Source organism: Arcicella sp. LKC2W (assembly GCF_034931005.1).
Taxonomy (GTDB): Bacteria; Bacteroidota; Bacteroidia; order Cytophagales; family Spirosomataceae; genus Arcicella.
This window is the reverse complement of record NZ_JAYGIN010000030.1, coordinates 1-56299: the sequence shown is the minus strand read 5'-3', so window position 1 is coordinate 56299 and position 56299 is coordinate 1. Positions and strand designations below refer to the sequence as shown.

Genomic DNA, 56299 nt, shown 5'->3' with positions numbered 1-56299 from the left:
ATCCTTTGCTTTTGTAGTTTTATTACATACTTCTTTTCTTCTAATTCTTCGTTTTCTTGGGTTGATTTTGTCTGTGGTGTAGGCTCAGGTATGATAGTGGCAGATTGATTTGTAGATAATTCTTGACCTTTCAATAGCCAATTTGGGTCTAAATCATCAAAATGATTTAGCATATTTTCTAATTTGTCGACTCCAATATGAATTTCTTTTGCTAACAACTTATTTATTAGCCCGTTACTAAAACCCAGCTCTCGTACAAAATAGGCTGGTTTTATGGCATTTTTCTCTAAATACTCCCTCAATCTATCTCTGTAATCTTTCATTTATTAGAAAATATTTTAATTATTGCTTTGATTATTAGAATAAATTCTAATATATTTGTATCAGAAACCAGTTACAAAGTAACAATAAAAACCACATACCGCAATGGTAATTCTATTAAGCGGTAGTTTAAACTTAAAAAAGTTGGAAAATGAACAGACAACACGGGGATTTACAGCGAGTCGCAGAGATGACGGGATACAGTCATGTGTATGTGCGAAAAGTGGCGAATGGAGAGCGGAACAACAAGACAATAAGCGATGCTTTGACCGCCATCAGTGTAGCAAGGCAAAGTGTGGCGAGGACAGTTCCAAAGCGAAAGAAAGAGAAAAGTTTATCGTCAGTGAGTGCGATTTAGGTTGTACCGACGAAGATAAAATACACGGAATGTTTGGGTATTTCTGTACCCGATGCGGAGAGTCAGATTTAGGAAGTTTAAACGACCATTAGCCATGCAGATTTATAACGACGAAGCATATCTCGAAATGGAAAGCATCTCGGATGCTTGCCAAATAACCATAAATGTTATTTGGCAAGGGATTAAGCGTAAAGCTCCATCTTGGCAAGGAACTAAACTTCCTGACCAAGACCAACGCCGTACTTGGATACGCTTCTCGACGATGAAAGAGGAGTATAAGAAGGCGGTTTGCGATAAATACTTTGACGGTCTTGACCCGATTACATGGCAGAAAATGCGTGAAATGAAGGGCGATATTCTTGCGTCGTGGGACTTTGATGAAACCTTAGAAGATAGACTTGAAGAGGCTTGTACGAAGACTTATATAAAGTACCTGAAGAAGTATGCTGACATTAAAACCGAACATGGCGAGCTACGAGAGCGACAATTGAAATGTTTGAGCCGAGCGGCGGCGGTTTTGGATGAGGTGGTTGAGTGGTACGTTGAGAAGGGTTTGAAATGGAAGGATTATTCGGGTTATGAAGCTGCTACGGCGTGGATTTCTGAAAATCAAAAAATGTACTTTCCATTGAAATATCTGCCCATGAACCCCGTGAGATTTCGGGAGAAAATATCCCTAATGGTACAGGAAAAGTTAGCAGGTTTTGAGGTGGTAAAGTTGCCAAGAGCTGACAATGACCATAAGACGAAATTTGACGATGTGACGAAGAAAGAAATACTCTCCTTAGTGGTTCGGCAAATGATAAGCGGTAAGGGTTGGAGCAATCAGCAGATTATCAGAATGGTACAAAAACGCTACTCGCTATGGGAAGAAATGATACCGAGCGAAGCAACGATAAGACGGATTATGAACGAACCAAAAACGCAAGCGATTGTGAACTCTGTGAGGTTTGACGATGGCTCGAAAAAGAAGCAGAAATGGCGTACCAGTACACCGCTGGCAAGGGCAATGTTTGCGGCAGATTGCTGGGAAATGGACGGAACGAAGGTACAGTGGGACGGCTTTGAGGTGGATGGTGTAAGACGAAGCTTGTACATAGTTGCTCTGCGTGACGTGTACTCAGGAGCGTACTTAGGTTGGTCTTACGGTTTGGCTGAAAACTCGGATATGTACTGGGAGGCGTTACGGATGGCGGTTGAGGTTACGGGACATTTACCATACGAACTTCGGGTGGATAGATTCTCAAAAACGAAGGAGCTGGAAGGCTTATTTGGTAAGATGGAAACCCTGGGGATGAAGTACACGGAAGGGAAGGTTTCGACATCAAAAGCAATGGCCGAAAGAGGTTTTAAAACGCTTCAAGAAGTGTTTGAAAGTGAGGAAAAAATGTGGATTGGTGAGGGTATTTTGTCAACGGATGAGAACAGCAGACCAACGGCTCAATACTTACAAAAAAGCCGCCAAAGGTTAAAGTCTGAAGGCTGGGATTGGGACAAAGCTTGGACGACTCACAATGCCTTGATGATGCGATACAATTCGGTAAAATTGAGCGAGTATAGCAAGCGATTTAAGAGTCTCGACCAAAGCCCAATGCAACTATATGAGACCTGCGAAAAGCCTAACATTATTACGCTTGAGATTTGGGATAAACCAGCTTTGTTTTGGGCTGTTCAGGAGCGAGAAATTAGAAATTATCAGATTGTTTTTGAGCGACGTGGTGAGGGTTCGATAGTGTTTGATATGAACGATAGTAAGTATCTCGAAATACACACGAATTACCCGAAGGTTACGGTAAGATACGACAAAGAAACCTTAGAGGAGATTATGTTATTCGACCCCAAAACGGACAAACACCTCGCTACGATTCAACGATTCACCAAGATTCAATTGTACGGTAAAGATGCTGAGTTTGGGCGAAATACTGACTACCAAACCAAGAAGAAAGCTTTGCAAGCTGAATTGAAAAAGGCACGAAATGAAGCTTTGGAAGGTGGCGAAAGAGAAGTGTTAAACGAAGGTGATTTGAGGCTCGGAGCGATAATCGCCAAAGATGATAAAGAGCTGGCAGAAGGCCGAGCAATGGAGGAATACAGATTGAAAAATCCGCCGATGTCGAAGGCTATTCTTCACACCAGTAAGATTACGAAAAGTGCGAAAAAACCTCACCCCCCAACCCCCTCTCCAATTGAGAGGGGGAGTGACGAGACAAGTGTAGAAGGAATCTTGGAGGTGTTGAGCGATAAAGATTTGGAACGGAGAGCGGTTAGTTTGTGGTGAGCTAACCGCCTCGCCAAATCATCAAAATAAGTAAATCACAACCTTAAAATAGTATTGAATTATGAAACGAGTAACCGACAAAGATAGGCTGGCAATCAGAGAGCTTATCGACGAAAGCAAAGTACAATTGGGTAGCTATAACAAGGTAGCTGCCAAGTGTGAAGTTAACCCTTCGACTATCTCAAACTCTATTATGAAAACCGAAAACTGGGGGCTGGTTTCGGAAGCGATGTGGGTAAAAATCGGGAAGTCTCTTGGGTATAAATTCACCTCTACCACTTGGACAATCGCCGAGAATACCACAAACGCAAAGTTGATGCTCCACACGCTCAGGGCGGCTCAGGAAAACGGAATGTGCATGGGAATAAGTGAGAAAGCTGGCTCAGGGAAATCGGCAGGAATCAAATACTTTCAGAGCCTTGACCCCGAAGCTGTATTTGTGTTGGAGTGCGATGATTGGAGCAAAAGACAGTTCTTACTTGAGCTTTGCCAGTCGGTCGGAATTGAGACAAAAAAGACCTATCAAGACATCAATACACTATCCAAAAAAGTGGTTGATTTTTTCAGAAGTAAAACGGCCAGTTGCCAGCCAATTTTGATACTTGACGAGGCTGACAAATTGAAAGCTTCAGCGATACGCTTCATTATTACGCTATTCAATAAACTGGAAGATGAGTGCGGCATCGTACTGGCAGGAACTGAGAATCTCGCAAAGGAAATTGAGAACAGACGACGCAAAGCGGTGAAAGGTTACGATGAGATTCACAGCCGATTAGGACGCAAGTTTGTGCAGTTGATGGGTGCGACAAAAGACGATGTGAGATTGATTTGTGAGGCTAATGGTGTGACTGATAGTAAGATTATTGATAACATATTCAGGGAGCTTGAGCCTATCCAAAAACAGAGCGGTGCGAGTTATGTATTGATGGTTGAAGATATGCGAAGATTAAAAAGATTGGTACAACGGGAGAAGGTTTTAAGTGGCATTTAAACACTGGTTAAGATGAAGATAACAATTAAGACTTATAAGCAAGATAATGGTTGTTTTGGGACTACTACAACCATAAGAAGAAAAGGATTTGCGGCGTTGGTATTTGTTGATAAAGCCAACGCCAGCACGGAAACGAAAGCCTTTGAACGCACGATTAATGATGGAATTGTGACACGATTATTACAGTGATATGGAGGAGATACTCGAACAAATAAAACAAGGGAGCAATGGAAATTTTAAAAACAAATAAGTATTACATGTTTGACATTGAAGTCAATAAGCCACTTGATGAGAGACATCTTAAAAAGCTAAAAAAGGCAATCGTAGAAAAAGACCTCGGAGAGCATTTTCCAATAGATGTTATTGTGAAAGATGGAAAATTAATGGTAGTAAATGGTCAGCACAGGTTTAGAGTTAGGAAAGATTTGGGCTTGGTAATATATTATAAAATCACAAACCTGACTTTAGAAGAAATTAGAAGTGCGGAAACTAATACAAAGGACTGGACGAAAAGTGATTATGTGCATTATTATGCAAAGATGGGAGTGTCAAGTTATATTCTATTACAAAGATTAGAAGATATTTTTCAAATGAAATTCGGTGGTTATTCATCAACATTATTCACAATAAGTACCGATAAGTTTAATAAAGGCGAGTTTGTTTTTAATGAAAAAGACTTCGATAGGGTGTCCAAGATTTTAAGGCTTTATCTGGATTTAGTAGAAATATTCCCTTTTAAGCCTGATAAAAAAGTATTGATTGCGGCTCTAAGATATGTCCTTACTGTCGATGGGTTTGATAGAGAATACTTTATCTCTAAGATTAAAATAAATAAAAGTTTATTGAGTCCTGCAATATTATCAGACCAGTATTTAGAGCAATTTGAGAAAATATACAATTACAGGAATCAAGGAAAGAAACTTCTTCTCAGGAAAATAAAATGAAGAAAGTCCCAATATGGTATCAATCGGCCGAGTCAGACTGGGCGTTGATAATTAGCATGGAAACCGACCGAACTATTAAGGAAGTAGAGTACGACGGAATGGGATTTCCAATCACACAGTCGGCGGATTCAATAGCGATGAAAAGTGTAAAAGACTTGATAACTGGCGTAATACTGAAGCCTTCGGGTTCGAGCAAATGGCTCAAGCAGGTTGAGCAAAGTTTTTTGGAATGTTGGAAGTTAAGCCGAGACTACATCGCACAGTCGGAACTAAAAGGCATAACGCCACGAGTATATTTAATTAATGATTTGATACAATAAAACAAGCAAGGAAGCATGGAAAACAGAGTATTTAGAATTAGGCTGAGCGACCAAGAGCCAGCCGCCGAGTTTCGGCTCGGAGTATTTCTTGACAGCGACGGCGAGGCTGAAGCTGCAACGGCAATCGCTGGCGATGAGAGCCTTCTCGCTCGGCAAATAGTCAGAGCGATTGACAAAACCCCAGCCTTATGTGAGGCATTTACAGCGATAATGCTGGAGAATAATTTTAACAATAATTACAACTGATGGAAATTACAGAAAACAACATTGCCAGCCTAACGGACGAACAGTTAGAAGCGGCGTTCAACCTCAGAAAAAAACAAAAAGCCGAACAACAAAAGAAGCAACGAGATGCTTACGAAAACACCCGAAACGACATTGTTAATATGTGTACGATGGCGGCAAAATTGATTGAAGAATCACTTGCTGACTTACACAAACAGACGTTCGGTGACCTTACGACGTTTCGGGAAATGATGAAAGAATACGGCGATTTGCCGAAAAATTCAAAGGGAGGGTTTACGATTGCCAATGATGAGGGAACGATGAAAATCACCCTGAAACAAAGAAATCTCGGCGACTATGACGAGCGAGCTGATTTGGCTGAGGAGCATATCAGAGGATTTTTTGAGCGTACCCTGCAAGCATCAGACCCAAATACATTTGAGATGTTAATGAGCTTGTTGGAACGCAAAAAAGGAAAGCTTGAATACAGCAGAGTTATGCAAGTACTCAGCTTTGAAGACCGCTACGATGACCCCGATTGGAAAACAGCTTGTAAGCTCTTGAAAGAATCTTACAACCATACTGGGACAAAATGGTACATAGAATTTAATGTCAAGGATGGCGATGGCGATACTTGGCGACCGTTAAACTTAAACCTCGCATCACTATAATGGAAGAAATAATCATTAATCCGATGGAATGTAAGCGAAGACAAGGGCATGAAAGGATTGCTTACTTTTCGATTTCTCTTGCTACTACAAAAGTTTCATTGAATAACTGTGCTATTGAAAAGCTCAAGTTAGAAAAAGGTATCTGTCTTTTATTTAGGCAAATTGGGAAAGTCTTTTACATAAACTTTACAAAGGGTGGTCAGGAGTTTATACTCAACAAAGACAGATTTGAGTTTTCAAATACAGGATTTGTTGAGAAGGTAATGGAGATATACAAGCCGTATTTGCCAGCCGACAAAATTTGTACTGGCTTAAAATGGCAGATAGGCCTTGAGTGTGACAAGGACGGATGGTATGAGTTAATCGGTGAGCCGTTAAAACTGTACAAAGATGAGTCTAAGAACACAAGCTCAAAATAGCAGATTTCACCAGCTCTTGTCTCAGCATAAAATTGATGCTGAGACGAAGCTGGAAATCGTTAAGACGGCCTCGGATGGGAGGTGCGAGTCGTCAAGTGATTTGAGCCGTATTGAGATGGCAAAGGCAATTAAAGTACTGGAAGGTCGCTCAGAAGACCAGCTCAAACGGATGCGAGCTAAAGCCCTAAATCTTGCGAGAAGCTTAGGGCTGGTAAGTGGAGAAAAGCCAAACATTGATTTTTCAAAACTTAATACATGGATAGCAAAGTATTACCACGTAGCGTATTTCTATGAAGTGACAGACACAGAAACGCTCTCGAAGGTGATAACTGGATTGGAGAATTGGAGAAACTCATTAAACAAAAAAGCATGAGCCATTCAATCAATTGGGTATTTACAGCAACACAATATTTGTGCTTCGGGAATTTAATTTCAGTTTTAGCACAAAGGCTGGCATCAAAGGAAAACAAAACAACTGAAGAGCATATATACCAGCTACTGTTGTTGAAATTGCAAAAGAATATGTCGGGAAAGATGCTCTATGCTGGTTATTATCCTGATGTAGAATTTAAGCTTAAACTGGACTATATTTCAGCTTTGACTTTTTGGGAGTGTTGCTCTTGGGGACTGCTTAACGACTTGACACAAGATAGCCTTGAGAGTGTAATAACCGCCGAAGTTTGCAGGGATATTCACCAAAAACTACTGACAAAATGAAGATATTAAGACCCCATGCCGCCGAAAGAGCGAAGGCCGTCCAAGACGAGTTTGACAGGATGGTAACAACTGAAGGTCGGAAGTCTCCGTGGGCTATATCGAAACTGGCGAAGAAATATTTTCTTGCACCACGTACAGTTGAGGACATCGTGTATCGAATTGGGGTCTATGGAGACAAAGTAAAAAAGAATAAAGAATTTGAAAACCAGCTCGACTTGTTCGATGCTATAACCAACGAAGAAGACAATGGAAATGAAGGACAGAACAATTGAACACAAAATTTTGGAAACTGTATTTTGGATAGTGGTTTCGCCGATAGTTAGTATTATTTATGTGGCAACAGCAATAATAATTGGATTGATTAAAGCCACAAAAACATTTATTCGATTTGCAAAAGATTATACTGATAACTTAACAATGATATGGAGACGTTCTTAGCGATTATCCTACTTTTTACAGTATTCATTGGAGGTGTTTTACTTGGAAGTTTTCTTCAAAAACGCACACAATAAAATACTTTACGAAGGCATCGGGGAGGCAACCACAACACTACAAAAGGGCTAAATACTTATAGTATTTAGCCCTTTTTTTTGTATTAGTTTTGAGACGAGAAGATACTATTTAAAGGTTCGGTGTTGCACATTAGCACGCCTTTGGGTGTGCTAATTTTTTTTTAAAGCTATGGGTTACGAATTTACAAAAGTTGATATACTGGACGTGATAAGTGGAGATACATTCGACCATACTTATACGATTGAAAATGCTTTTCAGGTTGTGTCAACAATGGAAGTAAAGGCAACGATTAAGGAGTTTTATGACGGCGAGCCTGTATTGTTATTTTCTACTGCTGATGGTACAATCGAATTGAATGGACAGGATGTGCGACTTATTAAGTCGGCTACACAAATGATACTGCCAGCAGGAAAGTATATGTATGATGTAAGTTTTAAGAGTCTTGATAATACAGTTGTGACGCTTTTTGGTGGTAAGTTTTACGTTAAATCTTCGCTAAGATGAAAATAGGAGTTTCACGAAAAAAACACAAAGTTGGCGTTGTAGAGAAAGCGGCAGGGTCGGTAATTGTTAGTAGTGTATTGTCGAGTACCATTGGGTTAAGCTCAAACGATACCAGTCTCGTTGATGTCATAGAAAGAGGTAGAGAGGGGAAAAGTGCGTATCAGGTATGGCTGCAAGATGGTAATGTTGGTACTGTACAAGATTTCTTGTACGCACGTGGTAATTATTCTTTCCCAGCGGAAAATAATCCAGCGGTTTCATTAAGCTTATTTGCAGGAAATAACCGCTGGCGAATTGTAGAAGCATACGACGGGCTTAATTCGGAGCTACTACTTCAAAAGAAAATAAATGGAGTTTGGCAGAATGCTCAAACCTTAGACTATATATCAATATGATTATCAGAATCATTTTTCTCTTACTTGTTGGGCTGTCTTGTTATGGGCAGGGGTCGTTTGATGCGATTGTACTTAATCCTAAAACACAAGCACAACGCTTGGCGATTGTAAACCCGAAAATTGGCTTGTCAATCTTTCAAAATGATGGTATTGTTGGTATTTACACTTATACGTCTAATGGCTGGATATACATACAGAAAGGTGATAAGGGCGATACGGGAGCGACTGGCTCACAGGGTATTCAAGGTTTGAAAGGGGATACTGGAGCAACTGGCTCACAGGGTATTCAAGGTTTGAAAGGCGATACGGGAGCGACTGGCTCACAGGGTATTCAAGGTTTGAAAGGGGATACTGGAGCAACTGGCTCACAGGGTATTCAAGGTTTTAAAGGGGATGCAGGAGCGACTGGAGCAACTGGCTCACAGGGTATTCAAGGTTTTAAAGGGGATGTAGGAGCGACTGGAGCGACTGGCTCACAGGGTATTCAAGGTTTGAAAGGCGATACGGGAGCGACTGGCTCACAGGGTATTCAAGGTTTGAAAGGGGATACTGGAGCAACTGGCTCACAGGGTATTCAAGGTTTGAAAGGCGATACGGGAGCGACTGGCTCACAGGGTATTCAAGGTTTGAAAGGCGATACGGGAGCGACTGGCTCACAGGGTGTTCAAGGTTTGAAAGGCGATACAGGAGCGACTGGCTCACAGGGTATTCAAGGTTTGAAAGGTGATGCTGGGGAGTTTCTACACGTCAAGTTTGTCAAAAATTTCACGAATTCGGATAGTGTTGTTGTGGCACAATCTGAGCATAATGTAATTGACCCATTAAATATTAGAGTACAAAACTCGACAGGTTCAACAATGATAGTTCAATACAAAATCAACAATTCAACGAAAAAAGTATCTGTCTATTTTTTCAAAAAGAGGTCGGGTACACTTACTATATACTAATATGAAATATTTGTTTTTGCTTTTTTTGCCGCTTTTTTACATTGGCAGCACAACCAAAAAATCGGCTATTGTTGCCACAACAGACAGTACAATTAGAAATGGAAATTGGAGCAATCCTTCTGTATGGAGTAGTAATGAAGTGCCAAATGGCGGATTGAAAAACGTTATTATTTCTCGCAATACTACAATTATGATTGATACTACTGTGTCTGTCAATACGGTACTTGTGCGACAAGGGGCGGTTGTAATGTGGGGAATTAACAAGGGATTGAATGGGGTGTATCTGGATTATAGAGCCGACAGTGTAAGTAATAGTAGCTTATATATGTTTGGCTATAATTGTCAGAATACGTATCCACCGCCGAGTTACACGCTGAAAACATCCTGTACAAAAGTCATTAAAGAAGAGGTGCAAATTACGGATAGGGTTGTCAAGAATGGATATTGGTCTTCAATTCAGACATTCAATACTAATGCTATACCAAACTCTACGAGCAGAAATGTATATGTGTCTGGTTTCGCACGGCTCAAAATAGATACTTCGGTTGTTGTTAATCGGTTGTTAAGCTATGAAGCGTACATCAGTTGGACAAAAGGAGCGAGTTTAAATGGGATAAATTTTCAAAACTATAACGTGTACTGATAATGATTATTCAAACTATTGTAAATCTTTTTCTTTTGTTTTTTCCAATCGACTGCACAACTGTTGCGGATGGAAATTATAATAATCCTGCTATTTGGAGTTGTGGCTTCGTTCCAGACTCTACGAAAAACATAAAGATTGCACACGTCGTAAATATTACACAAAATCAATCGTGTAAAAATTATGAGATGTCAGCAAATGGTAGATTAAACTTTACAGGCAATTACATTTTTAAAATAAAGGGAGGCAACTAATGAAAAAGCTAATTTTTACCGTACTATTCGGGATTTCGTTTTTGATTGGGTTTGGTCAGGATGCAACAATAGACCTTAGCTCTACCAATACGGAAGAGTTGACAGAGTTAAGAAAGCAAGTGTATGGTAAGTATGCCACTGGGAAGCAAGCAGGTAAGGCAATGTCAAAAAATGACGAGCAACTCATTAATAAAATTAATGATGCAATTGCAAAGAATCCACGAGTAAATCAAACGTTTGCATTTTCAAAAGTACCACAAGAGTACAATTACGAAGCCTTATTGATGAGTTGGAATAGGCTGAGTCAATTCTTTGAGTTACGTGTTGAATATCAAAAATTCAAGAAGCAACTCAAAGTGCTATATCAAAATGACTCAACGATTTTGAATCGACTGCAACAGGAAACACGAGTAGGAAAGGAACGTTTTAGGGGGATTGTAACAGAAAAAGATTAGCCATGAAATACGTTGAAATCAAGAAAATTAAAACGCAAAACATTGTCATTATAATGATTGTGGCATCGCTGATTGTGTTGCTGTTTACGCTGTTATTTCACCCAATACCTGCTACAAATATTCAAGTTATCAATAATGTAATTTTTTATTTGGGTGGACTTGTTTCGGGTATTACCATATTTCTATTTGGTGGACGCAAAACAGACGAAGAGAAGAAAGAGCCTATTTGAGAGTATTACTTAACCACTAATTTATGAATAGATTAATTTTATGTTTTTTGCTCCTGAGTAATAGTATTCGAGGTGCTGATTTTGAAAAGTTTTTCCCGACGCTTATTCGATTAGAAGGGATTTTATTTACGGTGACACAGTACGACAAAGGCGGTGCAACAAAGTTTGGAGTTACCCTAAGTCGATACAAACAGTATTGTGCTTATAAGAAAATTGAGGTTTTGATTTGCGATAAAAATAAGGACGGAAAAGTTGATGAGCGAGACTTACAGGTTACGGTTTTGAGGGATGTTAAACCCATTTACCACGAAGACTACTGGGATGCCGTCAAAGCTTCTGAATTCCGACGCCAAAGCATTGCGGAACTTTATGTTGACCTCATCGTTAATTCAGGATTTGGAAAGGATTTTCAGCACGTGAAAGCTTTGCAACGAATAGTACGGGTTGAACCCGATGGCAAAATTGGCAAGCAGACAATTGCGGCCATTAATAAATCTCCCCCAATACAGCTCTATAATAAGCTGTATAATTACCGCTTAGATTATTACAACAAGATAGCCGTCGGAACGCAAAAGAAGTTTCTGAAAGGTTGGAAAAATAGATTGGTTAAACTAAAAACAAAACATCAAAATGAAAAATTTGCTTAGAATTTCATTATTGCTTTGCTCGGTTATTATCGTTATCAGTTGTGATACACAACCAGCGGCAAAGCAAGCTCCAGTTGTTGAGTCAATTACTGCTCAGCAGTATTACGCTCCGTCGGGTATCGTATTGGACACGGCTTCGGTTGTTGCCATTAATAACTTGTCGAAACAAGTTACTAAAATTGATAAAGAGCAGCTCGGTATGTGCGATACCTGCGTTGCGAGCTTTCAATCTGCCATCATCGAAAACCGTCTCTTAGCTGAGCGGCTGGCTCGTGAGTCTGAAAAACTAAGAGGTAAACTACAACAGGTCAACGAAGCGACCATGAAAGCTAATCAGTTGGTTGATAAGGTTGAGGAGCAAACGGTGGAGCTACAAAAGGTTGTTAAGGCGAAGGCTCGCCTTATAAACGAAAATGAAACGCAGCTCGCAAAGCTCAAGGAGCAAAGCATTCCGCCATTGTTAGTTAAAAAATAATTTAGAATTTGGTTTTAATGTAAACCCGAAAAGCTTTGTTTTTCGGGTTTTTTGTTTATTTTTGTACGTACAAAAATAGCAAGAATGGAAGAAAAAGAAGAAAAGCGTGGACGAAAGAAAAAAGCTGAAGGAGCTAAAACCGTGCGAGTGGAGCTTCGTTTGACAGTTGAACAAAAAGAGCTTTTAGATTTTGTAGTAAATAGAAGTGTTTTTGGTGAAACACAAACCAGTATATTGTTAGAAGGATTATTCAACTACTGTAAATATCGCCACTGGTTTACGCTTGAGATGCACCAGAAATATGAGCCGATTTTAAACTTTAAAGGAAAGAGACGAAAATGAGAAAACTTACAATTGAAGATATTCGGGGAATGGCTAACAGAATGGATAAGCCACGACTTACTTTGCGTGAAAGTGAAAATCTTATTATAAGAGATTTGTTAGGACAGTTGGCTGCCATAGGTGCTAAAAGTTTAATGCCAATAGATAAACTTTTAGAATATGATGAGATTGTTATCTCAGTTCCTCAGGCATATTCTGATAAAATCAAATCTATTTGTTCTCATATAGCAACTCGGATAGTTATAAGCACTAATGCTCATAGCGATGAGTGGGTTATATTTGGTCATAACAAGACAATATTCAAGGGAGAGTGGGCGATGGAAATGGAATCGGAAGTACAAACTCAACGTTTTATGTCTTTTGGTCGAAATGCAGGAAAGACTGCTTTTGTAGATGCGAATAAAAAAGACATTGAAGATGGTAAAATCCAAATTTTATAACCATATAAAAAGAGCCTCCAAATGGAGGCTCTTTTTAGTTCTTACCAATTGTATAACCTACTCCTGCCGCTATTATTGCCAGTCCGTACTTGTCAACAAAACCCCAAAACTTCGATTTATTAATATCTTTTTTAATGCCTGTGGTTAGGATTTCAGTCTTATTGGCATTTACTCTAATAATATCCGTCGTCATTTCAGCGGTGCTTAAACGCTGTTTAAGTGCTGCGTTTTCTTTTGTTAATTGGCGGTTAGAGCTGTCAGCGTTGGCGAGTATTTTGGTTTTGGTTTCTTCGCAAGCTTTCAGGTCGGCTTGTAGGTTGTTAATCGTCTTGAGAACCTGAGCCGTTGGGAATTGTTTTAGGAACTCAAGCACGTCGGCTTGTGGTGGTACGACCTGAGCCGTTGGGGTCTCAATACAGAATATTGTAAGGAGCAAAGTAAAAAGGAGCTTTTTCATAATGCTTTTTGTAACTGTTTAAGTTGATTGAGATAGTACAACGTTGAGTCTATTTGACTCTTCGTTGTTCGTTTTTCGGCGATATATGTACGCTCAAGAGCGGCGTTGGCATCGGAGTATTTTGTGATAATTTGCATTGAAACGTTAAGCTGGAGCTGAGCTTGTTGTAGTTCGTACTTTAGGCTTTCAGCTTGCTTTTGGGTTTCTTTTGCGAGCAGGGTTGCTTGTGTGGCTTTCTCCTGAGCATCGTTAAGGAAAACCGTTGACTCGGACGGTTTGAAAAATACAGCATAAGCCACAATGCCGACCAGCATTAATATACTGGAGTGTGTTTTTAGATAATCAAGGATTTCTTTCATTGTCAATATTTATGGTTAGTTTAAGGCGTTTCAATACTTCTTGTTTGTACTTTGAAGGATTTGGTTCGTAGTCAAAGCCTGTAATGTATTGGTGTTCTATTACGAATAGCGTAGCCTTCGGGTAGGCAATTGTTTTAATTCGGTTCATGCCTCCCATTGCGATGATTGCGACGTTTACTTCTTCAGCGATTTCAAGAGCGTCTAAGTCTTGCTCAAGGTCGTGTTCAATGAATTGCTCGTCAGGAAGACGCACGGCAATTTTTACGGCAAAAACACACTCGCCACGTTGTGTGTTCTTCAGTACGCTTTTCCAGTCAATACCGTCCAGAAAGTCAATTAAAACTGTGCTGGAAGACATCGGCGTTGAGAACTTTGAAGGGTTTTCTAATTGTCCTCTGTCTAAATCTATATAATGTAAGCCTTCAACTTCCTGAAGAGCGGCTCTAATTTCACGGAATGCCTGTATAATCATTTTTTTGTGATGCGTTTTAAGTCTTTTATGATTTTGTCTTTAATCTGCTGTTCCAGTTGTTTACTCTTTCCGATAAATTGGCGTTGAGGTATGGTAATTTTACTCTCCTTAAATGTAAAGCCTTGTCCTGAAGTTGTACCGCCGCTAAACTTGCCTTTTTTCTTTCCGCTTGTATGTCGCTCTCGTTTGAATGTTTCAGAACGTGCAGGGAGTGTAATCGTGCCTCCTTCATTATGTATTTTTGCATAAACTGCATCAGTACCTATTTGTATCAACTGTCCAGTTTTTTGATAGCGAATTGATTTTTTCAAGTATCCAGTATCAGAAAGAATAGGTCGAGTTTGGTTTCGAGAATCACCTTTGATATTCCGTCTCTTTACCTCCTTCCATGGTTCAAGTTGTGAATCAGTATATCCTTCGTCTTCAAAACTTTTTTGAGCATGACTTACAGCATACTTTCCAATTACATCGGGAGCGTCGTTTTTTATGTAATTGGTAACAACTTTGTGGTGTTTTCGTAAGGCTTCAGCTAAATTCATTTTGGATTTTTAAAATTAATTTATACATTTGTATTGAACAGCGATTTGCGTCAACGTTCCCCATAGCTCAAACACCTGTTTGAGCTATTTTTATTTTAGCTTTTCCAATATGCTTTCGTTAGTCTTCAGCTCCGAACGGTCAAACTCAAAAAGCTCATTATTATCTTTATAGTGTACAATTACTTTTTTGATGTTTGTTTTTCTGTCTTGGTTTCCAAGCGAGTTTCTTAGTGAATCAGCGAGATAACCATAGTCGAAATTTTCACGTTTTACTGAAAACACCACATATTCACAGCCTTGATTATTTGCGTCTCTTGCTCGGCTATTAATTGCGTTCTTTGTCGTTGGGGCTTTCAGGTCGGCTTTCTTGCCATTAATAAGTAGGTCGGGGTCTGACTGTCCATCGACAAACCTTCTTGGTTCAATTTTTACTTTATAGCCATTTTTTGCCAGTATAAAGCCGTTTTTCACATTTAGATTGAATTCGTCTTCAGGAACTCCAGCATGAATAAATAATGCTCCGCCATTGTCCTTATTTTCGTAAGCATTGGCGTAAAAATCAAGTTTAGGATAAACTTCTGTTCTTAGTTTTTTATTTATTGTTTCATCAGGAATATGCTCAGTTTTGTTTGCGTAAGTGGTCTGTTTGATATTGAATAGCTCTCCTGTTTTACCAGCGTTGTTATTTAAAGACGGTTCAACAGGGTCTATTAGGTCAATGTCATTTGGGATGTCCGTTTCTTCTTCGTCAGTATTATCAATACTGCATTTACAACCCCATCGAATTGGAGGAGTATGTTCATTCCAAAATGGGTCATCCATTGCTCGTATAATCCCAACGTATGCTAAATGTCCTTTGTCAGGTTTTGCTGAGGTAGTTTTACGATAGATAATATTAGGAAAAAGGTGTTTTGTCTTTTCAAAATCTTTCCATTGGCGTGCTGATTGAGCAACACTTAGAGCAGTATCTTGTTCAGTTTTTAACCATGTTTGATTATAATTACCAACGACCCCTTTTGCCAACTGCTTAAATTCTCTCCAGCTTCGCTTTGTCCCTTTTGCTGGGTCGGCGGTGAGAGCTGTCAATTGGATAACTTGCAAAGCTGTCTTTCGAGCGGCAAAATACTTTGCTGAATTTTGTAGCTGTCTTACAAACTCATAGTCGGGCATTCCGTACTGTACGTGTCCGTAACCCTTTTCGATTGACTCGAATAGAGCTTTGTAGGTTATGCCAAAGAGCTTTGCGTTCAGCACAGTTTCGCTACCTTCCCATATTTCCTTTAGGGCATCAAATATGATATTCTTAACCTCAAAAAGTGGCTCACCTTCTGCTAACTTCCACCATTTTTTTGCAATAATCTCAGGGCTTCCGTAGGCGGCATGGATGGCAGCCCCGATGTCATCGTTGAGAAACGAGTCGTCGGGGCTTATGCGAAAAAACTCTTTTCAATCCAATCTACGAAACCCTTTGCTCCTTTTTCAGCCGCTTTTATAACTTTTTTAGGGTTGTTTTTAGTTGGCGTTTTTGCTGGCGTTTCTTCTTCCGTGTCGGTCGTTTCTTTTGGGTCGTTCGGCTCAGGTTGATTTGGGTCAAACTGTACATCGTACTTTTCCTCAAAATATTTGAGCGGTAATTTTGCCACTTTTTCATGTAGCATAATATCTCGTTCAAGTTGCTCTTTGGGTGAAAGTTCTTCGTCTTCATCTCGTGCGTGGAAACGTCCTTTTTCGGGAACGTCAAAGCCTTGCTTTCTCAATAAAGCAACAACCTTCTCGTTCAGAATTGCTTCTACTCTTCGACGGTCATTCGCATTGATAGCGTCTTCAGTCTCGGCGTGTACTTCAGCTTGCGACTTGCTACTTCCGTTTTCCGTCGTCATTGTTTGACCCAAAATCGCCTTCGTGATTTCGGAATTGAGCGTATCAAAGAAAACTTTGTACGTGTCATTTCCCGACTTCCCAGCTACGGACTCTTGTTTCATGTCAGAGCCAATTGGAAGGACTGCCCAACTATTCGCTCCTGTTTGGGCGGCTTGCTTAGAAACTTCCTCGTAATTGCCAGGAACGAGAGGGTCGTATAGGTAGATACGTGAGGGCATACCAAACAGTTCGTTGAATGTTGCCCAATCTTGCAAATTGCCTCGCTTATACAATACATAAGGAGCTATCTTGAAAAGTAGCCCTAAATCCCAACTTTTGCCAGCCAAAAAGGTCGTTCGGTCGTAAGGCGGCTTTGTAAAATCAACGCCGCTCGAAGTATTATAAGGGTCGGGCAGAACGGCGTTAAGTTCGGGAACGACGTGCTGGCGACTTACGAGCGATGTAGTTTGCTGGCGAAAATCAACCTCAATTAATGAGCTTCCCCAAATGGGAGCTTCTTGTATGTATTGAAGTAGCTCATAAAAGAAAAGCTTGTCGCAAAACTGATTGATTGGCTCGTAAGGTTTACCATCCACAGTGAACGAATAGCTGATATTTGTAATTTGGAGAATACGTTGCTCAATAATCATGGCGGCGTGTCCATCCAGTAGGATGTTTTCAAAAAGGTCAATTCTCGGCTTATGTATTGGCTGGTAGATTGATTGTGAGGCATTGCGAGCCATTAACCAATCATCGAGGGTTTTGGCGGTTTGGTCACGAGGAATAACCTTTATGGGGAACTTCGTTTGTTCTGTAACTTGTTTTGGTGACTCTGCCATTTTGATTTCTTTGATTTTAAGCGTTTATTCTTTGCTTGATATAACTATATACTTAAAATTAGTTTGCGTTGAATGTCCGCTTATTTAAGCGGTACTTAATCGGGTGTTAATTATAGGTTAAAAGGACGGATTGGCACGGCGTGGGTTGCTTCCCATTTTGATGTCTCCTTTTGGGGTGTTGGTCTCGTCGATGACTAATGCAGGTAAGCCAGCGATGTTCGCTTTCTTGCCTACTACATCTTGTAGAAACTCGATTGCGTCGTCATAGCGTTTTACTCGGTGGTCGGGTATTGCTTCCTGTGACGAGTACAGGTTGTAGATAGCAATATCTAATCCGTAGGTAATGAGCAGAGCATTGCGGTCTGCTCCTGTTTTCTGAAATTCCGCTTGAATGTCGTACCGAGCGGATAAACGGGATTCGATAAGACTAAGAGCAAAATTGATTTGATGGTTAATGTATTGCTCTGAATACTTCGCAATTGCGTTTTTGATTTCGGGATATATAGACTTGTCAAAGTCTCTGATTTCAATGTATGCCATAATAATTAACAGTTACGAAATTGCTTTCTACGTGTGCCTCCTAACACTGGAGGGGTTTTGTTTTGCTTGTAATTCTCACGGAGTTTGAAAATAGCTCCTTCTAAGGCATCGGGAGCGTCATCGTGTGCGGTTGGGAATCCTAAAAGTTGGTCTTTGAAATTTTGGTAGTCCTTTTTCTTTTGGATGTCGGCATTGATGACAATTAAGCCTCGTTCAAAGTACACTGCTAAACCTTCAATGCGTCCCTTCTTTTCGGGTTTGTTTCGCTTGTCTTCGTGAATTGGAAGCATATATTTTCGAGTTTCGGACTCGGTAACATAGTCTTCCATTAGCATATCTTGGATAAAGTTTGCTTCAATCCAATGCTTAAATATTTTCACGGCCTTTTCTTCCAATGTTTCGTGGAAATCGTAATGAGCGACTACCATTGCGTTTCGTGTTGCTTGCCTCACCCAGCAGTCTATTAGATACCACTTATTTTTGATTCTCCCGACCATCATAATCGCTTTAAAGTCGTTCTTTTTGGAGTCCTTAAAGCTGGGGTCATTGTAAGTAACAATGTTATCAAAAGTGTTTAAAGGCGGAAGTTTTTCGTAGAGTAGCCAATCATTTTTAAAGACTCGACCGAGCTCAATGAAGCGATGGAACAACTCACGCTGAGCCATTCTGTAACCCATTTGAAGGATTACACGGTCGATGTCGTCACGGGTGTAACGTTCTCGCCATGCTGGTACACCAGTTTCGCTTTGGTCTTCTTTGTGCGTTTTTTGGTTTTCGAGTGCAAAAACTTTGAGGTGGTAAATCGCAGGATTAACTGGGTCGTCGTCTGTTAAATCTCCAACTACATGAGCCAAAATGGAAGACTTGTGGATACGGTTTCCGACCATTAAAATACGGCGTTGCTTAATCGCCATCGCTCCAATTAAAGCACCAGTGAGCCAGTCGTAAGACTTTGCCACAAGGTCTGGGTTTTTTACCTCTTCGTCATCGTCGAGGTCGTCGATGACCAAGAAGTTAGGACGCTTTTCTCCTTCCCTTGCTCCACGTGGACTTTCACGACGGCCGAAAGCCCAAAAGCCAGTTCCGTCTTTCGTTACAAAATGTTGCTCTGACCAGTTTCCAAAATTATACTGTACGCCAAAGTCGTTAATGTACCGCTGATTCGACTCCAGTTGAGCTTGTATGTCAGCCAGTAAGCCTTTTGCTTTGGCGGCCGACTGTGAGGCAATTATCATACCTGAAACCTCACCTTTTGCTTTTAGGTATAGCGGTAAGAAAATATCTGAAAATACAGACTTTGCGTGTTCACGTGGCCATTCTAATACGGCAAAAATATTCTTATCAGCAAGGATGTCTTTGGCTGCTTTCTTGTGAAACCAGCCAAATTTTGCTCCTCCAGTTGACGGGTCGAAAAATGGAGGAAAATAGTAAGCACAGAACTTCTCGAAATTGCCGAGAAGTTCTTCGATACGCTTCTTTTTTGCCACGTCGCTCTCGTTTGTCGGGACTGGCGTTGAGCGTTTTATGTTTTTTTTCGACTCCTCATATCGGAGTAAAATATCCTTTTCAGTCATATTATTTTGCTCTTAGAGCCGAAATAAAGCCGTCAATAAATGGTATTAATTCTTTGGCGAGGTGGTTGTCCTGAGTGTTCACGTACTCCATAAATTCAGTAAGCAATTTCACGGACTCAGAGAATGATAGTTCTTTCGCTTTGATGCCAGCAAGTAGTTTTGACAATCCGTCAATTTGTCCTTTATCAAGGTGTTTGAGCTTGCCTTCATTTTTTTGGTTTTCAATTTCTTGCTCAAATACCTGAAGGGAATGGTCGATGAGCTTGTAGATTCTCATCTTCATATTTTTCTCAACTCGTAGCGTGTCCATTCTGACAGAATCCCAGTCGTCTTCTTCAGCCCATGCCGAAATGGTTTGCACAGATACGCCGCAAAACTTTGCTATTTTTTGTTTCGAGAAGCTTTGCTCAACAAATAGGCTCATTGCATTCTCTCGTTTTTCCTTCTGAGTCATCAATCCAGTTTTTAGTGGTTATTGGGTTGAAATTAGGCAGGTTTTTTTATGGCACGAAGTGCCATAATGTAGGGTTGTGGCTGGTTGCACGAACCCTACATTAGAAGGCTTGCAAGGGCTGAAAAAATGAAAGAATTTAGCATCATCAAACTGCAAACAACAATTTAAGGACGTGGCTAAGAAGAAGACTTTTATACTCAGTACAGAAAAACCGATGAAGGTTGGCGAGGTGTATGTTATCGTGAAGACGGACGGTATTGACCTGAGTTATTTTTCTGAAAACCCTGTAATGCTTGCCGACCACGACTGGAGTACGCAAGGCATTATTGGAGCGTGGATGAATTTGAGAAAAGAAGATGGTAAGTTAGTTGCTGAGCCACGATTTGCCACAAAAAAGCCTTATGCTATTGAGTTGAAAGATTTGGTTGAAGAGGAATTGTTGAATGTAGCAAGTATTGGCGTTGAGCCATTAGAATGCCACGTAGAAGAAATCAACGGACAAAATTATCTTATCTGTGATAAGTCATTAGCTCTCGAAGCAAGCCTTTGTGGTGTGCCAAAAAATCGTGGTTGTATTGCCTTCTATGACAAAGACCGTCAATTATTAGAGAATTGGACATTTTCAGATTTTATCCAAAATAACGACAAACCCCCCAAAACGAACAATATGGACTTAAAAAAGGTCGCCCAAATGCTGGGCTTATCTGAAAACGCTACCGAGATGGAGGTAACGTTGAAACTTAGTGAAAATGCTCAAGCTGGTACGCAATTACAGGCGTTATTGTTGAGTCAGAAAAACGCACAAAAAACTGAAATCACTGCTTTGGTTGACAAGGTGATTGCTGAGAATCGCTTAGATGCAACGTTGAAAGGACAATACTTGACGTTAGCAGAAGCAGATTTCAATTTGGCGAAAGCTACCCTTGAAAGCTTGCCTTCTCCAACAAAGTTAAGTGATATGACTCGTCAAACACCAAGCCAAGTTGTGCAGCCAGCTGGTACTGAAGCGTGGACGTTCTCAGACCATTTCAAAAAAGGAACGCTTAATTCTTTAAGCAAAGACCAGTACAATGATTTGTACAAAAAAGAGTTTGGAGTGCTTCCTGAACAAGACGTTTCTCCGTCTGCCAAATAGCCTTTACGCAGTCAGTTAAGTAGTTACATTTTAATCACTAAATATATGTTATTAAGAACTTTATGGATGCGAACTATTGTGGAGCAGTTGTTCGCAAACAATGCCTTTTTGCTTAAATCACTCGACTGGAATGAGTATGTTCAATCAGGACTTAAAACGGTTGTAATTCCTCAAGCAGGAACACCCGCAGATTTTGAAGTTAATCGTAGTGTATTTCCTGCAACCATTACCGCTCGTCAGGACGGTGATATTCAGTTTGACATGAATGATTACACGGTAAATCCTCGCTTGGTGAAAAACATTGAGCAGAAGCAACTGTCTTATGATAAAATGGCTTCGGAGGTTCGCTTAATGTTAGGTAACGTTAAGCAAGGCGTGGCTTTGGATGTTTTATATAGTTGGAGACCTGAATTGGCTGGACAAATTATTGAAACAACTGGAGCGACAAAAGCGACGACGTTGGTTGGCTCAACTGGAAACAGAAAGGCTATTTGTTACGCAGATGTGGTAGCGGGAGCAACATTATTGGATAATCAAGATGTTGACGGTGAAGGTCGTCAGATGTTATTGCCAGCGAACTTGTATAATCAGTTAATGCTTGACCCTGATGTTAAGCAAAATTTTAATACAAAGTTAGCTGATTTGTCAACTGGCGTATTAGGTCACCTTTGCGGTTTTGAGATTATGAAACGCAGCTCTGTTTTGAAGATTTCAGATAGCGGAGTGACGAGGACTCGTACTGCTGCAACCGCTGCAGCCGATTCACAATCTTGTCTGTTTTGGCATCCCGACTGGGTAGGTCGTTCGGTAGGAAATGAGGATGTAATTATGGATGCAGCTCCACGTGCCGAATACTACGGGAGAATCATGTCGGCTCAACTTCAAGCTGGAGGCTCAAAAGTTTCTGCCACTGGTGTGGGTGTTGGTGCAATTCGCCCAGCAAACGTTTAGTTTTTTATCAAGATAACAACCCCCAAACGGGCTAACGAAAGGCAACAAGTAGTTAGCCCATACTAATATGAATGTACGTATTTTATTTGAACAGTTTCCCGACGCAAAAGAATGCTACGTTGCAGGTTCAGATGCGTTTTTGAATGAAGAAGATGCGAAAGGCCATGCGAAACATTTTAAGCTCAATGTCAAAAAGGTGCTTCGTGAAGAGTTGGAAGAAGCTCCAAAGGATGAGATTAAGAGTGCAAATGCTGTTGTTTCTTCTACTGATGATACTGAAGATGAAAATCCAGAGGCTGAAAGCGATGAAGACACGCAAGCGACTAAAGAAACTCCTGCAACTAAAGAAGCAGCTGTGACTGATGAAACTCCTGCAACTAAAGAAGCAGCTGTGACTGATGAAACTCCTGCAACTAAAGAAGCAGCTGTGACTGATGAGACAAAAGCAAAAAAAGGTAAAGACGCTTAGTTTATCAATCTAACCACTAATTTTTTTTCTAATGAATGGCTTACCAAATGTTTCAATCACAATAGGCAATTATCAGTTAGGGCGAACCGCCACAACGGATGATGGAGTAGCAGGTTTGGCAATTCCTGCTACTGCAAAGCCTAATTTACCACTTTATACGCCAAAGCAGATTTTCAGCCTAAAAGAAGCTGAAAGTTTTGGGCTTACGGCTGCAAATGACATTGCGGAAAATATTGACGCTTGGAAGCAAATTAAGGAATACTACGATACGGCTGGCAATGGAGCAGAATTGTATTTTATGACTTATCCGATGGAGCGTACTATGACCCAAATGTGCGACCCAACTAATACTGGCAATAATTCAGTGCGTACTTTATTAGATTATGCTGGCGGTAGAATTACGCTTTTGGGGATTGCTCGTTACATCTCTTCAGCTATTACGTACAACCAAACTAATTTGGGTGGTATTGATGCTGATACCCATACGGCAATGCTGAAATTAAACACGATGGCTATTGAGTATAGCGATAATATACAGCCATTTTCGGGTTTTGTTGATTGCAGAGGATGGACTGGCGTTGTGGCTGACTTGCTTGATATGCGTACATATTCATACCGAAAAGTCACTCCAGTATTGTGTGGCTCAGCGGCCGCTGGTTATAATGGAGGCTCGGCGTGTATCGGAGCTGTGTTGGGCAAGTTTGCTTTAATTCCTGTACAACGTTCGCCAGCTCGTGTGAAGGACGGCGGTTTGAATATCACGCAAGCGACATTTACGAATGGGCAAAACATTGAGCGTTACAGTAAGACTCAAATGGATGCTATTCAGGATAAGGGCTACTTATTTATTCGCAAGTTTACGGGGCTTTCAGGTTATTATTTCAATGATGACCCGACGGCTACGGCTTCCAATGACGATTTCTTGAGCGTGACCAATAACCGAGCAATGGACAAAGCTTTGCGATTACTGTACGGCACGTATGTTCTTGAGTTGGGTGATGAAATTAGTATCACGGCCGACGGGAAAATTGCACCGTCTCAAGTTGCGTATTTACAACAGGTGTTCGCTAATGCTCTCCAGCAACAAATGGTTAATCAAAATAATATTTCAGGATTTGAGGTTTATATCGACCCGTCTCAGAATGTTATTTCGACGGATGAGTGGGAAGTGCAAGCAACAATTACGCCAGTAGGACATACCAAGAAAATATCTGGATTGTTAAAGTTTAAAAATCCATCGGCTACAACAGTTTAATTAAGCTCACATTTGGCCAGCCTTTGGGTTGGCCAAAATAACTAATACAAAAATGTTCAATTCAAGAGAATTTGGCTGGAGCGACGTTGATATTGCCTTGCAAGGAAAATTATTAACGAAGGCGGTTGCGGTCGAGCATACTGAAAGCCAAGAGGTGAAAAAGCTGAGAGGCAAGGGTGTTAAGGCTTTCGGCATTAAGTCGGGGAATATCGACGTAAAAGGTAAGATTGAAATGTACAAATCTGACTTTGATGTATTACTTGCCCAAACTGGTAATAAAGGCGTATCGGGATTAAAAGACTTAACGCTTACTGTCGCCTACTCAAATGAAGCTGGCGATTTGGCTGTAAATACAATCATTGGGATTGTAGTAACTGAAATCGGACAGGGTGTTAAGCAAGGTGATATGGAGATTATTATTCCATTGCCTTTTGAGGCTCTTGACATCAAATACGCATAATGACTTATTCGGTAGTAATTACAGTCCTTTGTGTAGGATTAATCTTTATCTTATTTACTCGTAAAAAAATGACTCACGCAGCTCAAGTTTTAGAAGCTTTTGAAAAGTTCACTTCAGCAGAAGTTCTCTATCAAACCGTCGATGGCGAGCTTTTTACGGAGCTTCCTGATGCTCAGGCGTATGCGGCTCAATTGATTTCAACGGCAATCGTTACGATTCCTCGACCAACAGCAGTTACTCCTGAAGCTATGCCGTTTTCAGGAAAGTGGGTGTTTTTGCCTCATGGTTCTGCTTCGGTTTTACAGGATAACCTTATTATTAATGGCTTTGGGGAGCTTGGCGGAAAGGTTAACTTCTCAAAGTTTCAGCCCTACGTTGGGGATGAGTCGAATCTTTCAGCCGTCTTTCCAAACGCAATTGCACAACAAAGTTTTTCAACAGATACGAAAGCTTATGTAACGACCGACGGACTCATTGCTATTAATCCGTCCAAGATGTATTTGCTTGATTTATTGGCGAGTACGGATGCTGTTGATTCGGAGTTTGGTGTAGGACTTCAGTTCTACGACCAAGATGGTGATTTGATTGAGCTATCTTACATTAGTTACGAGCAGAGTAGTACTGTACTTACAGCTCCGCTCAATGCTGGAGATACTTATATTAATATTTCGGGCGTGCCAAGCTTCGTTTCGGGCGGTGGTTCAGATGGCCAAAGGAATTTGGCATTTTTGAACTATACCTTCAAAAATGGGAAAAAGTCAACAACCTACGGCAAAAACAGGATTGTTAATGCTTATCCAGCTACGGGACATTTGAACACGGCATCGGGCGTTAAACTTTTTCTTAATACGCCATATCAAGGTGTTTCGATTCCTTCAGGAACAAAGGTTGTTAATCCTCGCTCTGTTGCTCCTTATACCCTTATGTTTGGCTTCTCTCACTTTGATGCAAACCAAACAACTCGGTTAAGACGTGCAATGGGTGGACAGCCATTTGCATCAATCGCTGGTAATAATATCAACATAAGCCGTTTTGCTCAGTACGCAAAGCTCGTTGTTAAGCAATCTTCTGAAGCATATTTTAACCTCATTCTGTCGGAAATGTCATTGACAGAAATCCATGCAGGAGCAGATATTACGGCGATGGGGTCTTTTTCACTGCCTGTACCTGAGTACAATGCCGAAAATGTACCTAATGGCTATCGCTACTATGTTAATAGTGCAATATTCGAGAGCTATGATGGCCAGTGGGTAATAATTGGATATACACCATTTGTCACAGGCGAATAATAAGAGCCAAATTGCTTCCTTGCTTTGTTGGTTGGGGCGGGTAGGGCTTGCAGTCCTACCCAAACCTAAACTTTGTAATGGAGCTTTGAAATATTGTAAGAAAGGGTTTTGGGTACTCCCATAGAGCCGTTTATTCGGCTCTAAAATGCCAATTAAGTATCAGTTAAATAGCGTTTAAACAAGCAAGGAAATGAGTAAAATTACAGATGAGATTGTTGCAAAGCACAAAGCTTCAGGAATCACAACCTACTTACTAAAAGTAGATACAACCAAAACCGCAACTGACACATCTGAAGAAGATGAGTCGGAAGTAATTGAGCAAAAAGAAGGCGTTTACTATGCCATTTTGAAAAAGCCAGGGAGAAAGGAAATAGGACACGCCATGTCGAAAAAAGACCCGTTAAGCATGGGTGAAAGTTTTTTAAAGATGTGCTGGATTGATGGTGACGATGAGATGACCGATATTAATTTTCAGGATACAGTCGGCGTTGTGGCCGCATTGCAAGCCGCAAACCTATTTGAAGTTGTACAGGGTAGCTTAAAAAAGCTTTAAGCGACACGCCTCCAATTGAAGTTGACCTTGAGACGTTTCAAATGCCACAAATGGCCGCTTGGATTAGGTACTTCTTTAAGGTTGACCCATACGAGCTAACGGACGATGATTTTGCTCAGCTTTGGCGTGAAGCTTTCTATTTGTTACAGATGACTAAGCCGATTAAATCGGACAAAAAATAAAAGCCCCCCAACCCCTAACGGGGAGCGTTATCGCTCCTCTTAGGGGTTTTAAATTTTAAAGACATGGATTTTTTAGCGACTTGGCGAGTGATTGATATGATAACCGCTCCGACTCGACGGATTATGCAGGCGGTCGATGCTGCTCAAAATGTAGTTGACAGAGCTGGCCGAGCGATGGGTGGAACGTTTAACAGAGCTGCGAACTCAGTGACATCGCTCAGGGAGCAAATCGACAAACTGCGTTCAACACGGGACTCGCTCAGGATTGGAGTTGATACTACTCAGATTGCAAATGCCAATCGCCAGCTCAGGACTTTACAAGGTGAGCTAACAAGGCTTGAACAAATGAACAGTCGAGCCGATGGAAGTTTAGGAAGTAGTAGTGGTGGACTAATGGCTGGTTTAAGCCGACGGCTTTTGCCATTATTTGCGGCGAGTACGTTGGCAGCTGGAGCGAATGGTATGGCTGAGTCAGGAATGCAACGAGAATTGACTCAAGCGAAATACCAGCAATTTGCAGGAAAGAAGCAAGGCTTACAAGTCTTTGAGCAGCTTAATCAATTTGGTAATGATTCAATCTACAAGAACAATGATGTATTGAGTTCAGGTGCAAAGATTGTTGAGCAGTTCGGTGCGAATAAGTCTTTGTCCCAAATTAAAATGTATGGGAATTTAGCTGGAGGTGATGGTGAAGCTTTGAAGGGTATCACCCGAACAATGGGTCAAATTAAAGGCGTTGGCCGTCTTCAGGGTGATGAGCTGAATGAGCTGGCAAATCACGGAATATTAGGTTTACAAGAGCAAATTGCAAAGATGAAAGGCGTGTCGGTTGCATCGTTTAATAAGATGAAAGAAGCTGGCGAAATATCGTTCATGGATGTTCAAAAAGCTTTGGAAGCGATGACCAGTAAAGGAGGTAAATATTTTGGCTATTTAGATACAATTGCCAATACCACTTTCGGGAAAATGCAAAAGTTGATAGGCACGATTCAAGATAAGTTTGAGCGTTTTTCAATGTCAAAATTACCAATGCTTAATGGGTTGTTGGATTGGGTTAATAAGTTTATAGATAATTTTCAACCTGCTGGAGATGCGATTTCAAACTTTGCAAAATCATTCAGCCCATTGTTTTCAGCTGTACAAAAAATACTCGAAGCCTTCGGGTTGTTGCCACGAGAAGGCGATGGAGTAATAGGAATTATCAATGGCATTTCGGTCGTGTTTAATTCATTGGCTGGCATAGTTCGGTTTGTTGGAAGCGTTGTCAATAATCTTATCTCAATCTTTCAATTGTTGCCTTTTTCTGACACGATAGCGAAAGGAATCGGGGCTTATGTGATGTTTAAGAAATTTGTTGATGTACCTGCGATTATTCAAAATGTAAAAATGGCTTGGGCTGCTCTAAATGCGAGTTTCTTGGTAACTCCAATAGGATTGATAATTGTCGGCATTGTCGCTCTTGTAGCAGCTCTTACTTATGCTTGGCAAAATTCGGAAAAATTTAGAGAGGTTGTAGTTCGAAGCTGGGAAGGCATCAAGGCCGTGTGGTCATCTATCTCAGAGACTTTTATGATAGTTTGGAATACGGTATCAGCTTGGATGACAAAGATTGGACAGTTTCTATACGGTAGCTGGTTGATGATTAAGGACATGGTCGTTAGAAAATTCTACGAAATGTATGAGCCAGTAAGGCCTTATGTGGAAGCCATCGTGAGAGCATTCAACTGGGTGAAAGAAAAAGTTGGTGGTGTTTGGGATTGGATTACTGATAAGATAACCAGTGCTTTTGAAAAGGTGAAAGAATTTGTAAAGCCATTTACAGACATTGTAAAAAAGGTGCTGCCATTTACGCCGCTTGGTATTGCGGTCGGAGCTGGTAAAATGGCGTTTGATGTTGCCAGTAATTTGGCTGACAAGTTTAAGGCTGGGTATAATTCAAAAGCGGCAGATAAGGCTGTGGCGTTGGCAAATAAAAACAACGCACAAAACAAAGGGCTGTTTGATGGAGCTGGAGCGTTTGCAGGAATGGGAGCAGACGGCGGAGCGGACGGAGCTGGAGCTGGTGGAGCTGGTGGTAAAGGCTCAGGAATTAGCGATAGCGTAGAAGGAGCAAAAAGCCGAACCATTAACATCACTGTAAAGAATCTTGTAGAGACGATTAACAATTATGTGAATACGGAGCAAACAGGAAAGAAGGTTGGCGATGATGTTTTAGACACGATTAACCGTTTGTTAAGTTCGGGTGATAGATTGGCTTATGAATAGTTTTAAACTTTTATGTACGTACAAAAATGGCATTAATAGACGTGGCTTTGGCCGACCTGTATAAAAATGTTTTCGGGTTTACTGGTGAAATTCAAAAGAAGCTTTCGGGTGAAGCTGAAGGTAGGACGATTCGTTGTCCTGTGACAATGAGTTATGACGGAGACGATGTTTTTAATCCTGACAGCTGGACAATACCGTTTGAACCCATTGTTTCAGTACATGGTAAAAATGTTATAATTCGCAACCCTGTTCTGAAAAATCGAGACATTGGTACAGTAAAAGAGCTTTGGAGTGCGGATGATTGGCAGGTGGAAATTAAGGGAATTGTGTATGTTGATGATACGACAAAGCTTCCACAGGCAGACATTAACCGTTTGAGATACTTCTTTGAAGTCCGTCGAGCGATTAAGGTCGAAAGCCCTTTTTTGAGCTTATTCGGGATTAACTATTTAGCCATTGAGTCGGTTGAGTTTCCGCCGACGGATGGGTATAATTACCAAGCTTTTGTTTATAAATGTTATTCAGACAAACCTTTTAATTTATAACAAAAATGACAATTGAAACAAGATTTAATTTAAAAGAGATTGCTTTCTTTATTCATAATAACGACATCGTCTCTTTTCCTGTATATGGCATAGAATACAAACATGGAAGGATTACTTATTCATTTATGGAGCGTAAATCTCAAACATTAATGGATAATGACTCTATAATTCATATCGAAGAAAAGAGATGTTATAAGTCTATTGATGAGCTTGCAGAATTTTATAAAAATATTAAATAATATGGCAATAAGATGGATGTGCCATCGAATTACAATCGCTGGCAAAACAATCAATGGAATAACTGATGTAGAAGTTGATACAACGATGGAGGCTTTGAGCGATGTGGCAAGAATAACGCTGCCATTTATGATTCACAATAAGCCTTTCAATATTGAAGGGAAATTTAAGAGAGGTGACACAGTAAAAATTGAGCTTGGTTATAATGACCAGTACACTACGGAGTTTGAAGGATTTGTAAGAGCGTTGAGCGTAAATAATCCGTGCGTAATTGAGTGCGAAGACGCTATGTACAGATTTCGCAAACCAATCAAATCGAAAGAGTTTCTAAATGTGTCTATCAATGATATTATGAATTATGTTATTGGGCAGATTGGAGGGTTTAAGCTGAGTTCAACAGTTGGCGATTTGAAGTATGATAAGTTCGTGATTAGGAACGCAAGTGGTTTTGAAGTATTAGAAAAAATCAAGCAACAGTTTGGAATTTCGATATACATACGAGGAACAAAATTGATTGCAAACTTGAAATATACCGAAAAGACTGGCGATTGTTATTTTTCATTTTCAGAGAATGTAAAAGGCTCAAACTTGAAATGGGTAAACGGTGATGATGTAAAAGTTCAGGTGAAAATCAAAGGGCTGAAGGCTGACAATACTGCCACCAAAGAAGTAGTTATTGGCACGGCTGGAGGTGAGGTTATAACGCTTCCCGACGCTCGAAACATTACAGACCAAACCAGCTTGGAGCTACGAGCAAAGGAGTACCTAAAAACGCTAACCTATACAGGTTATAGAGGTGAGCTGGTAAGTTGGGGACGCCCCTACTGCGATGTTGGTTACTCCGCTTTCATCGTTGACCGTGATTTTCCTGATAGAGATGGGCGGTATTATGTGAAAGGGGTTAAGGTAAGATTTAGTAGTACAACAGGCTATGAGCGAGCCGTATCGCTCGGTATCAAACTATGACGGAGCAAGAATTATTACAGAAGTTTAGAAGGGTCATATCTCAGCCAGCTCTGCCTGTTTACATCGCTACGGTTGAGGACGTACAAGGGTTTGTTGCTACGGTTACGTTTCCCGATGGCTTCGAGTTGTCGGGTGTTAGATTGAAAGCGGCCATCGACGAAGCTGGTGAGTATGTTGTTGTTAAGCCCAAATTAAAATCAACTGTTTTGCTCGGTTGTTTGAGTCAAAGTGAAAGCGACGGACAATTTTATATTGTGGCTTGTAACGAAGTTGAAAGCATTGTTGGCGTGATTGATAAGACAAAATTTTCGATTGACAAAATGGCCGTGTCGGTCCAGGTTGTAGGTTCAAAAGTTTTAATGAAAGATGGCGAGGTATCAATCAAACAGGAATCAGCAGAAGTTAGTTTGAAGGCTGAAAATGTCAAAATTCATGCTAAAACAAAATTGATAATCAATAGCTCAGAAGAGTCGCTCAAGACAATTTTAACTGATATTACAGGGATGCTTAAAGAGATGAAAGTATTGACTGGACAACCAGGAACTCCATCACCAATATTCCCAGCTTTGATTGCTCAGATAACACAAATTGAAATGAAGGTTAACAACCTTTTTGATACAGAATGAAAGATTTTCTATATGATGATAGTTTTGATTTCCTTATCAAGGATGGGGATTTAGTAGTAGGAAATGTAGAAAATCAGGCTGCACAGGAATTGCTCGAAGCCGACAAAGGTTGGTATTTTTTTGACCAAACTGTCGGAGCTGGTTTAGTGTATTATTTGAATGATGACATCGGAGCAGGTAACGCTTTTGTCGGCATAAGAAAGGGATTGGAAGCCGACGGGATGTCGATTCAAAATTTAGACTTTGTTGGCGAGAATTTGCAATTAGAGTTTGAGTATAATAAGCGATTTCCAAAAAGCACAGTCAAAGGATTTTCACTTTCAGGAAAGAATAAAGTAGTAGATGTAAGTCCAAATCAAAGCATATTCGACTTAGCACTTATTTACTACGGAGCAACTGAAGCGGTATGGAATATAATGGATAAGGTAGGAGCGGTTGATTTCCCTCCAGTTATGCCTTATCAGACAATACAGGTTGATGTTTTACTGAATAATACAGGTGATTTGTATGAGCGAGTATCAATGGAGTTGGCGACTATTTTAGATGTAGAAACTCGGGGGATTGGGTATTGGAGAATTGAACAAGACTTTAAAATTACTTAATATGACACAAGAAGAAATTTTCGCAGAAATGGCTGCGATTCAGGCGGCATCTCCTGAATTGACTCAGCTTGATAGCACGTCGGCGACGAGTTTTTGGGAGCAAATGAAAAAGCTGTTTGCGTTTATGTCTGCACGGCTTTTTGTAATGCTTTCGGAACATCAAACTAATATTGAAAAAATCTATTCTACCAACAGATACGGTACTGAAGACTGGTATAGAAAAAAAGTTTTGGAGTTTCAATTTGGCGACGACCTTGAGGTTATTGAGGGGGAGTTGAAGTATGCGACAGTGAATGAAAATAACAGGGTTGTTCGCTCTGTCAAATTCATTACGTCATCGCTGAATACGATGTTGGTAGTGGTTACGGGTTTCGCTTATGACCCTGTGACAAAATACAAGATGAGTAATGAAAAGGTTGCAGCTTTGCAAGGCTATATGGAAGAAATAAAATTACTTAATACGACAATTACGGTTAGGTCTGAAGTAGCTGATAGAGTGTATTTGCGTGTTGGGATTAAGATTAATCCGCTATTGCTTACGTCTTCAGGAGCGAGCGTTACGGCTTCAACCGTGTATCCAGTTAAGGACTATTTGAAGACGATTATAGAAGGCTATGACGGCACAACAAAGCCTTTGACAAAGTTCTATCTTCAGCAAAAACTAATGACAATGTCGGAAGTGAAATTTGTGGATGTGAGCTATATGAATAGCTTTTCTGTGATTGCAAATGATGAGCAGGGAGCTGGATTAGATTTGATTGATTCGGTATCAGGACAGTTTTATTTTGACCCTCTTTCAATTATTACTTATGTATAGACTTAATCTTGAACGTCTCATTGCTCAGACGACTCCACCACACAGGCGACGGCCTAAAAGAAAAGCGATTGCGACAATTTTGTTAACGGCATTGCAAAGTATGTACAATCATTTTGAGGAGCAAAAAAGGGTTGATATTATGCTGGCAAAGTTTGTGCCACAGGCGAAAGTAATAGAGTATCATGCTCGCCGAGTGACTGGACTTGCTTCTGTTTTTGTTAGGATGGACTTCGCACCGAATACTTCTTTTTTTGTATTCGTTTTCAGCTTTCCCTCAACGATTCCCGAGCCAAAACTTTTTGCCTTATACGAGTTAATAACAACACTAAATATACAAAACTATTATGAAGAGAGATATTGATTATCTGAAAGATAAGTTTCAAGTTGGTGATGTCCCGTCGGGACAGGATTTTAACGACCTTATGGACTCTTTTGTACATAAGGATGAAGACCTTGGAAGCATTGTTGTTACAACGGCTTCACGCTCACAAGCAGAGGCAGGAACGGACAATGTTACACTAATGACACCGCTTCGGACTAAGCAAGCCATAGCTGCACTTGCAAGACTTAGTGTACTGCCAAACTTGAAGGCAGACATTGTTTCATTGATTGAGTTGTACGTAGATGGAGACACAGTAGCTCCACCAAGCCTTCCAGCTTGTCCACGTCAGTTAACGATTGTTAGCTTTACGAATACTACGGGAAACGACTATTCTGTAACTTTTGATGCGGAAGGAGTATCGTCGATTACCTGGGAAATTTTTAATAATGCAAACACGAGTGTATTAACAGGAACGTCTCCAGCTCTTACTGTTAATACTTTTACGATGCGAGCCATTTTGCCAAGCGGAGACTATAAAATAGTATTTGCTCCAACGAATTGTACTTCGGCAGATGAGACCATTAGAACGAAGACTTTTAGCGTTGTAAGCACATCACTTCCGTTTAGCATTACGGGTGTTACGATTGAGCGTTTTAGTACAAAATTGAAGGCAACTGTTGTTGTTTCAAATACCACAAATGTAACGCTTGAGTACTCAAAAGATGGGGTGACGTATCAGACTTCTAATGTATTTGACAACCTGACTGAAACGAATAAATTTTATGCTCGTCAGACATCAACTCCAGCTAATATTGTTGAATTCACAAAGCAAGATTCATTGACAGATGATTGGTTTGAAAACGAAATACGAGACTATGAAATAGCCGAGCCAACGATGCTCAATGCGGTAGATTTGAGCAGTGTTCCTGACTTTGAAATACCTAATCATCCAAACCCTCGATACGTAGGACAGAAGGTTTTTGAGAACATTCTTAAAGGCCCGAATTGGAGAGGTCAATCAACGGCTGGCGACGCGTTTCTTAAAGGTTTTACGCATATTGACGTAGGTCTTTTAGAGCTTGGCACAGAACGACAGGTTGACCCTTATAACTCCAGCTTCGTCTCAACAATTCCGCTTGGAAAATTAATACAAGTTGGTGGTGGTGGCGACTACGAACATCTCGCACTTGGCGTAAGTGGCACGGCGGCACAAATGGACGCAATTCCCTATAATCAGTATAATGACATCCTTAACGACTATAAGTATAATGTTCCCCAAAAGTTTAAGGGCAGCGACTCCATTTTTAAGGGCGGATTTATAGGTTTTGACCTTGAAAACGGTAGTTTCCATTTAGGATTACAGTCGTTTGTTAATAGAATTGTAATGCTTCATTATGTATTATTAGAAGCGTCAGCAGAAAATACTGATGTGTCGTTAATGTACCAAAGTTTACCGCTACAACTTGTAGGGTTTGGTGTTAAGAGAAGTCATTACAATACAACAGCAGATGCGACGTGGACAACTCCAGCCGCCAATGTTGGTAACGGTTTTCCCACTGAACTTGTCGGCAAATCGTTAAGAACATTATCTTCACGTATGCGATGCAAATTTGAGTATTATTTGCTTTATGAGGCATATCTACCTGAAGGGTACAGATTGCTTAATAAGCAAAATACTAACCTGACAGACTGGGCTGGAAATGATACATCATTGCTTACTCACTTCAATATTGCAGCTCCCTCATATATGCACTGGGCAGCTCATACGGCGGCAGGTTTAGGAGTACAACGTCCCCATTTGAACGGAAAATCATTAATGCTTCAGGCAAACCATTTTAATGCGGCAGGTAATGGTTATCTCTACGAAGAGTATGCAGGTGCTACTGGTCAACCACAGACCACAATACTGAAACAGGCATACGACGGGCTTGGGCGGTATCCTATACCCAATTATATCGTTCAAGGGCAGATTTTTATTGCCATATTCTCCCAAGCAACATATTATCAATGGGAGTCCAATGTTCTGCTTACACCTGAGCCAAAATCGACAGGAGAGCAGGTTAATCAACACCCAGCTCCGAGCTATCGAAATTACAGAGGCGTGACCGCTCAAGCATGGGCATTTAGAAGGCTTTCTGTGGTGAAATGTAAGGTAGGAAATCAAACCTATGCAATTGCTGACATGATTGATGGAACGGAGCAATATATGTGCGAAAAAACACAGGTTGATTATTTGTCTGTATCTAATTATCAAGGAGTGAAAGAAGTTAATCCGCTCGATTGGATTGAATTCAAACTTACGCCAGTCTTAACTATTATCAATGAGGTCAAGGGTCTGATTGCCATTTGGGCTTGTCAGGCTTACGGCGTTGAGCAATCAAGTTTAGATGTTGTGTACAACAAAAATGGCTACAATTTCAAAAAAAGAATTACTGTGCCAGCAGGGACTAATAAGCTATTCATCTTTAGCTTAACTGGCAATTAAATAATTATTAATCACTAATTAAACAAGTAATATGAAGTCAAAAAGGTTAGGCAAAACACCAATCAAATTAAAAACACCAATCAACTATTATGGGAGCAAAAACCAATTGCTCCCTAAAATTCTCCCACTAATACCCGAACACTCCGTGTACGTTGAGCCATTTTTTGGTGGTGGAGCATTATACTTTGCAAAAGAGCCAGTAAGAATTGAGGCAATTAACGACATCAATGGCGATGTAATTAACTTTTATAAGACGGCAAAACGTGAGTTTGAAGCCCTTAAATTAGAAATTGATTGTACATTATTTAGCGAAGAGCAACACGCTCAAGCGTCCGATATTTACAATCAATCAGAAGAGAAGACTTCTGTATTACGAGCATGGTCTTTATTTGTTCTTACTCAACAATCATTCCTTAATATTTTAGGGAATAGCTGGAGATTTGACCACACAAGAAACATTGCATCGACGTTTCAAAACAAAAAGGATATGTTCGATGAGCGTTATCTCAAACGTTTTGAGCGTACACAAATATTTTGCAGAGATGCAAATAGAGTGCTCCTAAACATGGATTGTCCTGAAGCTTTTCACTTTATTGACCCTCCGTATATTAACACTAATTGTGGCCATTATGAAGGCTATACAGAAGATGATTTTAAGACTTTATTATCGACCTGTGAGAAGATTGAAGGCAAGTTCCTTCTTACAACTTTCCCCAGTGAGATTCTCAGCGGCTATGAAAACAGAAGTTTTTACCATGAATTACAAGCCAACGGCTGAGCAAATAGCTCAAATGAATTTAAAAGAACCCCACATGGCTGCCTAATCTTTCAGTATCGAAATAGCTGAGCGATGAACTTATTTTCAAAGTTCGGCCATGCAGGGTAAGTCTTGCAGACTCGCTCAGCGACAATATTTCGATAAGATTAGGCACTTCAAAATTACAAAAGGCTCACCAGTTTGGCGAGCCTTTTGTAATTTATTTCCTGAAAATGCCGATAATATTTTTACATTTGGTATGATATTTTTTTACATTTGGAAGCGAAATTTAATGAAGTGTGTCATTGGTACAATTCAAAATATTTCCGTGAACCTGCCGAAACTTCACGTTTCCAACCATTTTTGTTGCTGGATTATATTCTGAATAGGTAAGATTAAAATGCTTTAAGTTGACAGTATCAATGCACATTTTGAAAGCCAAGTCTTTGAATGCTTTTGGGGGATAAGGTCTAAAATTCCCTTTTGGAGGCGTATTAAAAAGTCTTGTATCTGTAAAAACATTGATAAATCCGCTTTTGATTAGCAAGTTGTTGGCGTACAATTTCTTCTCAAAAAAAAGTTTTTGTAAGCTAATTCCTGTCAATTCAAGGTTTTTACAAGCGATTAGAATTCTGTCTTCTCCATTAGACTTATTCCCGTAAGTAATTGGCTGATAACGTGGCTGATAACGCAAATCTCCGATGGTCATCGAGCGAGATTTTGTTGAAAAAACTAAAGAATTAATAGTAAAAACATTGAGTGAGTCTTGTGAAGTGACCGATACTTTTTTCAATTTAAAAATACATTCTTTGGTATAATAAAACCTTTGTTTATCGATGTGAGAGGTTGAATCAATCAAAAAATTAGAAACCACTAAATCTAAGTTTTCAACCTTACTGTGCTGAGGTTTTTGAGGATTTGATAGGTTGGTATAATTGAAAGTAATATTGTCAAAACTGACTTTTTCTACTTCAAAAGACCTGACAAATTTTGAAATAATTTGGTACGGAGACTTAGCCGTTTTTAGAGAATTATAAGGTTGTTTTTGGTGTAAAACATCAATGATTGGCGAATTAATGACAATAGAATTGAGGTGTAATTTCTTTGAAAATAGAATCGCCCAAGGTCTTAGTCCCGTTAATTCTATTTTATCTACTTTTGCTTCATAAATATTATCAGGAAGTTTATTCTCTTTTTTTAAACCATCAAAAACAGTAGAATCTGAACGCCAAATAACTTCCGAAACTTGTGCATTGCCCGATAAAACATCGTATTGTAATCGCTTAAAATCAATGGTGTATAAACCGTTGGTAGATTCCAAAACGGCTGCTTGAATTCTTTTGGTAAGTAAAGGTTTTAACCCCCATAACCCCAATACCGATATCAGAATCAATAAACTAAAAAAGACACTTGCCACCATGATTACAAGTGTTTTATAGCGATTTTTGGGTAGATTTTGTTCCATAAAATTCTTGCTTTTAAGCGTTTATTTCCACTCAATTTTCAAAAAGTGGAAATAAACATTAAGCTATTTATTTCTGAGCAATTTCACTTTCGGAATTATCTACTATTTGTCGCAAGACAAAATTAGACCACGGATAGAACAGATAAAACAGATTTACACTGATTTTTCTTTAAATTTATCCGTGTAAATCCGTTGAATCAGTACAATCTGTGGTCTAATTTTATTCTGCGACAAATTGTAGATAGTTCCGTTCACTTTTAGCCGCTTGCTTTTTTAATTTCTCATCAGCAACAATCGCAAATTCAACCCGACGATTTTGTTCTCTTCCTGATTCAGCAATATTCTCGGCGACAGGATTTTTCTCGCCGTAACCCAAAACGGTCAGCCGATTTCCCGAAACGTTATTGGCTTTCAATACGTTAGAAACCGCTTTGGCTCTTTGTTCTGATAATTTCATATTGTATTGTTCAGTCCCAACATTATCGGTATGTCCCGCTACCAAAATTTCAGTGTTTGGATATTGTTTCAAGGTTTCTGCAAATTTGACTAAATTTTCGTTCACCTGATTGTTAACAACTGATGAATTAAAGTCGAATAACACGCCAGATTTCATGGTAATTTTTATGCCCTCTCCCACACGTTCTACGTCTGCCAAAACATCTAAATCTTTCTTAATTTTCTCGGCTTGTTTATCCATATATTTTCCGATAAATGTCCCTGCAACACCACCAACCGCTGAACCAATGATGGCATAAACCGCAGGATTTTTAGATTTACTGCCAATAACTGCTCCTAAAGCTCCACCCGCTCCGACTCCGATAATTGCCCCACGTTGCTCTTTGTTAAGTTTTTTGAAAGAATTACAAGATGAATTTCCAAAAATTAGTATGATTGAAGCCAACAAAATTGGCAGTGTTTTATTTTTTAACGTTTTCATAATTCTCAAGTTTAATTGATTCATAATTTGGCAAATCACCTGATATTCAACACGTTGAAAAAATTATTCCATCAGACAAACACGCCAACTTAGCTCACTTTTATAATAAACTGATGCAAATGGTGGCAATAATTCCCCACTTTTAGAATATCCACAAAAAAACGCTGCAACTCAATAAAGAATTACAGCGTATATCGGGTTACAAGGGCTATTTGATTTATTAAACCTATCTAAAAAGCATAATTATCATAGTCGGAAGACATATTTTTTAGGCTTAATAAGTGGGCTGATAAACTATCTTTTAACGATTTAAACGTTTCCATTTCAAAAATCATTAGCACTTTTTGATAGGATTTTATCAAAAATTCATCGCCAAATCGACATGAAACCAATATCGTTCTTACATTTTTAGAAGCTTTTGCCACGCCAAAGTAAAATTGAGATTGGTCAATTTTAGCATCTTCATACAAAACTGGACTTTCTGAATTTGCGAGTGATTCATCGAGAATGACATTCAGTTTTTCAACGATAAAAGCCGATTCGTCCACTTGATTTTGAAAGGAGCGTTTTAATGCTGGATTATAAATCGTGTTGACAAGTTTTTGATAAACCTCTACACGATAACCATTTATTTTGAAAATATTTATCAAACTCCTCAACGTTTCTTCACTTTGTATTTTCATTGTTGTAAATGTTAAAATGTACAGTAAATTATATTGAAAGGGATGCCATAACTTTCGCTATAATATCCCTTTGTACCATAAATTAACTTACACCTTGTTTCAATAATGCTCAATTATTGATTTTCTAAAACTTTTTGCTCCTCCTTGGCATCATGCGAAGATGATTTCAGTGATTGAATAATTTTCAAGGATTCTGAGATAGAAGATTTTTGAGCCATCAATAAATTTTCTAACTCAGGCGAAGCTTTTACCTTTTCCAGACTTAAAGTTGTCTCGTAAACTTCAATTGCTGATTTATCGCCAAACTCGCAAGAACTCAAAATAGTTTCTCGATTATCAGAAACGATTAACGCTTTAAAATCTAACCAAGCTTGATGAATTTTTCCAACGACGGTACTTTCGGTTGCTGGTTCTCCGTCAAATTTGATAACGTGTTCGGTTAATGCCTCCGCAAAACCTTCGCTTTCATGTATCATACCTTGAAAAATCCCTTTCAAGTCTCCCCCATCCATATCATCGGTGGCTTTCTTATAGCCATCAATTCTACTATTATTTATCTCAATTAGCTCATTCAAAGCCAAAATAAGAACATCATATTGTGTTGTCATAGAAAATAAGTGGGTCATTTTTCACAAAATGACCCATATTTAGGTTTAGATTTTTCAAAAAATTAGCTGAGAGCTGCTTTGGCTTTCTCTTTCAATTCTTCGTATTTATCAGCGATTTTATCACCAATTTCTTCTGCTTTATCTTTTACATCTTCTAAAGTATCGGCAGCTTTATCTTTGATTTCTTCCCACTTGTCGGTAGCTTGTTCTTTTAAATCTTCTGCTTTATCAGAAGCATTTTCGGCTAAATTAACCGCCCCGATTTTTACATCATCAATTTTTTCAGTTGCTTCCGCTTTTAAAACGTCCACTTTTTTATCTAATGTTTCAGCTTTATGTTCTGCGGCTTCTCTGATTAATTGTTCTTTTGTAGTTTCCATGATAATAGTTTGAGTTAAAAATTAATTGTTTCACGATTAATATTAAAATTCTCATTCCACTCAATTTGAAGGTAAAAAACGCCTTTTTTTGAGAAAGATACTCCCCACTATGTAGAAAATGTAGCAAATTGAGAACACTTTTTAATGAGTTTTCTATATAATCTTACGGAATTATCTACTATTTGTTGCAAGACAAAATTAGACCACTGATAGAACAGATTTACACTGATTTTTCTTTAAATTTATCCGTTGAATCAGTACAATCTGTGGGCTAATTTTATTCTCCGACAAATTGTAGATAGTTCCGTAATCTTATCTTAAAGTATTTGATTGAGAGCTTGCCGAAAGTTGAAATTACTTTTCGCCAAGCCATTTGCACTGACAGAAATTTGTTTAACATAAAACAAAAAAGGAATAGCCCATCAAGCTATTCCTTTAACCAAAACCCTAACTGCTTAAATTATAAAATCTTTGGAAAACACTAAGATTAGATTCTACATTTTCAAATGTTAACTATCTATAAATCTAACACTTATGTAAATTTCCATGTAAAACAAAAAGAAATGTGAAAGAACCACTTTCACTATCTAACCAGTTTTTTCAATTAAAATCTTTGGTAAATGCTGATTGCAATTTTAATAAGAAACAGGGAAATCAATAAATTTCCCTGTTTAACTGCAACCTAACCACTTATAATTTATTCATTATGGAGAGAAGAATATAGGAGCAAAGAATGCTCCCTATTTCTCACAATCTAACCACTATGAAGTAAACCTACTATTATGTTTTGATGAAATGTATATTCAAAAAATCGAATAAAATTTATTTAATATCCTCTTGAATATTGTCAATTTTCTTATTCAAATCTGCTTTAAATTCTTTCCAACCTTGTTTTGTATCTGACTTAACATCCGTTAATGAATTACCTAAGTCATCAATTTTTGATTGGATTTTAGCTTTTCTTTCTTTCCAACGAGCCTTTTCCTTATCAGTTGCTTTATTCATTTTTGCGTCCATTTCAGAAACTTCCGCTTTCAATTCGCTGCGTTTTTGCTCGATTTTATTCGCCATTTCCAATCTTTCCTCTTTGATGTCTTCAGCGGTTTCATTTGCTTTTTCCTTCACATCAGAGGCAACATCGTCAACTTCATTCGCCACCTTATCTTGAGCATCTTGCGTTTTTTCAGCAATTTCCTTTTTTTCGCTTCGAGAGCATGACGTAAATGTGAAAGTACCCAACGCTAATAAACTTGCAAAAACCAATACGTTCTTTTTCATTGTAATTAAAATTTTATGTTAAAAATATGTTCCAGTATAATAAATGTTGTTTTTTGTGGAAATTTGTAGAAAAAACACCTCAACATTGTCCTTTTTTGGGTAAATTTCTATCCAATTCCACTTTATAGGAATTTCCCTAAAAATGGATTCCGACTGTTGCCTGAAGCGAATTTCCTTTAGAAGCAAATTTTGCGGCTGTACTCGGATTAGTAAATTTCACGTTAACTACGTCATTTACATTCCCTTCGTATCTCAAATCCAAGTTCAACATTCCAATATCAAACCCTACACCTGCTTGATAACCCAGTGTAACATTGTTGAAAATTTCGCTCGCTTTTTGCCCTTGATATTCTTCAATACTATCTCCCAAATTTCCACTATCTGATAATTTAAAAGTAGCAACTGGACCAGCATTTACCCTTAAAACATTTCCAATTTTTATACCAACCAAAATCGGTAAATCTAAGTTGGTCAGTTTCAAATCAACTGTTTTTCCATTGGCTTTTCCATCTTCAAATACATTGAACTTACCTCCTTTTTGAGAAAGTAAAATTTCGGGTTGGATAAATATCGTTTTACCAAATCTTAAAAAAACACCCCCTACAAATCCATAAGCTCGGGTATCGTTTGGACTAAAATTAAAAACTTTCCCTCCCGACGATAATGACAAATCATTTCCACTCACTTGAGATAAATTGACTCCCAATCTTAGACCTGCCGTGAAAGACTTTTCTTGGGCAAAAGCACTTATACTTGATATGGCTAAAATGGATACTAATATTACCTTTTTCATAATTATCTATTTGATTATTAATACCTTAACAATTTTACAATAAAGATTATAAAATGATTATACCAGTATTAATTTCCAACAATCCACTTAATTATTGGGCAAATAATACCCCAATCTTAGGAAAGGTGCGGATATTTTACTCGATTATGGGTAATTTCCCACAAAAAATGAGTACCCTTTTGAGGCACTCATCATGACTTAAAAAATAGGCAGGCAACTACTGAACTGACTTTGGAGTTCTCTTTTTCCCTTTCACCAATGATTTTACGTCTTCAGTGGTTTCAGTAATTGTTTCCACCAAATCAGGCATAAAATCTTTCATTCGCTTTTTCTTTTCCTGCAAAAGTCTATTATGGTCTGGCTCACCCAATAAATATCCATAGGGTTTTAATTCATGAACGGAATCGAAGATAACTTTCAAAATTGCCGTTGTAGGCAATGAAAGTGCCATTCCTGCAATTCCCCAAAGGGCTGAACCCAACAAGAGAGCAATAATGGCTACTAAACCATTGATACTGATTTTGGACCCAACCACTTGAGGAGTAATAAAATTGCCTTCTAAAAATTGCACAAAAATAAAAACACCTGCTACCCCAACAGCATACATTGGGGAATCTTTGGTGATGAGAGCCACAATAATTGGCAGAATTGAGCCAATTAAAATACCGACAAAAGGAATGATGAGTAGAGCCGCCGCCAAGAAACCAAAGAAAACGGCATAATCAATACCCAAAACCAATAACCCAATCGTATTTAGCGTGCCTACAATAAGCGTTACCGTGACCAACCCTGTTAGGTAACTATGTACAACATCGTATATTTTTGTGAGAACAGTATCAATTGTGTATCGCCTTACATTGGGAAAAACTTTATAAAAGAACATTTTGAAGAAATCCCGATAATAGAGCAAAAAGAACATATAAATTGGAATTAACGATAAATTTCCAAGCATATTTCCAGTAGTAGATAGTGCAGAAGAGAAAAATGAGCCACCTCCTCCACCAATTATTCCAGTACCATATTGCTTCAATTTTGCTATTTGTGTATTCTTTCCGACGTGTAGATAACGTTCTGCCAATTTCTGACAATCAGCAAAAATATGAGTAAATTTCTGCTCTAATTGTGGGAGCATTTCACCAAAACTAACAATCTGATTAGATGCCAACCAAACTAAATAAGAAGTGAAAACCATAAATAAAATCAGCGAAATAGTGATGGCAAAAACCCTACTAATTCCTCTCTTTTCGAGCCATTTATCAATTGGATAAAGAGCCATTGCCAAAATGATTGCTACAAATAATGGCACTAAAATATCTTCTAATACTTTGAGCCAATACACCAAAATAGTAACACAAATCAGCGAAAATGCCAATTTAATGATATACGGAAAGTTAGATTTCATGAGTTATTTCAATAATGGTTAAAAAAAGAGAGGAATGAATGCACACCCCTCTCTCTAATAATTTGGATTTAATAAAATTTAAACAAGAAGCAATACAAAATATTTAATCAAAAGTTAACATACGTATGAAACCCTCCATCTCAAACATATTCTACTTTTTGTATCGTTAATAGCGTATTCTTGAAGAATTACCTTTGACTTTCTTCAGGAACGAATCAAAATCTTTACTGGCGAAAGGGTCAGGATTTAGATAATCTTTCTCAATTTTCAAAAAGGCAAATCCAAAGAATATAGCCAAAGCAATAATGCCGAGCGATGATAAAACGAAAATGATTTGTTCCATGATAGTTAAAGTTTAAGGTTCTATATATCTGAATCTTAATTTATACACCTCTACGAATGAACGATAAGATGATTGATACGATTGCTAACACAAGTAAAATATGAATGATACCGCCTACGCTGTAAGCAAATACTCCCAATAACCAACCTATAACTAATATTACTGCAATGATATACAATAGATTTCTCATAATTTTTAGTGTTTAAATGTTTATATTGTTTGATTTAACAATACGTTTAAATTCCTGTACCAATCTGAAAAACAAGCAATTATGTAGAAAAGTGATAAAATTTGAGTAAAAAGAATGGGTAAAGTGTAGAAAATAAACCCCAATAATGTTGATTTGATGACTAAAACAACGGTGGCACTAAAGTGTTAGTCTTGTGTATGAAAACTTACTAAAATCAAAATATGGATATTACCCTCAAGAAAAAATTGAAAGAATATATACAGTTTACCAGTGAAATTTTCACAGAATTTTCTAATGATAATGCTATGAAATTGAGTGCTTCACTTTCATACTATACCATTTTTTCATTAGCCCCCATGTTAATTGTTATTATTTCAGTAGCAGGAATTTTCTTTGGGAAAGATGCCATTCAAGGAGAAATTTATGGGCAAATAAAATGGTTAATTGGTGGAGAGGCAGCAAAACAAGTACAAGAATTAATTAAAAATGCAGAACTTTCTAACAAATCAGGAATTGCCGCAGTTATCGGAACAGGGACATTATTGATAGGAGCCACAGGTGTTTTTGCTGAAATTCAGGATTCTATCAATTTTATTTGGTCATTAAAAGCAAAACCTAAAAATAGTTGGATAAAATATTTGACTAATCGTTTTTTGTCATTTTCGCTAATCATTACATTGGGTTTTCTATTAATGGTTTCGTTATTGGCAAACGCTTTTTTGGACATTTTTAGTAATCGACTAAAACTCTATTTTGAAGATGCCACGGTCTATTTCTTAGGTATTGTCAATTTCTTGGTAGTTTTTGTCGTGATAAGTTTACTTTTTGCCGTGATTTTTAAAATTCTGCCTGACGGAAAAATCAGATGGAAAGATACCCTCATTGGTTCGTCGGTAACGGCAGTTTTATTTATGCTTGGTAAATCTGTCATTGGATTTTACTTAGGTCAATCAAATGTAAGTGGGGCATTTGGAGCAGCAGGTTCTGTAATTATTATACTACTTTGGGTATATTATTCTTCGACAATTTTATTTTTAGGGGCTGAATTCACGAAAGTCTATACCAAAAGATATGGCAAACCAATTGAACCAAATGAACAGGCTGTTTTTATTGTGAAACAAGAAGTAGAAGTCAACAGACGGCAATTCATGAAGATTGAAAATGACTCCCAATTACCTAATAACGAATTAATTATAAAAAAATAGACTATGGAAAATATTCAAACAACAACCATTAGTGCAGCCCGAATAAAACTACTTCAAGTGCTGAACTTTGTATTTTTTATCATCATGGTAGCGCTCAATGGCTTGGCAAATGGTTTGCCGATAAATGGTAAAACAACAGGTGAATTATCCAATAAATATCCCAACTTATTTGTCCCAGCGGGTATCACTTTTTCAATATGGGGCGTAATATACTCGTTGCTTTTATGCTTTTCTATTTATCAATTCAAATCATTTTTGAGTAAGAAACCAGAACCACATTTGGCTTTGATTCTCAACGCCATCGGTTTTCTTTTTATCATCAACGCCTCATTAAATGCTCTTTGGATTATTTCGTGGCATTATGAAATTTTGCCTTTGTCGCTTGTCATTATGATAGGTATTTTGATAAGTTTAGTGAAGATAAATCTTCATTTGCGAGCAGTTCAACCTTACATTACGGGCTGGGTAAGATTTTTTGTAAAAGGCTCATTTGGAGCATATTTAGGTTGGATTTGTATTGCAACGATTGCCAATGTAACGGCAATTTTGGTAGCAAATGGTATTCTTTTAGAAGAGATTTCGGGGCAATCGTGGGCAAGTATCATGATTTTAACAGGTACGTTTATCGCATTTTTGCTAACTATCAAACTCAGAAACAGCTATTTAGCTCTTGCCGTGATTTGGGCATTAGTTGGAATCATCATCGCAAGAACTCAAGACTTCATCTATTATAAATACATTGTTTACAGTGCAGCATTAGGCATTATAATGATGGTAGTGGCTATTTTGATGTCATCAACTTTAGTGCTATTTACCAGAAAGAAAGAATTGATTGAGGTAAAATAAAACAGAACATTCTAAAATATATAAAAATGAGCTTAGCCAATTTTAAACCTTGACTAAGCTCATTTTCAGTAAAGTTCCTTTAAGCTACTTTTGAAAAGGTAATAGTAAAAATTGTTCCTTTTTCAAGTTCAGAATCAACTTCTACCCTTGCTTTGTGAGACTGAATAATATTGAGCGTTGCCGCTAATCCTAAACCTATCCCATTATTTTTTGAGGTAAAATAAGGTTCAAAAAGCCTTCCTACGTGTTCTTGAGTAATACCTATTCCATTATCTTTTATCGTTACAATGGCACTTTTATTTATCAATGAAGTGGATATTTCTAAAACCCCTACTCCTTCTTTCATGGCTTCAACAGCATTAATAATAATATTTAAAAACGCAATTTGAATCTTTGATTTATCTAAATCCAGCCAAATATTTGGTAAAAAGTCTTTCTTCAATAAAATCCCTTTCAAATTGATTCTATCAATGGCTTGTTCGATGGTTGTTTCTAATACTTCAGTTAAATCATGGCGGCTAAATACAACTTCTGATGGCTTTGAAGTATTCAGCAATTCAGTAATTAAATCATTGATTCTCTGACTATTACGACGAATAATATCCAAAAAAAACTTTGCATCTTCATCTTCAAAATCCTCTCCCATTTGGTCTAACGACAAATTAATATTTGTTAATGGGTTTCTAACTTCATGGGCTAATGTTCTAACCAAACGACCTGTGGCAGCCATTTTTTCAAACAAAAGAGAATCTCTTTCATCTTTTTTGCGAGCGGTAATATCATGGATAATTCCTAAATAATAGGGAGTTCCTTCACTATCAATTTGGCGATTACAGTGAATAGAACATTGCTTTCTTTCACCAAACTTTGTTACTAATTGTACCTCATAATTACTGATTTCACCCTGTTTTTCCAGCAATGTAATAAATCTCAATCGTTCGTCAGAACGGACAAAAGTTGTGTAGCTTTTTTTGCGGACTAATTCTTCCTCTGAATAACCCAACAATTCAGCAGTGGCGGGTGTAAAATACCTAAAAGTGCCGTCCAATTGTGTAGCAAAAATAGCCTCTTTGGTCTGTGCAAAAATGTTCCGATATTTTCTTTCACTTTCTCGAAGTGTTGCCAAAGTATTGGCACGGTCGAGGGAATATCGAATACATCTTTCCAGTTTTTCGGCATCCAATTCACTTTTCACCAAATAGTCAAACGCTCCCAAAATCATGGCTTCCATGTCAATACTTTTATCACCTTTTCCAGTTAAAAGTATCACAGGAGCTTGCAAACCATGTTCTGTTCCTATTTTTAGTAGGTCTAAACCTGTTTTTGCCCCTAACAAAAAATCAAAGAAGCACAGGTCATACTGTTTTTCTTTGATTTTTTGAAGTGCGTTATCGTAAGAATATGCCCAATCTATTTCAAATTTTTGTCCTTTAATTTCTTTGATGTAATCACTCGTCAGAAAAAAATCGTCTTCATCATCGTCCACCAAAAGTATTTTAATAGTTCTGCCTTTAAACATAGTTTTTTTATTTTGGTAATTGAACAATATCAAACCAATAATTACCCAAAGCACGGGTTACTTCCACAAATTCGGAAAAACTGACAGGTTTAGAAATAAAGCAATTTACGCCTAAGTCATAAGTCTTAACGATGTCTTCGTCAGCTTTGGAAGTGGTAAGTACCACAATTGGAATACTTTTTAAGTCGGGGTCAGATTTTATTACTTTCAGAGCTTCTCTGCCATCAACTTTGGGCATATTGAGGTCTAATAATATTATTCCTGGACGTGGGCTATTCTGAATGTCCGAAAATTTCCCTTGTCTTCTAAGGTATTGTAAAAGTTCTACACCGTCCTCGACAAACTTCAATTCGTTCACTAAAAAACTTTCTTCCAATGCCTCCTTCGTCATCAAACGGTCATCAGGGTCGTCATCAGCGATTAAGATGGTAACACTTTTCTTTTCCATAATTTTCTAATTATTATTGGGTAGATACACGATAAACATTGCACCTTCATTTAATACACTTTCTGCTTTAATATAACCATCGTGATTATCTACAATTTTTTCACAAATTGCTAAGCCTAAGCCTGTTCCTTCAAATTCCGAACGACCATGCAGACGTTGAAAAATGACAAAAATCTTTTCTGCATATTCAGTATCAAAGCCAATTCCCTTGTCACTCACGACAATTTTATGATATTTTTTTGCTTTCAGAGGAAAATTCAATGCTTTCAATTCCTGTTTAGTTGGCTCAAATGCTTCAATTCTAATCTGTGGTTTTTGATTGGGTTGAACAAATTTGAGTGCATTACTAATCAAATTCAGAAACAATTGTTGCATTTGGGTCGGCAAGGCTTGAATCGTTGGCAAAGGTAAAACCTCAATTTGAGCATCTGTTTCCTGAATTTTCATTTCAAAATCACTCAAAACCATGTCTATAATCTCATTTAAAACCACTTTTTCGGCGGGTTCTATTTTTCGAGAAGCTCTTGAATAAGATAAAAGATTTTCCATCAGAATTTTCATTCTATTGGCAGCATCTAACATTCGATTGATGTAAAATTGCCCATCTTCTGGCAGTTGTCCTGCAAATTTGCTACTTAGCCGTTCCCCAAAAGCCATAATTTTCCGCAAAGGTTCTTGCAAATCATGGGAAGCGATATAAGCAAACTGTTCTAATTGCTGGTTGGATTTATTGAGTTCATCTAATTTATTTTCCAATTCTCGCTCATACACTTTCAATTCGGTGATGTCAACGGTATTTCCAATAAATCGAATCACTTTTCCATGCTCATTTATCACCACCCACCCACGAGTATTCACCGTTTTTTCTACTCCATCTAAAGCAAAAAGGCGATGTTCAAATGCGTAAGATTTTTTATTGATGATGGCTTGATTAACAATTTCTGTAACTCGTGCCAAATCATCTTCATGCAAGCGACTTTTATAAAATTCATAATCGAGTTTTTCGGGTAAATCATGGACAATTTCGCCTCCAAAAACCCTTTTCAAACCATCAGACCATTGAATTTCATCTTTTTCAACGTCCCAATCAAAACTACCATAACTCATCATTGATTCCGCTTCTTTAAACAAATCCTTTGTTTTTTTCAGTTCTTCGTAAGCAATTGAGAGTTCTTCTATTTTATATTTAAGGGTATTTTTGAGCTTTTTAAGTTCTGTAATATCTTCGGAAGTTCCCAAAACCCGAGTAACTTCTCCTTTCTCATCCAAAAAGCATTTCCCTTTCACATTCAACAACTTTCTGTTTCCTTTTAGGTCGATTATTTCATGTTCAAATTCATAAAATAACTGTTTATTCGCTATCGCATTTAGCGACAATTCTCTAACTCGTTGTCTATCTTCTGGTATAATGTGATGATTATAAATACCATACACCATTCTTGAGTCTGGATAATCGTTGCCATCATACCCAAAAATATCAAAAAGTCCATTCGACCATGTAACATAGTCATTCCCAAAAACCCACTCCCAACTTCCATAATTAAACAGTCTTTCGGCATCATTTAATTGTTTTTGACGATGAATTTCCTGCTCTGTACTTTCAGTTTCAGCCGTAATATCCTCAGCTATCACCACAACTTTTGACGCATTCCCGCCTGTGTCAACTTTCAATAATGTACCTCTGTTTCTGACAATATGCCTTTTGCCGTCTTTGTTCGTAAATTCAAAAATAAAAGAACGGACTTCCCCAATTTTAGCTTCATTATAAAGATTAAAGATACTGTCTGTCAATGCCTTACCACTCACTACCTTTTTAATAGAACTAATTGTAATGTCCAAATTAAAAATTTCTTCCTCTTTATAGTGAGCAATAATTCCTGTCTTTTCATTCAGATAAACGATTTTACCATTGGCAAAATCAATTAAATAAACAAAGTCAGGAATTGCTCTTAAAAAGTTTTCAAAAACATCCGATTGTTTGGAGGAATTGAAAGATTCAAGTAAATATTCAGATAAATCCATATATTGAAGACTGCCCAGTGAGTGGTATATTTTAAAAGTAAATTATAGTTCAAACATTTTCATTTTATTGTAGAGCGTTTTTCTATCAATATTCAACAAACGAGCAGCTTTACTTTTATTAAAATTCACATCTTTTAGCACCTTTAAAATCATTTCATATTCAGCCTCCACCGCAGCACTTTTCAAAGATGGTTTCTTGGTTGAAACCTCTATTATGGGCGATGAAACCACTGATATTTCGGGTATTTGGTTTACAATCGGTTGATTATTTGGAACATTAACAGTATCGGTAAACAACAATTTTGAATAATTTGAAATCTCAAAAGGTAAGGTCTTGGCTTCTATAAATTCGCCGTCGGTGAGCAGTGTAGCACGTTTGATGACATTTCTCATTTCACGCAAATTGCCATACCAAGCGTAGGTCATGAAGTTTTCGATAACATCGGCAGAAAAACCTTTTACATTTTTGCCCAATTCTGCATTTGTCTGGTCTAAAAAGAACTTCGCAAACACCATAATATCAGCCTTTCTATCTCTCAATGGAGGTACGTCAATACTAAACTCGTTGAAACGATGAAATAAATCTTCTCTGAATTTCCCTCTTTTAGATGCCTCATGCAGTTTTTCATTGGAAGCAACGACAATTCTTACATCCAAAGGAATTTCTTTTGTTCCTCCAATTCGTTTCATTGTTCTTTCTTGAACAACTCTTAAAAGCAAAACTTGGACTTCATAAGGAAGGTTTGCGACTTCATCTAAAAAAATTGTACCACCATTCGCCATTTCAAAATGTCCTATTTTCTGAGTTAACGCTCCTGTGAAAGCTCCTTTTTCATGTCCAAATAGTTCTGAACCAGCCAAATCTCTTGAAATAGCTCCACAATCCATCGCTATAAAAGGCTGACTGGCTCTTTTACTATGCAAGTGTATTTCTTGTGCTACGGCTTCTTTTCCTGAACCACTTTCACCATAAATCAAAACGCTGTAATTGGTTGGACCAACCAACTTAATTTGTTTGAGTAAATAGTTAGATTCGTCGCCATCTCCAAAAATGTACTTGGCTGCCTTTGAAGACTTCTTTTTAGTATCATTAGATGATTCTTTTCCTGCAACACTACTTTGCATACTACCCTGTTCAGATTCTGTACTTTCAAGGGCTTTTTTGATAGTTAGGAGTATTTCATCTGGAAACAATGGCTTTGTGATATAATCATAAGCCCCTAATTTCATGACATTTACGGCAATTTTAATATCAGAATATCCCGTAATTATCAAAACAGGAATGAATGGAAATTTTTCTTTGATTTTAGATAGAATTGTTCCGCCATCCATATCACCCAAACGAAAATCTGTCATAACCAAATCAGGGCGAAACTCCTGAAGAAGTACCAAACCTGTATTTCCATCATGTGCGATAGCAACTTCGTAATTATTTTTGGTCAGAAATCGACGTAACAATAAGCAGATATCTGTATCATCATCTATAACTAATATTCTTTGCATAATTGGGTTAAGTTATGTCTTCATTTTTAGGACAATAATAAAAGTCACCGATTTTTACAAAATTCGTCTCATCTGAGCAGAGGCAATGTTCAAATTTTCACGGTATTTTGCAACAGTTCTTCTGGCAATGTTATATCCTTTTTCTGATAATAATTCCATCAATTGGAAATCATTTAACGGAGATTGTTTATTCTCATTTGCCACTAAATTAGCGATTGTTTGTTGAATTTCACGGTTTGAAACTTCTTCACCTGAATTTACTTTTATTCCTTCCGAAAATAAGTCTTTTAAATTAATTGTTCCGAACGGAGTTAAGGCATATTTGCCACTTGTTACCCTCGAAATTGTTGAAATATCCATTCCGATTTGGTCTGCAATATCTTTCAAAATCATCGGTTTTAAGTTCCGAATATCTCCTGTTTTGAAAAACTCTTTCTGATAAAGAACAATCGCTCGCATGGCTTTGAGCATGGTAGTTTCTCTTTGTTGGATAGCCTCAATCAGCCAATTGGCGGCAGAAAGTTTTGTATTGACGTATTGATTGGCAGCTTTATCTTTCGCCAAATTGATGGTTTGAGCAAAATCTTTATTAATTTTTATCGAAGGAATTCTGCTATTATTCAAGGCAATATCTATCGTAGAGTCACCGTAAAGATTGGTTTCGTAAGTAATGACATACTCTGGTATAATATTATCCTTTACCGCAATTGATGATGAACTACCGTCCATGATTGGTTTGGCATTGAGAGCAGTAATTTGTTCAATAGCTAATTTCAGCTCGGAGGAAGAGAGATTTCGCAGCCGCATGATTTTTTCAAAATTACGTACCGCCAATTCATCAATATTAAAAGCGACAATATCAATGGCATTATCAACGTCAACACCTTTCTCTTTTTTTCTTTGCAATTGCATCATCAAACATTCTTGCAAGTCAACTGCCCCAATGCCTGGAGGATCCATCATTCTTAGCACTTTCAATAATTTTTCAACCTCCTCAACATCAACAAAAATATTATTGGTAAATGATACGTCATCAGCAATGGTTTCGGCAGTAGAAGCAAGAAAACCGTTATCACTCAAGGAGTCGATGATGAAATCCATCAAAATGGTTTGGCGTTCGTTGAAAGGCAAACAATGGATTTGACCTTTTAAATCAGTTCTCCAATCACTTTCTTGAACAATTGGCATGGTGTAAAGCTCATCATCTGCACTTTGATTATTGATTTTAGTCTTATAATCTGAGATGTCATCATGAGCGTATTCTTCCCAATCTGAATAATCATTTTCTGGTTTTAGTGGAGTTGCATAATCGTCGCCGTTTGTAACTTCGTCAAAATCATCGAAATCATCGTTAACGGTGTCATCACCTTGCAATACTCCTTCTTCTAACAACGGATTTTCCTCCAACTCATTCTTTATACGGTCTTCCAACTCAAGGGTTGAAAGTTGTAAAAAATTAAGCATTTGGATTTGCAGTGGTGTTATTTTAAAAGTTTGTCGTTGATTTTGAGATAGATTCATCATGGTTGCACGGTTTTGGAGTACAAATAGGCATATTCAATTAATGAGCCTACAAATCGTATTCACTTCAAATTTTATCAATCAGCCAACTGAAAATAATTTAACCAACTGAAATACAAATACTTACAAACAAATAAAATGAAATTATTTTTTATTTGTCGTAACTATCTTGTAAAAGCCCCAATTCCACATTTAGGAATTGTTTCTACAAATTGTAGAGATAATTCTACACCTTGTAGAAATCAATTTCTACATATTTAATGTAAATTGTATATAATTCATCATAAGTAAGAATAACAAATTAATTAATAATATTAAATATTGTCATCATGACGTAGGGGCGTATCGCATACGCCCAAAAAGTCGAGATGTGGGCGTATGCGATACGCCCCTACACAATATCAATTTATTTATTCCAAATACTTAAGCTAAAAAAATAAGTAAGGGCGACTGTCGCTCAGTTAGAATTTAGGTGTTGTTTGCACGACTTTTCGGATTCGTGTTTGGACTTGCTATTCATCAAGTAATCGCTACTTCGTCTAATTTTTAACGAATACTTATACAATCAAAATGTTACAATGCAACAAACATCCAAGTATATAAAACTGTCTTTTCTCGGCTTTGCCATTTTATTGATGGGGTTATCATGGGTATCTTATCAACAAGTATCTGTCAATTTGAACAGTACAAACGCAGTAGAACATACTCAAAAAGTATTATTGGTTAGCGAGGAGTTTATTTCCAACATGAAAGATATTGAAACTGGTCAAAGAGGTTTTTTACTAACTCAAAATCATACCTTTCTTGAACCTCTAAATCAGGGAAAAGTGGAGGCATTAGCCAATTTAGATTCGCTTGAGGCTCTTGTAAAAAACAATGCCGTCCAGACCAGATGTCTTGTAAAAATTAAGGAATTGGGTTTGAGTAAAATAAAGGCACTTACCGAAAATATTTCGCTGATAGATAAAGGCAGAGCAATCGACTTATCAACTTTGGAATATGGTAAAAAAACAATGGATAGTTTGAGAACACGAGTGGTTACTTTTCAGAAAAATGAGAGGGATTTATTGGATATTCACACCAATTCCAAGAATTACGGACAATCACTCATGCCGATTTACCAAGTTTTGCTTTCGTTTGCCTCTTTGGTACTTTTAGGTATTTCGTTTTATCTCGTCAATTCGGAGCTAAAAAGAAGGTATTTTACAGAAAAAAATCTTGAAAAAAAAGTTGAAGAATTGAATCGTTCCAATACTGAATTAGAACAATTTGCCTACGTGGCTTCACATGATTTACAAGAGCCTTTGCGTAAAATTAGAGCATTCAGTGATAAATTACAGATTAAGCAAAAGGATTTACTTAGCAACGACGGTAGAGACACATTAGATAAAATTGCGAGTTCAGCCGCAAGAATGCAAACCTTGATAGATGACCTCTTGAATTTTTCAAGAATGGTCAATCATAAAGCTCAAGAAATAGAAAAAATAAGTCTAAATGACTTGATTGAAGACATTTTAGAGGAGTTATCCGATGAAATTCATCAAAAAAATGCTAATATTAACATTGCAAAATTGCCTACTTTGATGGGATACGGTTTTCAATTGAAACAATTATTTTTAAATCTCATTAATAATTCCTTAAAATATTCCCTTGAAGGCGTAAATTCTGAAATTTCGATTCATTATTCCGAAGTAAAAGCAAAACAAATAAAACATATCTCATCGCCCGACGACCATCAATTATTCCACAAAATTTCAATCATTGATAACGGAATCGGGTTTGAAAGTCAATATGTAGAGAAAATTTTTGTGATTTTTCAGCGTTTACATAATCGAGGTGAATATCAGGGTAACGGAATTGGTTTGGCAATTTGCAAGAGAGTTATGGCAAATCATAACGGTTTTATCTTTGCGAAATCCAAGCCGTATGAAGGAGCGACATTTGAGGTATATTTCCCGACAACAACTACCTAAATTATAAAATTCTATGAATAAAAGACGTACTATCCTTATTGCAGACGATGATGAAGATGATAGATTTTTAGTAAAATCAGCCCTTGATGATTGCCAAGTTTCATGTGCCGTAAAATATGTAGAAAATGGCGTAGAAGTGATGAGTTACTTAGAAAAAGGTGATGGTCATGGCGATTCTCAGCACAAACCTTCATTAATTTTATTGGATTTGAATATGCCTAAAAAGGATGGCAGAGAGGCGTTAAAAGAGATTAAAAACAATCCAGACTTGAGGTCAGTTCCTGTAATTATTTTGACAACATCAAAAGCAATAGAAGATATAAATTTATGTTATGGTTTAGGAGCAAATGGGTATATTGTAAAACCAAATAGTTTCAGTGAATTGGCAAACACCTTGAAAATTTTAACAAAGTTTTGGCTCGATGTAGTTACACTACCCCCGATGTAAAATCACTAAAGATGAAGAAAAATCAAGGCTTTTCTTCATCTTTAGTGATTTTTTTTATCCATAATAATCCCTTTTCTGCTAAACTTCTCTTGGGTATTATTCTTGTATTTTCTTCATTTGTTTTGTCCTTAACCCATTCTACGGTTTTTTGAATGATAGCCGTATCATTTTTAGCTACGTATTTCGATACAAAATTATTGGCAACATAAGGTACAACTAAGCGAGTAAGCCATGAGGCACGTGCTAATACAGTATTTCTCAACAAGGCATTTACGCCAAATCTTAGCCCCATTCCCACCACACTATCGCTTTTACTGTTATTGATTAACAGGCTTTTGGTGAAACTTAAGGCTTGTCGGGCAGGCTGTAATTCCTCTTTCATCAGACTAAACTGTTGTTTTAATTTCATTCGAGAAATCGTAATTTGATTTTTTAATCTTGCCCTTTCTGCCCGCAAATCATCAATATTTTCGATGTTAGTCTTCATAGTAAAATTTCTTTATGAATAGATTAATAATAGACAACTTTCTTAATTGACATTTAGGTACTTTTGTTATAAACAACTGATTATGAACGATAAGTATAAATTATTGCAAGACAATCCAAAGATTTGTAAACGTCTTTTTGGGATTAAAT

General features: G+C 38.0%; 69 protein-coding genes (1 of these 69 cut by a window edge). 43 read left to right on the top strand and 26 right to left on the bottom strand.

Going from position 1 to position 56299, the window contains the following annotated elements; genetic code table 11:
* Positions 1 to 323, bottom strand: partial view of a hypothetical protein gene (locus VB796_RS21180; protein ID WP_323348587.1) — the 5' portion only. The gene continues 85 nt to the left of window position 1, outside the view; only the first 323 of its 408 coding nucleotides appear in the window; the start codon lies at positions 321 to 323; its stop codon lies beyond the left edge, outside the window.
* A 103-nt stretch (positions 324 to 426) separates the two neighbouring features.
* On the opposite strand from VB796_RS21180, the gene VB796_RS21175 reads away from it, so the two are divergent.
* The 23 genes from VB796_RS21175 to VB796_RS21065 all read left to right on the top strand — a co-directional run bounded on the left by VB796_RS21175 (position 427) and on the right by VB796_RS21065 (position 13089).
* Positions 427 to 771 (top strand): hypothetical protein, encoded by a 345-nt coding sequence (locus VB796_RS21175; protein ID WP_323348586.1) that lies wholly within the window; start codon positions 427 to 429, stop codon positions 769 to 771.
* A gap of 2 nt (positions 772 to 773) precedes the next feature.
* A complete protein-coding gene (locus tag VB796_RS21170; protein ID WP_323348585.1) occupies positions 774 to 2957 on the top strand; it encodes a hypothetical protein in 2184 nt (727 codons plus the stop codon).
* Between the two features lie 61 nt (positions 2958 to 3018).
* Positions 3019 to 3948: an ATP-binding protein gene (locus VB796_RS21165; protein ID WP_323348584.1), complete on the top strand. Its 930-nt coding sequence runs from the start codon at positions 3019 to 3021 to the stop codon at positions 3946 to 3948.
* A gap of 12 nt (positions 3949 to 3960) precedes the next feature.
* Positions 3961 to 4137, top strand: coding sequence for a hypothetical protein (locus VB796_RS21160; RefSeq protein WP_323348583.1), 177 nt, complete (start codon positions 3961 to 3963; stop codon positions 4135 to 4137).
* A gap of 38 nt (positions 4138 to 4175) precedes the next feature.
* Positions 4176 to 4892 (top strand): ParB/Srx family N-terminal domain-containing protein, encoded by a 717-nt coding sequence (locus VB796_RS21155; protein WP_323348582.1) that lies wholly within the window; start codon positions 4176 to 4178, stop codon positions 4890 to 4892.
* Positions 4889 to 5212 (top strand): hypothetical protein, encoded by a 324-nt coding sequence (locus VB796_RS21150; RefSeq protein ID WP_323348581.1) that lies wholly within the window; start codon positions 4889 to 4891, stop codon positions 5210 to 5212. Before VB796_RS21155 ends, VB796_RS21150 begins: the two co-directional genes overlap by 4 nt.
* A gap of 15 nt (positions 5213 to 5227) precedes the next feature.
* Entirely contained in the window at positions 5228 to 5458 is a 231-nt protein-coding gene (locus VB796_RS21145) for a hypothetical protein (RefSeq protein WP_323348580.1), read from the top strand.
* Positions 5458 to 6108 carry a DUF3164 family protein gene (locus VB796_RS21140; RefSeq protein WP_323348579.1) on the top strand — a complete coding sequence of 217 codons (651 nt, stop codon included), beginning with the start codon at positions 5458 to 5460 and terminating at the stop codon, positions 6106 to 6108. The genes VB796_RS21145 and VB796_RS21140 overlap by 1 nt, the downstream gene beginning before the upstream one ends.
* Positions 6108 to 6527 carry a hypothetical protein gene (locus VB796_RS21135; RefSeq protein WP_323348578.1) on the top strand — a complete coding sequence of 140 codons (420 nt, stop codon included), beginning with the start codon at positions 6108 to 6110 and terminating at the stop codon, positions 6525 to 6527. Before VB796_RS21140 ends, VB796_RS21135 begins: the two co-directional genes overlap by 1 nt.
* Positions 6528 to 6696: 169 nt before the next feature.
* Positions 6697 to 6900 carry a hypothetical protein gene (locus tag VB796_RS21130; RefSeq protein ID WP_323348577.1) on the top strand — a complete coding sequence of 68 codons (204 nt, stop codon included), beginning with the start codon at positions 6697 to 6699 and terminating at the stop codon, positions 6898 to 6900.
* On the top strand, positions 6897 to 7244 hold the full coding sequence (locus tag VB796_RS21125; protein ID WP_323348576.1) for a hypothetical protein: 348 nt from the start codon (positions 6897 to 6899) through the stop codon (positions 7242 to 7244). The genes VB796_RS21130 and VB796_RS21125 overlap by 4 nt, the downstream gene beginning before the upstream one ends.
* Positions 7241 to 7516, top strand: coding sequence for a hypothetical protein (locus VB796_RS21120; RefSeq protein WP_323348575.1), 276 nt, complete (start codon positions 7241 to 7243; stop codon positions 7514 to 7516). Before VB796_RS21125 ends, VB796_RS21120 begins: the two co-directional genes overlap by 4 nt.
* A gap of 409 nt (positions 7517 to 7925) precedes the next feature.
* Positions 7926 to 8261, top strand: a complete 336-nt coding sequence (locus tag VB796_RS21115) for a hypothetical protein (RefSeq protein WP_323348574.1) — start codon at positions 7926 to 7928, stop codon at positions 8259 to 8261.
* Positions 8258 to 8656, top strand: a complete 399-nt coding sequence (locus VB796_RS21110) for a hypothetical protein (protein ID WP_323348573.1) — start codon at positions 8258 to 8260, stop codon at positions 8654 to 8656. Before VB796_RS21115 ends, VB796_RS21110 begins: the two co-directional genes overlap by 4 nt.
* A complete protein-coding gene (locus VB796_RS21105; protein WP_323348572.1) occupies positions 8653 to 9603 on the top strand; it encodes a collagen-like protein in 951 nt (316 codons plus the stop codon). The genes VB796_RS21110 and VB796_RS21105 overlap by 4 nt, the downstream gene beginning before the upstream one ends.
* A gap of 1 nt (position 9604) precedes the next feature.
* Positions 9605 to 10246 (top strand): hypothetical protein, encoded by a 642-nt coding sequence (locus VB796_RS21100; RefSeq protein ID WP_323348571.1) that lies wholly within the window; start codon positions 9605 to 9607, stop codon positions 10244 to 10246.
* A gap of 2 nt (positions 10247 to 10248) precedes the next feature.
* A complete protein-coding gene (locus VB796_RS21095) occupies positions 10249 to 10500 on the top strand; it encodes a hypothetical protein (protein ID WP_323348570.1) in 252 nt (83 codons plus the stop codon).
* The gene (locus VB796_RS21090; RefSeq protein ID WP_323348569.1) at positions 10500 to 10955 is read left to right on the top strand and encodes a hypothetical protein; all 456 of its coding nucleotides are present in this window, start codon (positions 10500 to 10502) and stop codon (positions 10953 to 10955) included. The genes VB796_RS21095 and VB796_RS21090 overlap by 1 nt, the downstream gene beginning before the upstream one ends.
* Before the next feature lie 2 nt (positions 10956 to 10957).
* Positions 10958 to 11185: a hypothetical protein gene (locus tag VB796_RS21085; RefSeq protein WP_323348568.1), complete on the top strand. Its 228-nt coding sequence runs from the start codon at positions 10958 to 10960 to the stop codon at positions 11183 to 11185.
* 23 nt (positions 11186 to 11208) lie between these two features.
* Positions 11209 to 11832, top strand: a complete 624-nt coding sequence (locus tag VB796_RS21080; RefSeq protein WP_323348567.1) for a glycosyl hydrolase 108 family protein — start codon at positions 11209 to 11211, stop codon at positions 11830 to 11832.
* Positions 11816 to 12307 (top strand): hypothetical protein, encoded by a 492-nt coding sequence (locus VB796_RS21075; protein ID WP_323348566.1) that lies wholly within the window; start codon positions 11816 to 11818, stop codon positions 12305 to 12307. Before VB796_RS21080 ends, VB796_RS21075 begins: the two co-directional genes overlap by 17 nt.
* Before the next feature lie 84 nt (positions 12308 to 12391).
* Positions 12392 to 12649, top strand: coding sequence for a hypothetical protein (locus VB796_RS21070; protein ID WP_323348565.1), 258 nt, complete (start codon positions 12392 to 12394; stop codon positions 12647 to 12649).
* Positions 12646 to 13089, top strand: coding sequence for a hypothetical protein (locus VB796_RS21065; protein WP_323348564.1), 444 nt, complete (start codon positions 12646 to 12648; stop codon positions 13087 to 13089). The genes VB796_RS21070 and VB796_RS21065 overlap by 4 nt, the downstream gene beginning before the upstream one ends.
* Before the next feature lie 34 nt (positions 13090 to 13123).
* Here the strand turns inward: VB796_RS21065 and VB796_RS21060 are convergent, their stop codons facing one another.
* The 9 genes from VB796_RS21060 to VB796_RS21020 all read right to left on the bottom strand — a co-directional run bounded on the left by VB796_RS21060 (position 13124) and on the right by VB796_RS21020 (position 20183).
* Complete coding sequence (locus tag VB796_RS21060) at positions 13124 to 13546, bottom strand: hypothetical protein (protein WP_323348563.1); 423 nt, start codon at positions 13544 to 13546, stop codon at positions 13124 to 13126.
* On the bottom strand, positions 13543 to 13905 hold the full coding sequence (locus VB796_RS21055) for a hypothetical protein (protein WP_323348562.1): 363 nt from the start codon (positions 13903 to 13905) through the stop codon (positions 13543 to 13545). Before VB796_RS21055 ends, VB796_RS21060 begins: the two co-directional genes overlap by 4 nt.
* On the bottom strand, positions 13889 to 14377 hold the full coding sequence (locus tag VB796_RS21050; RefSeq protein ID WP_323348561.1) for a hypothetical protein: 489 nt from the start codon (positions 14375 to 14377) through the stop codon (positions 13889 to 13891). The genes VB796_RS21055 and VB796_RS21050 overlap by 17 nt, the downstream gene beginning before the upstream one ends.
* Entirely contained in the window at positions 14374 to 14916 is a 543-nt protein-coding gene (locus tag VB796_RS21045) for a phage virion morphogenesis protein (RefSeq protein WP_323348560.1), read from the bottom strand. Before VB796_RS21045 ends, VB796_RS21050 begins: the two co-directional genes overlap by 4 nt.
* Before the next feature lie 90 nt (positions 14917 to 15006).
* Positions 15007 to 16170, bottom strand: coding sequence for a hypothetical protein (locus VB796_RS21040; protein ID WP_323348559.1), 1164 nt, complete (start codon positions 16168 to 16170; stop codon positions 15007 to 15009).
* A gap of 173 nt (positions 16171 to 16343) precedes the next feature.
* On the bottom strand, positions 16344 to 17615 hold the full coding sequence (locus tag VB796_RS21035) for a phage portal protein family protein (protein WP_323348558.1): 1272 nt from the start codon (positions 17613 to 17615) through the stop codon (positions 16344 to 16346).
* 117 nt (positions 17616 to 17732) lie between these two features.
* A complete protein-coding gene (locus tag VB796_RS21030) occupies positions 17733 to 18155 on the bottom strand; it encodes a phage protein Gp36 family protein (RefSeq protein ID WP_323348557.1) in 423 nt (140 codons plus the stop codon).
* Between the two features lie 5 nt (positions 18156 to 18160).
* The gene (locus VB796_RS21025) at positions 18161 to 19729 is read right to left on the bottom strand and encodes a hypothetical protein (protein WP_323348556.1); all 1569 of its coding nucleotides are present in this window, start codon (positions 19727 to 19729) and stop codon (positions 18161 to 18163) included.
* Between the two features lies 1 nt (position 19730).
* Positions 19731 to 20183: a DUF1804 family protein gene (locus VB796_RS21020; RefSeq protein WP_323348555.1), complete on the bottom strand. Its 453-nt coding sequence runs from the start codon at positions 20181 to 20183 to the stop codon at positions 19731 to 19733.
* 172 nt (positions 20184 to 20355) lie between these two features.
* Between VB796_RS21020 and VB796_RS21015 the strand changes: the two genes are divergently transcribed.
* From VB796_RS21015 to VB796_RS20940, 16 genes are all read left to right on the top strand, one after another.
* Positions 20356 to 21318 carry a hypothetical protein gene (locus VB796_RS21015; RefSeq protein ID WP_323348554.1) on the top strand — a complete coding sequence of 321 codons (963 nt, stop codon included), beginning with the start codon at positions 20356 to 20358 and terminating at the stop codon, positions 21316 to 21318.
* Positions 21319 to 21363: 45 nt separating this feature from the next.
* Positions 21364 to 22269, top strand: a complete 906-nt coding sequence (locus tag VB796_RS21010; RefSeq protein ID WP_323348553.1) for a phage capsid protein — start codon at positions 21364 to 21366, stop codon at positions 22267 to 22269.
* 67 nt (positions 22270 to 22336) lie between these two features.
* Positions 22337 to 22738 carry a hypothetical protein gene (locus VB796_RS21005; RefSeq protein ID WP_323348552.1) on the top strand — a complete coding sequence of 134 codons (402 nt, stop codon included), beginning with the start codon at positions 22337 to 22339 and terminating at the stop codon, positions 22736 to 22738.
* 31 nt (positions 22739 to 22769) lie between these two features.
* Positions 22770 to 23993 (top strand): DUF2586 family protein, encoded by a 1224-nt coding sequence (locus VB796_RS21000; RefSeq protein WP_323348551.1) that lies wholly within the window; start codon positions 22770 to 22772, stop codon positions 23991 to 23993.
* Between the two features lie 52 nt (positions 23994 to 24045).
* Entirely contained in the window at positions 24046 to 24453 is a 408-nt protein-coding gene (locus tag VB796_RS20995) for a hypothetical protein (RefSeq protein WP_323348550.1), read from the top strand.
* A gap of 68 nt (positions 24454 to 24521) precedes the next feature.
* On the top strand, positions 24522 to 25742 hold the full coding sequence (locus tag VB796_RS20990; RefSeq protein ID WP_323348549.1) for a hypothetical protein: 1221 nt from the start codon (positions 24522 to 24524) through the stop codon (positions 25740 to 25742).
* 190 nt (positions 25743 to 25932) lie between these two features.
* A complete protein-coding gene (locus tag VB796_RS20985) occupies positions 25933 to 26295 on the top strand; it encodes a hypothetical protein (protein ID WP_323348548.1) in 363 nt (120 codons plus the stop codon).
* A gap of 245 nt (positions 26296 to 26540) precedes the next feature.
* Positions 26541 to 28742, top strand: coding sequence for a tape measure protein (locus VB796_RS20980; RefSeq protein WP_323348547.1), 2202 nt, complete (start codon positions 26541 to 26543; stop codon positions 28740 to 28742).
* Positions 28743 to 28768: 26 nt separating this feature from the next.
* The gene (locus VB796_RS20975) at positions 28769 to 29287 is read left to right on the top strand and encodes a DUF6046 domain-containing protein (RefSeq protein ID WP_323348546.1); all 519 of its coding nucleotides are present in this window, start codon (positions 28769 to 28771) and stop codon (positions 29285 to 29287) included.
* Between the two features lie 5 nt (positions 29288 to 29292).
* A complete protein-coding gene (locus VB796_RS20970; protein WP_323348545.1) occupies positions 29293 to 29526 on the top strand; it encodes a hypothetical protein in 234 nt (77 codons plus the stop codon).
* A 1-nt stretch (position 29527) separates the two neighbouring features.
* Positions 29528 to 30490, top strand: coding sequence for a hypothetical protein (locus VB796_RS20965; RefSeq protein ID WP_323348544.1), 963 nt, complete (start codon positions 29528 to 29530; stop codon positions 30488 to 30490).
* Complete coding sequence (locus VB796_RS20960) at positions 30487 to 31116, top strand: hypothetical protein (RefSeq protein WP_323348543.1); 630 nt, start codon at positions 30487 to 30489, stop codon at positions 31114 to 31116. The genes VB796_RS20965 and VB796_RS20960 overlap by 4 nt, the downstream gene beginning before the upstream one ends.
* On the top strand, positions 31113 to 31718 hold the full coding sequence (locus tag VB796_RS20955; protein WP_323348542.1) for a hypothetical protein: 606 nt from the start codon (positions 31113 to 31115) through the stop codon (positions 31716 to 31718). Before VB796_RS20960 ends, VB796_RS20955 begins: the two co-directional genes overlap by 4 nt.
* Position 31719: 1 nt before the next feature.
* On the top strand, positions 31720 to 32535 hold the full coding sequence (locus VB796_RS20950) for a hypothetical protein (RefSeq protein ID WP_323348541.1): 816 nt from the start codon (positions 31720 to 31722) through the stop codon (positions 32533 to 32535).
* Positions 32536 to 32879: 344 nt separating this feature from the next.
* Positions 32880 to 35342 (top strand): hypothetical protein, encoded by a 2463-nt coding sequence (locus tag VB796_RS20945; RefSeq protein ID WP_323348540.1) that lies wholly within the window; start codon positions 32880 to 32882, stop codon positions 35340 to 35342.
* Between the two features lie 31 nt (positions 35343 to 35373).
* Positions 35374 to 36120: a DNA adenine methylase gene (locus VB796_RS20940; RefSeq protein WP_323348539.1), complete on the top strand. Its 747-nt coding sequence runs from the start codon at positions 35374 to 35376 to the stop codon at positions 36118 to 36120.
* A 268-nt stretch (positions 36121 to 36388) separates the two neighbouring features.
* Here the strand turns inward: VB796_RS20940 and VB796_RS20935 are convergent, their stop codons facing one another.
* From VB796_RS20935 to VB796_RS20890, 10 genes are all read right to left on the bottom strand, one after another.
* On the bottom strand, positions 36389 to 37564 hold the full coding sequence (locus tag VB796_RS20935) for a hypothetical protein (RefSeq protein ID WP_323348538.1): 1176 nt from the start codon (positions 37562 to 37564) through the stop codon (positions 36389 to 36391).
* 220 nt (positions 37565 to 37784) lie between these two features.
* Positions 37785 to 38501: an OmpA family protein gene (locus VB796_RS20930; RefSeq protein WP_323348537.1), complete on the bottom strand. Its 717-nt coding sequence runs from the start codon at positions 38499 to 38501 to the stop codon at positions 37785 to 37787.
* A 230-nt stretch (positions 38502 to 38731) separates the two neighbouring features.
* A complete protein-coding gene (locus tag VB796_RS20925) occupies positions 38732 to 39184 on the bottom strand; it encodes a hypothetical protein (RefSeq protein WP_323348536.1) in 453 nt (150 codons plus the stop codon).
* Positions 39185 to 39297: 113 nt separating this feature from the next.
* A complete protein-coding gene (locus VB796_RS20920; protein WP_323348535.1) occupies positions 39298 to 39810 on the bottom strand; it encodes a PA2169 family four-helix-bundle protein in 513 nt (170 codons plus the stop codon).
* Between the two features lie 44 nt (positions 39811 to 39854).
* Entirely contained in the window at positions 39855 to 40172 is a 318-nt protein-coding gene (locus tag VB796_RS20915) for a YtxH domain-containing protein (RefSeq protein ID WP_323348534.1), read from the bottom strand.
* 822 nt (positions 40173 to 40994) lie between these two features.
* Positions 40995 to 41450, bottom strand: a complete 456-nt coding sequence (locus VB796_RS20910) for a hypothetical protein (protein WP_323348533.1) — start codon at positions 41448 to 41450, stop codon at positions 40995 to 40997.
* A 136-nt stretch (positions 41451 to 41586) separates the two neighbouring features.
* Complete coding sequence (locus VB796_RS20905) at positions 41587 to 42243, bottom strand: porin family protein (RefSeq protein ID WP_323348532.1); 657 nt, start codon at positions 42241 to 42243, stop codon at positions 41587 to 41589.
* 217 nt (positions 42244 to 42460) lie between these two features.
* The gene (locus VB796_RS20900) at positions 42461 to 43645 is read right to left on the bottom strand and encodes an AI-2E family transporter (protein WP_323348531.1); all 1185 of its coding nucleotides are present in this window, start codon (positions 43643 to 43645) and stop codon (positions 42461 to 42463) included.
* Positions 43646 to 43811: 166 nt separating this feature from the next.
* Positions 43812 to 43988: a hypothetical protein gene (locus tag VB796_RS20895; protein WP_323348530.1), complete on the bottom strand. Its 177-nt coding sequence runs from the start codon at positions 43986 to 43988 to the stop codon at positions 43812 to 43814.
* Positions 43989 to 44028: 40 nt separating this feature from the next.
* Entirely contained in the window at positions 44029 to 44178 is a 150-nt protein-coding gene (locus VB796_RS20890; RefSeq protein ID WP_323348529.1) for a lmo0937 family membrane protein, read from the bottom strand.
* Positions 44179 to 44399: 221 nt separating this feature from the next.
* Between VB796_RS20890 and VB796_RS20885 the strand changes: the two genes are divergently transcribed.
* Together VB796_RS20885 and VB796_RS20880 are read left to right on the top strand one after the other, a co-directional pair.
* Positions 44400 to 45383, top strand: coding sequence for a YihY/virulence factor BrkB family protein (locus tag VB796_RS20885; RefSeq protein WP_323348528.1), 984 nt, complete (start codon positions 44400 to 44402; stop codon positions 45381 to 45383).
* Positions 45384 to 45386: 3 nt separating this feature from the next.
* Positions 45387 to 46229 (top strand): hypothetical protein, encoded by an 843-nt coding sequence (locus VB796_RS20880; protein WP_323348527.1) that lies wholly within the window; start codon positions 45387 to 45389, stop codon positions 46227 to 46229.
* A gap of 79 nt (positions 46230 to 46308) precedes the next feature.
* On the opposite strand, the gene VB796_RS20875 is transcribed toward VB796_RS20880, so the two are convergent.
* From VB796_RS20875 to rpoN, 5 genes are read right to left on the bottom strand one after another with little or no spacing between them, the layout of a single operon-like run.
* On the bottom strand, positions 46309 to 47748 hold the full coding sequence (locus VB796_RS20875; RefSeq protein WP_323348526.1) for a PAS domain S-box protein: 1440 nt from the start codon (positions 47746 to 47748) through the stop codon (positions 46309 to 46311).
* A 7-nt stretch (positions 47749 to 47755) separates the two neighbouring features.
* Positions 47756 to 48196 (bottom strand): response regulator, encoded by a 441-nt coding sequence (locus VB796_RS20870; RefSeq protein WP_323348525.1) that lies wholly within the window; start codon positions 48194 to 48196, stop codon positions 47756 to 47758.
* A gap of 6 nt (positions 48197 to 48202) precedes the next feature.
* Positions 48203 to 50218 (bottom strand): PAS domain-containing protein, encoded by a 2016-nt coding sequence (locus tag VB796_RS20865; RefSeq protein WP_323348524.1) that lies wholly within the window; start codon positions 50216 to 50218, stop codon positions 48203 to 48205.
* A 42-nt stretch (positions 50219 to 50260) separates the two neighbouring features.
* Positions 50261 to 51721, bottom strand: coding sequence for a sigma-54 dependent transcriptional regulator (locus tag VB796_RS20860; protein ID WP_323348523.1), 1461 nt, complete (start codon positions 51719 to 51721; stop codon positions 50261 to 50263).
* A gap of 54 nt (positions 51722 to 51775) precedes the next feature.
* Entirely contained in the window at positions 51776 to 53245 is a 1470-nt protein-coding gene (gene rpoN, locus VB796_RS20855) for an RNA polymerase factor sigma-54 (RefSeq protein ID WP_323348522.1), read from the bottom strand.
* A gap of 575 nt (positions 53246 to 53820) precedes the next feature.
* Here rpoN and VB796_RS20850 point away from each other — a divergent pair.
* On the top strand, positions 53821 to 55215 hold the full coding sequence (locus VB796_RS20850; protein ID WP_323348521.1) for a sensor histidine kinase: 1395 nt from the start codon (positions 53821 to 53823) through the stop codon (positions 55213 to 55215).
* Positions 55216 to 55228: 13 nt separating this feature from the next.
* Entirely contained in the window at positions 55229 to 55663 is a 435-nt protein-coding gene (locus VB796_RS20845; RefSeq protein WP_323348520.1) for a response regulator, read from the top strand.
* A gap of 22 nt (positions 55664 to 55685) precedes the next feature.
* On the opposite strand, the gene VB796_RS20840 is transcribed toward VB796_RS20845, so the two are convergent.
* Positions 55686 to 56150, bottom strand: coding sequence for a hypothetical protein (locus VB796_RS20840; protein WP_323348519.1), 465 nt, complete (start codon positions 56148 to 56150; stop codon positions 55686 to 55688).
* Positions 56151 to 56299 lie beyond the last annotated feature (149 nt).

Coding starts and splice junctions, on each gene's coding strand:
- VB796_RS21175 (WP_323348586.1), top strand. CDS start 427: ATGGTAATTCTATTAAGCGGTAGTTTAAACTTAAAAAAGTTGGAAAAT.
- VB796_RS21170 (WP_323348585.1), top strand. CDS start 774: ATGCAGATTTATAACGACGAAGCATATCTCGAAATGGAAAGCATCTCG.
- VB796_RS21165 (WP_323348584.1), top strand. CDS start 3,019: ATGAAACGAGTAACCGACAAAGATAGGCTGGCAATCAGAGAGCTTATC.
- VB796_RS21160 (WP_323348583.1), top strand. CDS start 3,961: ATGAAGATAACAATTAAGACTTATAAGCAAGATAATGGTTGTTTTGGG.
- VB796_RS21155 (WP_323348582.1), top strand. CDS start 4,176: ATGGAAATTTTAAAAACAAATAAGTATTACATGTTTGACATTGAAGTC.
- VB796_RS21150 (WP_323348581.1), top strand. CDS start 4,889: ATGAAGAAAGTCCCAATATGGTATCAATCGGCCGAGTCAGACTGGGCG.
- VB796_RS21145 (WP_323348580.1), top strand. CDS start 5,228: ATGGAAAACAGAGTATTTAGAATTAGGCTGAGCGACCAAGAGCCAGCC.
- VB796_RS21140 (WP_323348579.1), top strand. CDS start 5,458: ATGGAAATTACAGAAAACAACATTGCCAGCCTAACGGACGAACAGTTA.
- VB796_RS21135 (WP_323348578.1), top strand. CDS start 6,108: ATGGAAGAAATAATCATTAATCCGATGGAATGTAAGCGAAGACAAGGG.
- VB796_RS21130 (WP_323348577.1), top strand. CDS start 6,697: ATGCGAGCTAAAGCCCTAAATCTTGCGAGAAGCTTAGGGCTGGTAAGT.
- VB796_RS21125 (WP_323348576.1), top strand. CDS start 6,897: ATGAGCCATTCAATCAATTGGGTATTTACAGCAACACAATATTTGTGC.
- VB796_RS21120 (WP_323348575.1), top strand. CDS start 7,241: ATGAAGATATTAAGACCCCATGCCGCCGAAAGAGCGAAGGCCGTCCAA.
- VB796_RS21115 (WP_323348574.1), top strand. CDS start 7,926: ATGGGTTACGAATTTACAAAAGTTGATATACTGGACGTGATAAGTGGA.
- VB796_RS21110 (WP_323348573.1), top strand. CDS start 8,258: ATGAAAATAGGAGTTTCACGAAAAAAACACAAAGTTGGCGTTGTAGAG.
- VB796_RS21105 (WP_323348572.1), top strand. CDS start 8,653: ATGATTATCAGAATCATTTTTCTCTTACTTGTTGGGCTGTCTTGTTAT.
- VB796_RS21100 (WP_323348571.1), top strand. CDS start 9,605: ATGAAATATTTGTTTTTGCTTTTTTTGCCGCTTTTTTACATTGGCAGC.
- VB796_RS21095 (WP_323348570.1), top strand. CDS start 10,249: ATGATTATTCAAACTATTGTAAATCTTTTTCTTTTGTTTTTTCCAATC.
- VB796_RS21090 (WP_323348569.1), top strand. CDS start 10,500: ATGAAAAAGCTAATTTTTACCGTACTATTCGGGATTTCGTTTTTGATT.
- VB796_RS21085 (WP_323348568.1), top strand. CDS start 10,958: ATGAAATACGTTGAAATCAAGAAAATTAAAACGCAAAACATTGTCATT.
- VB796_RS21080 (WP_323348567.1), top strand. CDS start 11,209: ATGAATAGATTAATTTTATGTTTTTTGCTCCTGAGTAATAGTATTCGA.
- VB796_RS21075 (WP_323348566.1), top strand. CDS start 11,816: ATGAAAAATTTGCTTAGAATTTCATTATTGCTTTGCTCGGTTATTATC.
- VB796_RS21070 (WP_323348565.1), top strand. CDS start 12,392: ATGGAAGAAAAAGAAGAAAAGCGTGGACGAAAGAAAAAAGCTGAAGGA.
- VB796_RS21065 (WP_323348564.1), top strand. CDS start 12,646: ATGAGAAAACTTACAATTGAAGATATTCGGGGAATGGCTAACAGAATG.
- VB796_RS21060 (WP_323348563.1), bottom strand. CDS start 13,546: ATGAAAAAGCTCCTTTTTACTTTGCTCCTTACAATATTCTGTATTGAG.
- VB796_RS21055 (WP_323348562.1), bottom strand. CDS start 13,905: ATGAAAGAAATCCTTGATTATCTAAAAACACACTCCAGTATATTAATG.
- VB796_RS21050 (WP_323348561.1), bottom strand. CDS start 14,377: ATGATTATACAGGCATTCCGTGAAATTAGAGCCGCTCTTCAGGAAGTT.
- VB796_RS21045 (WP_323348560.1), bottom strand. CDS start 14,916: ATGAATTTAGCTGAAGCCTTACGAAAACACCACAAAGTTGTTACCAAT.
- VB796_RS21035 (WP_323348558.1), bottom strand. CDS start 17,615: ATGGCAGAGTCACCAAAACAAGTTACAGAACAAACGAAGTTCCCCATA.
- VB796_RS21030 (WP_323348557.1), bottom strand. CDS start 18,155: ATGGCATACATTGAAATCAGAGACTTTGACAAGTCTATATATCCCGAA.
- VB796_RS21025 (WP_323348556.1), bottom strand. CDS start 19,729: ATGACTGAAAAGGATATTTTACTCCGATATGAGGAGTCGAAAAAAAAC.
- VB796_RS21020 (WP_323348555.1), bottom strand. CDS start 20,183: ATGACTCAGAAGGAAAAACGAGAGAATGCAATGAGCCTATTTGTTGAG.
- VB796_RS21010 (WP_323348553.1), top strand. CDS start 21,364: ATGTTATTAAGAACTTTATGGATGCGAACTATTGTGGAGCAGTTGTTC.
- VB796_RS21005 (WP_323348552.1), top strand. CDS start 22,337: ATGAATGTACGTATTTTATTTGAACAGTTTCCCGACGCAAAAGAATGC.
- VB796_RS21000 (WP_323348551.1), top strand. CDS start 22,770: ATGAATGGCTTACCAAATGTTTCAATCACAATAGGCAATTATCAGTTA.
- VB796_RS20995 (WP_323348550.1), top strand. CDS start 24,046: ATGTTCAATTCAAGAGAATTTGGCTGGAGCGACGTTGATATTGCCTTG.
- VB796_RS20990 (WP_323348549.1), top strand. CDS start 24,522: ATGACTCACGCAGCTCAAGTTTTAGAAGCTTTTGAAAAGTTCACTTCA.
- VB796_RS20985 (WP_323348548.1), top strand. CDS start 25,933: ATGAGTAAAATTACAGATGAGATTGTTGCAAAGCACAAAGCTTCAGGA.
- VB796_RS20980 (WP_323348547.1), top strand. CDS start 26,541: ATGGATTTTTTAGCGACTTGGCGAGTGATTGATATGATAACCGCTCCG.
- VB796_RS20975 (WP_323348546.1), top strand. CDS start 28,769: ATGGCATTAATAGACGTGGCTTTGGCCGACCTGTATAAAAATGTTTTC.
- VB796_RS20970 (WP_323348545.1), top strand. CDS start 29,293: ATGACAATTGAAACAAGATTTAATTTAAAAGAGATTGCTTTCTTTATT.
- VB796_RS20965 (WP_323348544.1), top strand. CDS start 29,528: ATGGCAATAAGATGGATGTGCCATCGAATTACAATCGCTGGCAAAACA.
- VB796_RS20960 (WP_323348543.1), top strand. CDS start 30,487: ATGACGGAGCAAGAATTATTACAGAAGTTTAGAAGGGTCATATCTCAG.
- VB796_RS20955 (WP_323348542.1), top strand. CDS start 31,113: ATGAAAGATTTTCTATATGATGATAGTTTTGATTTCCTTATCAAGGAT.
- VB796_RS20950 (WP_323348541.1), top strand. CDS start 31,720: ATGACACAAGAAGAAATTTTCGCAGAAATGGCTGCGATTCAGGCGGCA.
- VB796_RS20945 (WP_323348540.1), top strand. CDS start 32,880: ATGAAGAGAGATATTGATTATCTGAAAGATAAGTTTCAAGTTGGTGAT.
- VB796_RS20940 (WP_323348539.1), top strand. CDS start 35,374: ATGAAGTCAAAAAGGTTAGGCAAAACACCAATCAAATTAAAAACACCA.
- VB796_RS20935 (WP_323348538.1), bottom strand. CDS start 37,564: ATGGAACAAAATCTACCCAAAAATCGCTATAAAACACTTGTAATCATG.
- VB796_RS20930 (WP_323348537.1), bottom strand. CDS start 38,501: ATGAAAACGTTAAAAAATAAAACACTGCCAATTTTGTTGGCTTCAATC.
- VB796_RS20925 (WP_323348536.1), bottom strand. CDS start 39,184: ATGAAAATACAAAGTGAAGAAACGTTGAGGAGTTTGATAAATATTTTC.
- VB796_RS20920 (WP_323348535.1), bottom strand. CDS start 39,810: ATGACCCACTTATTTTCTATGACAACACAATATGATGTTCTTATTTTG.
- VB796_RS20915 (WP_323348534.1), bottom strand. CDS start 40,172: ATGGAAACTACAAAAGAACAATTAATCAGAGAAGCCGCAGAACATAAA.
- VB796_RS20910 (WP_323348533.1), bottom strand. CDS start 41,450: ATGAAAAAGAACGTATTGGTTTTTGCAAGTTTATTAGCGTTGGGTACT.
- VB796_RS20905 (WP_323348532.1), bottom strand. CDS start 42,243: ATGAAAAAGGTAATATTAGTATCCATTTTAGCCATATCAAGTATAAGT.
- VB796_RS20900 (WP_323348531.1), bottom strand. CDS start 43,645: ATGAAATCTAACTTTCCGTATATCATTAAATTGGCATTTTCGCTGATT.
- VB796_RS20895 (WP_323348530.1), bottom strand. CDS start 43,988: ATGGAACAAATCATTTTCGTTTTATCATCGCTCGGCATTATTGCTTTG.
- VB796_RS20890 (WP_323348529.1), bottom strand. CDS start 44,178: ATGAGAAATCTATTGTATATCATTGCAGTAATATTAGTTATAGGTTGG.
- VB796_RS20885 (WP_323348528.1), top strand. CDS start 44,400: ATGGATATTACCCTCAAGAAAAAATTGAAAGAATATATACAGTTTACC.
- VB796_RS20880 (WP_323348527.1), top strand. CDS start 45,387: ATGGAAAATATTCAAACAACAACCATTAGTGCAGCCCGAATAAAACTA.
- VB796_RS20875 (WP_323348526.1), bottom strand. CDS start 47,748: ATGTTTAAAGGCAGAACTATTAAAATACTTTTGGTGGACGATGATGAA.
- VB796_RS20870 (WP_323348525.1), bottom strand. CDS start 48,196: ATGGAAAAGAAAAGTGTTACCATCTTAATCGCTGATGACGACCCTGAT.
- VB796_RS20865 (WP_323348524.1), bottom strand. CDS start 50,218: ATGGATTTATCTGAATATTTACTTGAATCTTTCAATTCCTCCAAACAA.
- VB796_RS20860 (WP_323348523.1), bottom strand. CDS start 51,721: ATGCAAAGAATATTAGTTATAGATGATGATACAGATATCTGCTTATTG.
- rpoN (WP_323348522.1), bottom strand. CDS start 53,245: ATGATGAATCTATCTCAAAATCAACGACAAACTTTTAAAATAACACCA.
- VB796_RS20850 (WP_323348521.1), top strand. CDS start 53,821: ATGCAACAAACATCCAAGTATATAAAACTGTCTTTTCTCGGCTTTGCC.
- VB796_RS20845 (WP_323348520.1), top strand. CDS start 55,229: ATGAATAAAAGACGTACTATCCTTATTGCAGACGATGATGAAGATGAT.
- VB796_RS20840 (WP_323348519.1), bottom strand. CDS start 56,150: ATGAAGACTAACATCGAAAATATTGATGATTTGCGGGCAGAAAGGGCA.